The organism is Pseudarthrobacter sp. 902506025 (assembly GCF_040702325.1).
Lineage (GTDB): Bacteria > Actinomycetota > Actinomycetes > Actinomycetales > Micrococcaceae > Arthrobacter.
In genome coordinates, this window is the sequence record NZ_JBFBKW010000001.1 from 459,864 (window position 1) to 517,534 (window position 57,671).

Here is a 57,671-nt window from a genome sequence, read left to right on the forward strand (position 1 = left end):
CCAGTCGCTGCGCTGGGATGCCAACGCCCTGGCCCCGGCATTTGGACGGTAGCCCAAGGCCTGAACGGCGTCGGCGATCCGGGTCCGCGTCTCTTCCGAGATGCTGGCGTTTTCTCGGTTGCTCAGCACGAATGAGACAGCCGTCCGGGAGACTCCGGCATGCTTGGCGACGTCACTCATGGTGACACCACGCTGCCGTGCAGCAACGGGTTTGCTTGAGGAGGCGTTTTTCGCCATTGAATGCTCCAGTGGTCTTCATTGAGCCGGGTAGTGCCAGTTCTGCCGGGAGGACATCTGTCCTGCCCGATTGCAAGTAACTCGCGTTACCATGCGCGTGTGATCCAAGTTACCCGCGTTACTAAGAGGTGTCAATAGCCGCTGATGGGCGCGGACATCCCCAGCCGTCTTCCGGCCGGGACGTGTGGCGGTTAGGGACGGGTTTTGAAGGACTCGACCTTCCCCGGGTCTCTTTCGACGACCGGGCCGAGGATCTCATCGATCCTCACGAGCAGTTCCGGGTCAAGCTTGACTCCTGCAGCCTGGACGTTGTCGACGAGTTGCCCGGGCCGGGATGCTCCCACGATGGCTGCCGAGACGTTGGGGTTCTGCAGTACCCATGCGACAGCGAAGGCTGCCATCGACAGTCCGGTCTCTTCGGCCAGGGGTTTCAGTTGCTGGACACGGGTGAGGATGTCCTCGCTGAGAAAGCGGTGGTCGTTTTTCAGGCCGCCGTTGTCGGCGCGGAAGCGGGAACCCTGTGGGGCCGCGGCGCCGGGAGCGTACTTGCCGGTGAGGACTCCCTGGGCGAGCGGAGACCAACAGATCTGGCTTATGCCCAGCTCCTCGCTCAGTGGAACGATTTCCTGTTCGATAACGCGCCAGAGCATGGAATACTGCGGCTGGTTGGAGATGAGCTGGATGCCAAGTTCGTTGGCCAGGGCGGCGCCCGACCGTAGCTCGTCCGTCGTCCACTCTGAGACCCCGATATAGTGCGCTTTCCCGGCCCGGACGATATCGGCAAAGGCCTGCATGGTCTCTTCCAGCGGGGTCTCGTAGTCGTATCTGTGGGCCTGGTAGAGGTCGACGTAGTCGGTTTGGAGACGGCGCAGCGATGAGTTGATGGACTCCATGAGGTGTTTTCGTGACAGGCCGCGGTCGTTCCGGCCGTCCCCCGTAGGGAAGTACGCCTTGGTGAAGATCTCGACGCTTTCACGGCGGGTCCCTTTGAGCGCCTCGCCCAACGCTTGCTCGGCCCGGGTTCCGGCATAGGCATCGGCGGTGTCGAAGGTGGTGATGCCCAAATCCAGTGCTTGCTTGACGCACTGCGTCGCTGCATCCTGGTCAATCTGCTCACCGTGTGTGAACCAGTTTCCGTACGCGATTTCGCTGATGTATAGGCCGGAGGATCCCAGCTCGCGGTGTTCCATCAGGCTTCTTCCTTTCCTAAATCGATGAGTTGGAGCGCAGCGTCGGCTGTGCCACCAGTGGAGTACAGGGTGAGGGATGTCTGGGCACGGTCAGGGAAGATCAGTTCAGTCACGGTGGCGAGCCCATCGTTGGCGAAAATTTCCACGGAGCAGTGGTCAACGAAGATCTGGAGCGCGTAACTGCCGTCCTGCCGGGCGGCAATCGGAGCGAGGCTGGTGGAGGGGAAAGCTTCGTGAAAGCCGGTGTCCCCGGAGCGGGTACGGTCCACGATGAGTTCTCCACTGCGGGGCCGGATCCCGATCCGCGTCCCGGCCGTGCCGTCGGCTGAACCCCTGACAACAAGGCCGAATTCCTCGGCACTGCCCGGCGTAAAGATGATGTCGATGGCCTGTACTGCTGTGCCGCCCTCAACTGCTGCCTGGCCGTTTATGGATAGCCTCTGCAGGGGGCCGGACTCCGACGTTGCTTTTACTTCCGGCGCGGGTTGCTGAATGAGTCGGGGTTGACCGTTCACGGAAACAAGGGAAATGTCCCTGACCAGGCTCATGGGACTGCGCCAGGGAGAGGTGGGAATGTGATTGGCGTACTGCCAGTTGTTCATCCAGCCGATCATCAACCGCCGGCCGTTTGGAACGTTGCTGAACGAGACGGCTGCATAGTAGTCCCGGCCCCAGTCAAGCCACTGGTAGTCGGGTACGCGCTCCGGATCCTGCATACCCTCGGTGAGGCTTGTCTCGGAGCGGAACGTGGCGCCGTCGAACTCTCCCACAAAATACTGGCCTGCCGACCCGCCGTTCGGGCCTCCGGGGTTCATGTTCACCGTCAGGATCCATATCCTGGCCGAGGCGTCACCGTTCAGCGGCAGCTCGAAGAGGTCCGGGCACTCCCAGATCCCGCCGGTGCCGTTTGCAGGGCCGAAGGTGCTGAGGTACTCCCAGTTCTTGAGGTCTTCCGAGCGGTAAAGCAGGACAGTGAAGTCATGTGCCTCGACGGCCACCATGACCCAGTAGCTGCCGGCCGGGCCGTTATAGCGGAAGACTTTTGGGTCCCGGAATTCCGGTGAGTTCCTGGTGAGGACCGGGTTGCCGGCATACTTCGTCCAGGCGTAGCCGCCGTCAGTGCTCCATGCGACGGACTGGGCCTGGGTGCCCTGATGGGGGGAACCCGGTTTGTATGCACTCGTGTAGATGGCCACCAAGGGGGCTTTTCCGTCTGCGCCGAATCCACTGGTGTTGCCGGTGTCCACCACAACGCTGCCGGAGAAGATGTCCTCGGTTTCATCGCAGGGGATTGCTACCGGTTGTTCCTCCCAGCTGACCAGGTCTGCTGAGGTGGCATGGCCCCACGACATGTTGCTGTGAACGTTTCCGTAGGGGTTGTTCTGGTAATAGAGATGGTAGACGCCCTCGTGGAAGACCAGTCCGTTGGGATCGTTAAGCCATGTGTTCCTGGCAGCGTAGTGGATGGCCGGCCGGTAGGTGTCGAGGGTCGGGGTGACGCTGTTCATTGTTCTCGTTTGATGGCCGTGTGCGCGGTCCGCAGTGCCATGGAGCGGCCGTGGGTTGGCATTAAGATGCTGCCCTGACCCGGACAGGCGGCGCCTGGGCCGGCCTGAAGAATCGGGTTTTGTGTCATGATGGGATATCTCTTTCCTGTCTTCATCAGCAAGGTGAAGGGTGGGTGGGGGATGTGCTCTTCGACGTTGATTTCGCGGTCGGACCGAAGAGCGTTTTAGCGGCGGACAGTCGACCAACTGCTGGCCGGCAGTGGTCGACTGTCCTGCTGTCAGGGCGGCGTCCACCAGGTGCCACGTTCTGGAAGGCGCTCACCGTCATATCTCCCGAGGTGGCTAAACGGCGTCCCTCGACGACGCCGCATTTCCCGCCGCCGCCATTGAACCGTCACCTGTACTTCTTGAGTAAACGCGCCCTCTCCCGGGAGGGCTTGTGGCCCAACACCTTTAAGTAACGCGCGTTACCTTGATGTGATCCAAGTTACCCGCGTTACCCCTCGGTTGTCAAAGAGCGCCCGGGTGTGGAGCGCGCCCGGCGATGCTGCTATCCGGGCCGGCGGCCGGAGCCCTGTGGGCGTCAGACCTTGGCGTTGTAGACGTCAAGTCCGAACCGGTTGAGTCCGGGCGTTCCGGCGTACCCCAGGTACGGCAGGCCGAATGTGTCCTCGATGCTGGCCAGCAGGCTGTAGTGGTTGTAGGGGGTGGTGGACCATGTCCCGCCCTTGGTGAACGGAGACAGCACCAGGGCTCCCACCCTGCCGCCGCCCATCCCCGTGATGCCGGGCAGCGCAGCGTTCGGTCCGGGACCTTCCCCGCAGCAGGCACTCGCGTCCGACTGCGGCCCGTCGGACTCGTCGAAGGTAATGACCAGGACGCCGTCCTGCTTAAACGCGGGGGAGGACGTGATGGCCGGAACCCACTGCTTGAGCCATTCGTCGGCGCTCGCAAGCCCGCCCGGATGTCCGTCAACGCAGGGGGAATCGTGCCCGTCGTGGCACAGGTTGGGGGTGATCATCGACAGGTTGGGCGTGGTGGCAGCGGAGGCGAGGTCGGTTGCTAAGGCGGTCAGGTCGACGTCGTTCGCGGCGCAGTCGGGCGATCCGGTGATCCCCGCGAAGTACACGAACGGGTTGTGCCGCGCCGCATACTGGTCGCCCACCCGCGCCTTCTGCGTATCATCGACGGCGCCCAGGGCAGGGTGCCGGCAGGGAGAGCCCATGTCCTCCATGTAGCCCTTCCAGGTTTTGCCGGCCGCTTTCAGCTGACCGGCGACGGTGGGAACGCCAGTGGGGAAGACGCACCCGTCACCGACGGCCTGGCCGGGGCTCGCGGTGCCGGCGCCCACGAACGGCGTGTAGGTCTGGCAGTCGGCCTGCATCTGGGCGTTGGGGCCCTGCCCGGAAATCTGGGCAACATAGTTGGGCTGGGAGTTGTGCGCTGTGCCGTAGTACTGGTTCAGCAGGACGCCCTGGCTGCGCAGGGTCTGGGAGAGGTAGGGAGCGGCCGACGCCGGGCCCCACGTTTCGTCGTAGCCCTTGTTTTCGAGGTTGATGACGAAGACGTGGTTGGCTCCTGGCAGGTAGCCCTGGCTTGGTGTCGACGCGGTGGGGGCGCTGATGGCGGCGGCGGGGTTGAGGGTGGCCGCAGTTCCGCCGAGGGCGGCGGCAAGCACGGCCATGGCGGCCAGGGCGGGGCGGAGTTTGATTTTCACGGGAGCTTCCATCCGTCAGCAAGTGCTTTTTCTTTCAGGCCGGACCATTCCTCGGCCGGAGGCGGGCCCACCGGGGTGCAGGCAGGGCCGGCCACAAAGGGCGGGACCAGATACGTGGGGGCGGCAAGGTTTGCGGGCGTTCCGAAGTCCAGGACCTCGGCAATATTGCGTGCGGCCTGGTCCCGGGGTGTCAGGGGAGGCAGGTTCCAGCGCCACTCGATGGCCTTCAGGACCGAGGTGTGGTCGTAGACGTCGTGCGCAACGTATCGGCGGCGTGCGCGGGGTGAGACCACCAAGGAGGGAACACGGAATCCGCGCAACGCTGTTTCCGGGCTGGTGTCCGGTGCCGTCGCCGGGGGCACGTGGTCGTAGAAACCGCCCCATTCGTCGTAATTGACCACCAGCATGGTGTTCGCCCAGCCTGGGCCGGACGTGACCGCGTTGTAGACCTCGGCGAGGAACGTTTCGCCCGAGCGGATGTCCGCGTGCGGATGGTCGTCGCCGGAGGTTCCTGAGCCTTCGTCCGTGAAGCGCGGGTCAACAAAAGAGACGGAAGGCAGAGCGCCGGCGGAGCAGTCCGCAAGGAACTCCGCGTACGGACGGGAGATGCCCTGGTACATGGTTCCCCACAGTGCCGTGAACGGGATGTCGCCGTAGTAGTACTTGCCTGAAACACCTGCCGCGGCCAGCCGGTCCCAGATGGTGGGAAGGGTGGAGGTGGTGGAGGAGTTGTGGATCCGGTCCGTGGCCGCAGCGTGTTGGTAGAAGCGGTTCGGGTACGTTTCGGCCATGGTGGCGGCGAAGTATCGGTCGCAGACAGTCCAGTCCGGTCCGGCCTGGCGCCAGAAGTCAAGATCCGGCTCGCTGTAGTAACCCACGGAGAACTCGTCGTTCTCACCCGCCCGCAGCCAACCGTCGTTTTTGCCGCTGTTGTACTGGATCCGGCCGCCCTCGTAGGAGTGGTCGGGGTCAGGGTGGCCGCAGCCTTGAAAGTCGGTCAAATGGTAGGTGGAGTGGGGGATGCCGTAGCGGTCGATGTAGCTGAGGCCGGACTGCGTGCCGTCAGCACCGGGCAGCCAGCCCAGGAAGTGGTCGAAGGAGCGGTTTTCCATCATCACGACAACGATGTGCTCGATGCCCGAGTCGCTGGGCGCCGGAAGCGTGGACGGTGCGGCGGCGGCCGGCCGGAAGGCGCTGCCGGCGGCCAAGGTGGTCGCGGCAGCGGTTCCTGCGGCGCCAAGGAAGTGGCGTCTGGAGAGGTTCACGTCTGGTTCCTTGCAGGTGAGGAGGACGGCGACGCGGGCACGCTCCCCGCCTTGGGCCGGTCGCCGGACCTGAAGTTACTGGTCGGTAAGATTTTGCGCTCACCAGTAGATCACGGCTTGTCACGGTCTTGGCTCCGAACCGGGGCTGTTCATGGAATGTTCACTGGAGGTTCTGCGGGAGCGGACTGGTCCGTCCCTGGAGCCAGTCCTCAGTCACGCTCCATCTGAATGGTGATTTCGTAGGAATCTGAGCCTTCGGGAGACTCCTCGATGCACAGTGACTCCCGGCTTGTTCCACCAGTTCCGGTCCTGATGCAACCCACGTACCGTCCCAGGGCGGCGTCGCCCGTTCCGGACGTCATGCCGAACCTGCTTGCCGCAGATTCAAGGCTGACCTTGTGGGCCACGGACCACCGTGCGCTCAGCCGCAAACAGGATGTGTCGATGGAGAGACACCCGGGATCAACCTTGGGGTCGAGGCGGGAGACCTCCACCCAATCATTCTCCGGTAGGTTGTCCGCGCGGGCCCGCATGGCACTCGCCTTCTCTTCCTGGGAGCCGCCGCCACCGTTGATCTCCTGGGCCAGCGCCGAGCATCCCGCGAAGACGAGAATGCACAGCAGGGCCACTGCCAGCGCGACACCGCCGAGGATCCATCCAAGCCGGCTTTTCTTTTTCGGCGGAGGCCCCGGCCAGCCTGGCTGCGGGTATCCGTACGGCTGGTGCTGATACTGGACCCGCGGAGAATGACGCGGCTGGGGAGGGTGGGCTGGCTGCTGCTGGCCGTCATTCACTTCGGAGCCCCAGTGAGGACCGGCCCCGGCCGCCGGAAGAGGAAGCCAGCCTTGTGCGAGGCGGCCGAGCTCCCGTACCGTCCAGATGCCTGCCTTCGGCAAAGAACCACGCGTCCCCCAGTGTGTTGATCTTCCGGCAATCCTACGCGGGCAGGCTCAACTGTTGGCCAGTACTGACCGGACCCGGACGAGTGGCTCCGGGATCAGCCATTGAACGGCACTGGAGATTGATGCAACTGTGGAGCTCCGGTGATTAGTCCGGGTGGCCCGCTGGCTGGTCATCGTCCTGATTAAAGGGCGGCGCGTGAGGTCCGCGCTGCCGCCGCCTCAGCTTTTTGGGCTTCCGGACCCCCAACGCCATTGCCTGCCCGGGTTCGCGACCGCCGTCGGGCCTTCGCCAAAGACACCAGCAAGATCACTACGGTACCCATCCAGGCAAATCCGGTGAGGAACACCAGGCCGATCGACACTAAGGGGTGCATAGCCAGAGCATAGGACCACGCGGCCGGGACATCCGGGCGAAACTCCGCATGATTGGCGCCGGGATTTGCGCGGGCAGGCACCGGTGGTTGGAGTCCCGGCGATGGACACAGAAAAGGCGCGCCCCGTTCGCTGAGCGCGCCTTTCCCTTGATCCGGTCAGTGCTTGAAAGCATCCTTGACCTTTTCCCCGGCCTGCTTCAAGTCACCCTTGGCCTGGTCTGCCTGGCCTTCGGCCCGCAGGCTCTCATCGCCGCTGGCTGCGCCTGCAGCTTCCTTGGCCTTGCCGCCTGCCTTCTCGGCAGCGTTATCGATCTTGTCGCCCAGTCCCATGGTCTTACCTCCTGTGGTGTGGCAGCCGTTCGCATTCGGCTGCATCCATAGTAAGCATGCTTAGGTTCCCAATTTCAAGTGTTGTCGCTGCTTTGCCCGCTTCCCGGATGCCCCCCGGCTGGCGAAAGCGGCTGCAGGCCAGGTCCCATTCGAGGGCCGGTAACCGCTATGCGGCTCCCAATTAATCATCGTGGTTCAGATGGTGTTTGCCATCACGTCGCTTCCCGTTCGGTCCGCATCGTGAGACTCGGGCGGTGAGTTCACCATGTAAAGCCCACGAGGCTGAAAGTGTTTTCCTGTCCCCCTCCCGCCGTGGATTCCTTGCCGCCGCCTTGGCCGGTGCTGCCGTGACCCTGGCCCCGATGTCCTTTGCCGCTGCCGACTCGGGCAGCAGCAGGACCAAGACCATCACCGGCCACTTGGATCCCGGTGCCGCGGACTTTGTGTACCTGCCGGTCGAGGTCCCCGCCGGCGTTAACAAGATCAGCGTGTCCTACAGCTACAGCAAACCCACAGTTACCCCCGGACTGTTGTCCAACGCCTGCGACATCGGCGTCTTCGACGAGAAGGGCACCGATCTTGCCGGGAAGGGTTTCCGCGGCTGGTCCGGCGGCTTCCGCACCGAATTCTTCATCAGCGCCGCGGAAGCAACCCCTGGCTACCTGCCCGGACCGGTGGGCAAAGGCACCTGGAATATTGCCCTGGGCCCTTATCAGGTGGCCGAACAGGGCATGGACTACACCGTCAATGTCACCCTCGAGTACGGGCCCGACGCTGCCCCGTTCCGTCCCCAGTACCCGCCCAAGCAGGCCAAGGGCCGTGGCCCCGCCTGGTACCGCGGTGACGCCCATCTGCACACCATTTACTCGGATGGCAAGCGCACGCCGGCAGAGGTGGCCGCCGGCGCGAGGGCAGCGGAACTCGACTTCATGATCAGCACCGACCACAACACTCCCGCCTCCCACGGCGTATGGGGTCCGCTGGCCGGCGACGACCTGCTCATCCTCACCGGTGAGGAAGTTACCACCCGCAACGGTCACTACCTCGCCCTTGGGATCGAGCCGGGAGACTGGATCGACTGGCGCTACCGCGCCCGCGACAAGGGCTTCGAGCAGGAGGCCCAGCACATCCACGCCTCCGGTGGCCTGGTCGTCCCCGCCCACCCGTACTGCCCCTATGTCGCATGCCGCTGGAAATTCGGCTACGACGATGCGGACGCGGTTGAAGTCTGGACCGGTCCATGGACCGCGGACGATGAGTACGCCATCAACACGTGGGACTCCATGCTCGCCAGTTCGGTGCGCACCGGCGGCCGCTCGGTCCCTGCGATGGGCAACAGCGACGCACACAGCGAGCCGCAGGTCATCGGCCTGCCGCATAACGTCGTTAACGCCGCAGCGCTTTCCCACGACGCCATCCTGGACGGCATCCGCAACGGCCGCAGCTGGATTGCCGAGTCCGCCGGCATCTCCCTGGACTTCACCGTGTCCGCAGCCGGCCGGAAGGCAGGAGTGGGGGAGCGGCTCGACGTCAAAGCCGATGCCCCGGTGACAGTCAGCATCGACGTCAGTGGTGTTCCCAACGGTGTCATCCGGATCATCACTGATGAAGGGCAGACCCAGCAGGTGACGCTCCCGGCCTCCGGCCAGGGCACCCACACCTGGATCACCACCGCCCAGCTCTCCGCCTACGTGCGGGCCGAGGTGCGCCATCCCATGGCCGACGGCACGGCGAGCAACGGGACCAATATGGGGACGACGCTGCTGCTGGGTCCAATGGCCGCATTGACCAACCCGATCTTCCTCGGCGCCAAATAGGGGTCGATTGACGGAAAAAGGCCTAGGGGCCGGCTCCTGCGAGGGACCGGCCCCGGGACCTTCTTCAGCTGTTGGGCTCCGTCACTGCTGCGCCGGGACCGACGTCCTGAGGCTGTCGGTATTGGACGTAAGGTAATTGTGCACCTCATGGAAAGTCAGTTTCGGGGGTGCCGCAAAGCCCAATTCCATGCTGAGAGGTCCGATTTTTTCCTGGGCGAAGGTGTCGAACTGCTCACGGCTTTCCCAGACGTCGGTGACTTGGAATCCTTTATCCGTAGCCGTGGCCCAGTGGGATATCGAACCTGCGGGACCGGGACCGCCGGGGGTCAAGCCCATTTTTTTGTTGATCTCGTCATATTGTTCAAGCGTCGACCCGTCGAACTCCATGATGATTGCGACTGCCATGATCTTCTCCTTCTTGGGTCGGGTCCGTTTCTTGCAGACGCGCGGGTGGATGGCCTGCCACGTCCGGCAAGGCGAATATAGAACCCCTTGCATGCGGCTTACATACGCAATTCTGCGCATAGCGGGTGCGGACCAAATGGGGTAGCCCCTACAACTGGCAAACCCTTGAATGTGCTGAATTCCGGCCCCTAGCCTTGGAAAACGAACCATTCGTTTTTGGTGGGCAGAACAATGGATGCTGTTGGTGACCTGGCCGGCGAGCTCGTCCGGCTGCCGGACCGCGGGACCTATCTGAAAGCGGCCAGCGATCTCCTGTCGAAGCTTTTCCCCTGCGATGGGCTGGCATGGAATGAGCTGGATATGCAGCAGGTCCGGGCGGAGGTCTACGCCCGCCCCGGGAACCACCCGTTCGGTGATCTTGCCCGAAAACTGCTTGAATTCCGAAACGACCATCCGCTCGTCACAAGCGCCTTAGGCGACTCCATGGCCGGCGTGTGGCGCCCGCGGCGCCTCAGCGACATTGTTTCCGACCGGGAGTTCCACGAATCGAGGCTTTATCGTGAAGGCTTCCGGGAGATGCGGATAAACCGTCAATTGTCGCTACGGACGGCACTGGCGGGCCCGGGAACATTGCACAGTTGGGTCATGAACCGCTGGAATCAAGATTTCAGCGACAGGGAAATGGACCTTGCCAGGGAAATCCAGCCTTTGCTGTGCCTCCTCGACACGGCCTATTCACAGCCGCCGCCTACTGCAACGAACAATCCGTGGCCTGCCGACGAGTTCGGTCTGACAGACCGCGAGGCAGAAATCTTGGCGCTTGTGGCGCAAGGCCTCAAAAGCACAGCTGTTGGCCACCTTCTGGGAATCAGCCCGCGGACGGTATCCAAACACCTGGAACACTCCTACTCGAAGCTCAGGTGCACCAACCGCGTGGACGCCGTCAGGCTGTTTACAGCGGCCCCCAGCCGTGCCCCGGGTACCGGTAACTTCAGCGTCCCGGCGTGAGCCGCGCATCCCCCTTTGCACCGGTCAACCCACATGGATGCCGGGCCTGGCCGCCTTGTCAGGTTCCGTCTCGCGGAGGATTTCCCGCACCAGCGGAGGCGTATCGCCCTGGCCAAGGAACAGGTAGCGCATGAGGTGGTTGACCGGGCTGCCCTCAGACCATTCGAAGTAGCACTGCGGCATGACCCCGGTCGAGTCCCGGAGGGCCAGCAGGACTGCTGCGATGGCGTTCGGCACGGCGGGGGACTTCACGCGGAGGACCCGGTAGCCGTCAACCTCGATGCCCTCGACCCGAAGCGTGTGGCTGAATTCCGAGGGGTCGGATATCTCAACTTCCAGGAAGATGACGTCGGCGGGGCCGGGGACGGGGTTCAGCCCGCGCTGCTCGAACTCCTTCTCCGCGTACTCCGTCCCGTCCCCGGTCTGGCGTTTGTTCGCGATGATGTGGAGTTCCCGGTCGTACGCGATGGAATCGGTAATGAACTGGCGGGCGGGTTGGTCGAATTCGATGGTGTCGACCCGCAGTTCGGTGGTCCGTGTAACGCGGGACACGAGGGAGACGGCGATTATGCCGCCGATGAAGAACGCGGAGATAAGGAGGCCGTCCGGCTTTTCGATGACGTTGTCGGCCAAGGCGTACAGCAGGATCAGGGTCAGTGCAGTGAAGCCCACGGCGCTGGCCCGGCTGCGACGCCGGATGGCCGAGACGGTGACGGCGACCGCCCCCGAGACCATCATGGCCAGGATCCCTGTGGCGTAGGCGCCGGCCTGGGCGTTCACGTCCGCCTTGAAGGCTATCGTGATGCCGATGCTCACCACGGTGTAGACCAGCACAACAGGCCTGACAGCGCGGCCCCACTCGGGCGCCATGCCATAGGCGGGCAGGTAGCGGGGCACGATGTTGATGAGCCCGGCCATTGCAGACGCGCCGGCGAACCAGAGGATCAAGGCGCTGGAGATGTCATAGACGGTGCCGAATCCGGCGCCGAATAGTTCGTGGGCCAGAAATGCCAGGGCCCGTCCATTGGCTTGGCCGCCGTCCTGGAACTCGCTGGGCGGGATCATAACGGTGGTCAGGAAGCTGGTGGACATGAGGTAGACGCTCATGATCAGTGCAGCGGTGGTGAGCAGCTTGCGGGTATTCCTGACCCGGGAAGCCATGACGTCGTCCGGCGTGCTTCCGGAGGCCTTGATCAGCGGCATCATGGACACCCCGGTTTCGAACCCTGACAGGCCCAGGACCAGCAACGGGAAGGCGATGATGGCCGGGCTGACCAGCCCCATCGGGCCGCCGCCACTGGAGAGCAGCCGGTCGGTCCAGCCCGCCACCAGGGACGGGTCGGCCGCGAGGTGGATGAATCCGGCCACCACGACGGCGGCGTTGAGCAGCAGGTAGATGGCAACCAGCGGGATGGCGACCCCGACGGCTTCATTGAATCCCAGCAGGAACACTCCACCCAAAATCAGCAGGAGGACCACCGTGATGATCACTGCTCCGCCCTTGAGTGCTTCGGGCATCAACGGGTTTTCCAGCAGGTGGACTGAGGCGTCGGCGCCCGAGAGCGTGATGGTGATGATCCACGAGGTTGCCACAAAGCCCAGGAGCAGCAGGACGAAGAACTTGCCGCGCCAGAATGGCAACAGCTTCTCCAGCATGGCCACCGATCCTTGACCGTGCGGGCTTTCCTGGGCGACCCTGCGGTACATGGGCAGCATACCCAGCAGTGTCAGGGCCACGATCAGCAGGGTGGCAAGCGGCGACAGCGCCCCGGCGGCCAGGGCCGCGATGCCGGGCAGATAGGACAGTGTGGAGAAATAGTCGACGCCGGTCAGGCACATGACCTTCCACCAGGCGTTGGGCTTGTGGTCCTCCTCGGCCTCCGGGCCGGTGGGAGCCACCTGGTTGGCGAGCAGCCAGCGCACCAGGGGACTGCGGTCCGGGCCAGGTTCCTGCTTGAGGTCAACATGCGCGGGGACGACGTGGTCAGAAGGGGTTGTCATCGGGTTCTTCCGTTGGGGTCTGGAACCACGGGCCCGAAGCGGAGCCCATGAAACCGGGCAGTACTGGTCCGGATCGCCGGACCTAAGCTGCTCTTACCCGCGGGTCAGGAGTTCCAGACAACAAAGAGAGGCATGTTGTCTTGCGGCCGGCGGAGGGCAGGGCCGGAACCAGGCTCGGCTCCACGGGCAAGCTGTTTGGTTGGCAGAAGAGTCCTCTGTGCGGTGCACCTAGCGATGGCGTTCCAAGAGCCACGCCGAATCCACCTGGGCTTCCGGGCGGTGCCGCAGTCTCCTGACCAGGATGGCGAACGGCAACAACAGCAGCTGGAGCATCCCGCTTGCGAGCAGCAGGGCAACGAGCAGGAGGATGTCCGGAAGGTAAAGGAGGAAGACGCCGGCGATTGCGGCGAAATATCCGGCGATGAACCCGAAGATCGTCCCGGTATCCATGATTGCTCCCAAGAACTGGTCACCCAAACTGGGTGATAGACAGTGTTCTGTTGGCGGCCCGGCTCTGTGCAGTACGGAACCGCACTCGCTGGGCGATGCTGCCCGTGGTGGATGACATCACCGGCGGACTTTTCTGAGCCTCGACCTGCGTCTCGGTCCAGGGCTTTGGCCTGTGACGGAACGGACCCGGCGCCACGGCCTGTGGTGCCGGGGAGCGGCGGGGGCAGGGGGAGGGGGCGTGGAAGCCACGAGCGATGAACCTCTCCTGCGGCGGCGCAACTTCAGGAGGGCGAAGACAGTCCCGCCAACCCACATGAAGGCGGCGCCGAGAATCAGAAAGACGGCCTCAACTGTGTTCACGGCTGTTACTTCGGGGAACTTCGGATTGCACCAGCGCCAGCGTGAGCGGGGGCTGAAGATCAATGCTGGTACTCATGGGGGCCTGGCTCTTGATGGCGGCCGATCAGCTGACTGCATAGCCCGGTACCTCAAGTTTCCGCTGATCAGGCAGGTGAGGCAAGGGCTCCTGGGAGGGTGCATACTTTGGAGATGAAATTCAGCACTACCCTCCGGGGGAGCGGCAACAAGGTGGGCATCGAGGTTCCCGAGGACATTGTTCGGGCGCTTGATGCAGGAAAGCGGCCGCCCGTGGTCGTGACTGTAAACGGAAAGAGTTACCGCAGTACTGTCGCCGTGATGGGCGGGCTCAACATGATCGGGCTCAGCGCGGCCAACCGGGAGCTTACCGGTACCTCTGCCGGGGACGTCGTGGAGGTGGACCTGGAGCTGGACACCCAGCCGCGGAGTGTCGACGTTCCGGCGGACCTTGCTGCCGCCTTGGATGCCGACCCCGAGGCGAAAGCTTTCTACCAGACCCTGAGCTACAGCAGCCAGCGCCGCTATGTGGAACCGATTGCCGGGTCCAAGACCGCAGAGACGCGGTCACGCCGGATCGCGAAGGTTTTAAGCGACCTGAAGGCCGGCAGAAAGTAGGACCTTAAGGTCGGACGCCGTTAAATGCAGTGAGACGAACTTCCAGCGCCGGCGGGTCTTACTGGGAATGTTGCGGGTGCCGGAGGCCGCTGGACAGCCGCGCAGTGGCGGAGTGCCCAGGACCCCCGGCTTCCCTCGGTTCCTCCTACGCCTTCACGTAGCCGTTGGGGTTCAGCACGAACTTTGTTGCGGCTCCAGCGTCAAATTCGGCGTAGCCGCGCGGAGCATCTTCGAGCGGGATGGCCTTGGCGTTGACGGCCTTTGCGATCTGGACCTTGTCATGCAGGATGGCCATCATCAGTTGACGGTTGTACTTCATCACCGGGCATTGGCCTGTCGTGAAGGACAAGGACTTCGCCCAACCAGTGCCCAGGGAGAGCGAGAGGGAGCCGTGCTTGGCTGCTTCATCAATTCCACCGGGATCTCCGGTGACGTAGAGGCCGGGAATGCCAAGGGCACCGCCGGCGGCCGTGATGTCCATAAGGGAATTCAGGACCGTGGCAGGCGCCTCGTGGGAGGCATCCTTTCCGTGGCCGCGGGCTTCGAAGCCGACGGCGTCCACGCCACAGTCCACCTCGGGAACTCCCAGGATCTGTTCAATCTGGTCCTTCGGGTCGCCCTTCGTCACGTTGACGGTTTCGCAGCCGAACGACCTCGCCTGCGCCAGGCGGTCTTCATTCATGTCGCCCACAATCACGACGGCGGCGCCAAGCAACTGCGCGCCCACGGCCGCAGCAAGGCCCACCGGTCCGGCGCCTGCCACGTAAACGGTGGAGCCAACACCGACGCCGGCGGTCACGGCCCCGTGGAAGCCCGTGGGGAAGATGTCCGAGAGCATGGTCAGGTCCAGGATCTTTTCCAGGGCCTGGTCCCGGTCCGGGAAGCGCAGCAGGTTCCAGTCGGCGTACGGGACCAGTACATACTCGGCCTGTCCGCCCACCCAGCCTCCCATGTCGACGTAGCCGTAGGCGCTGCCCGGGCGGTCCGGGTTGACGTTCAGGCAGATGCCAGTTTTTCGCTCCTTGCAGTTTCGGCAGCGGCCGCAGGAGATATTGAACGGCACGGAGACAATGTCGCCCACTTTGATGAATTCGACGTCGGGCCCCACCTCCACCACCTCGCCGGTGATTTCGTGGCCAAGGACCAGGTTCTGCGGAGCGGTGGTGCGCCCCCGGACCATGTGCTGGTCCGAGCCGCAAATGTTGGTGGTCACCGTGCGGAGGATCGCGCCATGGGGTACCTTGCGGCCAACGTTGGCCGGGTTGACGCCCGGGCCGTCCTTGAGTTCGAACGTCGGATAGTCCGTGTCGATGATTTCGACGACGCCGGGTTCCTTGTAGGCAACTGCTCTGTTTCCTGACATGGCCACTTCCTTATCGGTAGGTGTTGCGGAGCGTGTGGAAGCCCGGGATATCCGGTCATGGACGGTGAACTCCATGTTGGGCGGGTCTGCGATGGAGAACAGTGCTTTCCCGGGGATGGCCGCGGGTCGCAGGGGAAGGCGGAGCGGGGGTGCTCGCAATCACCACCCCTTGGGAGATATATATGGACTACGTCGACTGATATACCAAGGCTGGGTTTAGCGTATATGGGGTATTACAGCAGGTCAACAGGGTTTTAATGCCTTTGCTGCGCCATCCTCCACCAGCCGGCGTCGAGTCTTTCCGTTCAGCAGTGCGGCGTCACAGGTCGTCTTCCGGGCGGGCGGCGAGGATCCGCTTGGCGTTGGTCTGCAGGATGCTGAGTGACTCCTGGATCAGGGGGGATCCGATGCTCCCCCGGCGAGCGACAGCTACAATCCGCCGGACGGGCCGCCCTTTGCCGGTTATGCGCAGCCGCACGACGTTTTCTGCGCTATGGAGAGGCGCCAGTCGTGGCAGCAGGCCCACGCCCAGCCCCGCACCGACGAAGGCGATCTGGGTCTCCCACTCCACAGCCTCGTGGGCAATCCGCGGGGTTACCCCCACTGCGGTGAACGCGGCGGTGAAAAGGGCGTGGTACGTGGAACCAGCGGCTTCGGTGATCCAGGGTTCCGAGGCCAGCTCTTCAAGCGTCACCGTTTCCCGCGATGCCAACGGATGGTCGGACGGAATGATCACGTCAAGGGGGTCATCGAGCAAAACAGTCTGCTCGAAGCGCAAATCATCGTCACTATAGGTGTTGGACTGCATCGCGACGATGACCGCAAGATCGATCCGCTCGGCCACCAGCAAATCGAAGCAGCGGGCCGGATTGGCCTCGAGTACCTGCACCTCCAGCTGGGGGCGCGTGGAGCGGAGGGTGGCGGCCAAAGGGGCCAGCAACTGGGCGGCAGCCGTAGAAAATCCACCGAGGCCGAAACGCGACTGCACTTGGTCGCCGGCCTCCATTGCCGCCGCGCGCAGGCTCTCCCAATCCGCGATGAGGGTGTCCGAACCCGCCACGATGAAGCGGCCTGTGGCGGTCAGCCGGACACCCCGACCGTCCTTCGTCAGCAGCTGCAGACCGAGCACGCGCTGGAGCTCACGCAGTTGCGCTGAGACTGCGGAAGGAGAGTACCCCGTAAGCTCCGCGGTTCCGCTGACGGTGCCGCATCTGGCGAATACGCGAAGCGTTATGAGCCTTGGATCGATCATGCATATATTGTGCACGGTTATCCGCTGATTCTTGCGCTTTTGTTGCAGACCCGGCAGCCCTAATGTGACTACAACGACTTTTGGCAACGGGCTGCGGAAATGCAACCCTCGTCTTCGCAAACCAGCACACTGACCCACGCTTCTCGGGAGAAAAACCATGACTGCTCCAGTGCACCAGCCCCTCAACGCACGCGGAAAACTCGCTTCATCCTTGCCTGCAGAGCAGCTGGCGGAGATCACCGAATTGTTTGCGTTCCGCCGCACGGGATATTCACTCGACGCCCCTTTCTACACAGACCCCACGATTTTCAAAATCGACATGGAAGCCATCTTTGGCCAGCACTGGATCTTTGCCGGCAGCGTTGCCGAGCTGCCCGAGCCAGGCGATTACATCACGGTCGACTACGGCCCCTACTCCCTGATCGTGCTGCGAAACGACGACGGCGGCGTCAACGTCCTGCACAACGTGTGCCGGCATCGCGGGGCCCGCGTCCTTACCGAAGCCACCGGGTCCACCGGCAACCTGGTCTGCGGCTACCACTCCTGGACCTACTCCCCTGAGGGCAACCTGATCCACGCCTCCGCTCCCGGCGAGGCCAAGTTTGACAAGAACTGCTTCGCCCTCAAGCGGGCCCACAGCCGCGAGGTGGCCGGACTCATTTTCGTCTGCATCGCTGACGAGCCGCCCACGGACTTCGATGAAACCTCAAAAATCTTTGAGCCTTACCTCGCACCCCACGACCTGTCGAAGACGAAAATTGCCTACCAGCAGAACATCATCGAAGAGGGCAACTGGAAGCTCGTCATGGAGAACAACCGTGAGTGCTACCACTGCGACGGACACCCGGAACTGGCCTGCTCGCTCTTTCCCACGTGGGGCCTGACCGAGGGCCTGATCCCGGCCCACCTCGAAGAGGTCTGGGACCGCAACAAGGAAGCCCAGTCCTCCCTCGAGGAGCGGTGCCGCCGCTACGGCCTGCCCTACGAGGTGGTTGAGGAACTCGATACCCGCATTGCCGGTATCCGCATATCCCGCGAATCCCTGGATGGGGAAGGCGAATCGTTCTCGGCCGACGGCCGCAGGCTCTCCAAGAAGCTGCTCGGCGACCTGCCGGACTTCCGCCTGGGCCGCTGCTCCATGCACCTGCAGCCCAACAGCTGGTTCCACTTCCTGGGCGACCACGTCATCACGTTCGGCGTCTTCCCCATCAACGAGCACCAATCACTGGTACGCACCACCTGGCTGGTAGCGGACGACGCCGAAGAAGGCGTCGATTACGACCTGGACAAGCTCACCTACACCTGGAAGCAAACAAACCTGCAGGACAAGGCGTTCGTTGAGCTCTGCCAGCAGGGTGCCGGCAGCCCCGCCTACCAGCCCGGCCCCTACATGAAGAGCGAATACCAGGTAGAGGCATTCATCAACTGGTACGTACAGCGTGTGCAGGAGCACCTGGCATGACGGAACTCCTCACCGAGACGGTAATCCAGGAGCCACAGCGAATCCGCGGCCTGGAAATGCCGTGGAACAGGGTCATGGGCAGCGCCGAGGCCCCGGCCCGCGCTGCCCGGGCCCTGGGTCCCTGGCATCCGCAGGAGTTCATGGCGGAATGCGTCGAGACCATCCCCGAGGCGGGCGGCATGATGACGTTCGTGTTCCGCCGCTGCGACGGTGCGCCCCTGGCGTTCCGCGCGGGCCAGTACGTCAACATTGCCTTCCCGGTGAACGGCGAGGAGCACGAGCCCGTGGACCGCAGCTACTCGCTGTCCAGTTCGCCCACGGAACCGTGGACCTTCAGCGTCACCGTCAAGCGCGACCCGGGCGGGCTGGTGTCGCCGTGGGTGCACGACAATGTCAGGCCCGGCACCGTCCTGGACATGCTGGGACCCGTGGGGGCCTTCCACCTGCCCGATGCCGACCGGCGCGCACGTTACCTTTTCCTGGCCGCGGGCGCGGGCATCACCCCCATCATGTCGATGCTGCGGACCATCCACTCGCTGCCCGGGACCGCCAACGTGGTGGTGCTCTACCACGGTGCGGAAGCCGGCGGCTTCGCATTCGACCGGGAGCTGGCCTACATCGCTTCCGTTGACTCGCGCGTCAAGGTCTTTTACGCCCTGGGCGACCGCGGCAGGCCTGAGGAGTGGGAAGGCTTCAGCGGACGGCTGAGCTCGGCAATGATCGAGGAGGTGGCCCCCGACGCCAACGGCCGGCAGGTCTACGCCTGCGGCCCCGAGGGTTACCTGAACACCGCTACTGAACTGCTCAAGAAGGTCGGCGTCGACGACACCTCGATCTACATGGAGTTCTTCTCCGGAGATCGCAAAACCCTCCTTGAATACCAGGCAGAGATCGCGCTGGCATCGGACATCGCGGAGGAAATTGCCGAGGAAATCGCAGACTCGGCAGAGGACTACTACGAAAGCCAGCCCGCCGCGTTCGGGCTATACGAACCCGGCTATGACGCTGAGGGTACCTTGAAGGCATCGGGGCTGCCGCTGGAAATTGTCGAGCCGGAGGCGTCCTCGACCGAAGCCGGTAAGGGTACTTCAGAGGCGGATTCCGCGGCCGCGTCCCCTGATGCGTTAAGCTTTGACACCGTGGGAACGGGAAGCCTCACCCTTTCCTTCATGCGCACCGGCATCAATGTGCGGATCGACCCCGAAGAACACATCCTCGGTGCCGCCCAGCGCGCGGGCGTCCGGATCGGTGCCAACTGCAAGGAAGGCATGTGCGGCTCCTGCAAGGTCGTCAAGCTTTCGGGTGAGGTCGAAATGAACCACCAAGGCGGAATACGGAAGCGGGAAATCGATGCAGGCAAGTTCTTGCCCTGCTGTTCCACCGCCCAGACGGATCTCGTCATCGATGCCTAGCTGAACTGGCCGGTCCGGGCTTCATTAGCAGCCATAGGGTCCAGACTGCGCCATATCTGCAAGGCGGCCCGGGTGGGTCATCCCGAGGTGACTGCGGGATGCCCCACCCGGGCGGCTGGGGACGTGGAGCTGGATCAGGAATCAGCGCGCAGGGCAGCCCAGGCCTGGAAGCCACCGATGAGGTCAGTCGCACGGCTCAACCCCAGGCGCTGCAGTGTATGTGCAGCGAGGCTGGAGCTGTAGCCCTCATTGCAGACCACCACTATCCGCCGGGCCGGGTCGCCGGCGGTGGGGATCCGGTGGGGGCTGGAGGGGTCAAGCCGCCACTCCAGAACATTTCGGTCGATAACCACTGCGCCCGGAAGATCGCCGTCGCGGTCCCGCTGGTCGACGGGCCGCGTGTCAATGACCAGTGCGCCCGCTGCCATCTCCCGCTCAAGATCCGACGGGTGCACCCGCTCAAGCCCGGCGCGGCTCTCGAGCAGCAGTTGGTCCACTGTAAGTGGTCCCTGCGAACTGCCCGGGCCTGAACTGCATGGGAATGCCGCGGCGCCGTCCTTGACTATGTGAGGCTGTTCCACCGTGGTCCTCGCTTTGCGTGCTGATCGTTCGGGCGTTCCGCGGTGCAGCGGAGCGACGCTCAATTCCTACGGTATGGGCAGAGCCAGGGTCAACACGCTTCCGCCACGCGACCGCGGCGGGCAAGGTCCTCCGTGACGTCCGCCTCCTTCAGGCCCGGATGGGAATACCACGGCCCGCTTTTTCCTTGTTACCGGTGAGGCCCCCACCGCCGGTTGCCTCGCTCGAAAGGACCCCCTTGCCCGTAGCTTTCATTCCGTTCACCATGCACGCCTCCGCGCAGCATGACCACCCACGCACCTTCCGGACCGACATCGAACGCTTGACCGACGGTCATCTCCGGTCAACGCCCCTGGACGTACTCAGGTCGACGAATACCCAAGCTGTCTTCCGCGGCGCCGTCCCGAAGGGCGCGCACACCGCAACCGATGCGAGCCTCGCCCAGTACCTCCAGGACCGTCTCGCCCGTGACGACATCCACCTGGATCTCAGCGTCAGCATCGAGCGGTAAGCAGGTCTGCGAGGCCCGGCCGCCGGGGTCCCACCCCGGGCCCGTGCAAGGGCTCCTGCAGCCACCGGGCCCGCGCCGGACATTGCCGTGGGACACGCCCAACCTTTTCCTGTTGCTCCCGCCGCCGTCTGGGATATGCTCCAGAAATGGCACCGCGAAGTTTTCTTCAATGGCCGGTCGTCCGTCAGCTAAGCACGGGCGACCTCTTGGGCCGTGGGCCGGCAGTGACGTCGGCCAAGACAAAAGCAATAGCCCCCCGGACTGCCACCGCCGACCGCGTCGTGCAGAGCGTGTGTCCTTACTGTGCCGTCGGTTGTGGGCAGCGTGTCTACGTCAAGGACGAGAAAGTGGTCCAGATCGAGGGCGATCCGGACTCACCCATTTCACGCGGCCGCCTGTGCCCAAAGGGCTCTGCGAGCGAGCAGCTGGTCAACTCACCGGGCCGCCAGACCAAAGTGCTTTACCGTGCGCCGCGTTCCACGGAGTGGCAGCACCTGGACCTGGCCACGGCCGTTGAGATGGTGGCGGACCGCTTCATCGAAACCCGCCGCAGGACCTGGCAGCAGGAAGACGACCAAGGCCGGCTGCTGCGCCGCACCATGGGCATCGCCTCACTGGGCGGCGCAACCCTGGACAACGAAGAAAACTACCTGATCAAAAAGCTCTTTACGGCTGCCGGGGCGGTGCAGACCGAGAACCAGGCGCGTATTTGACACTCCGCAACGGTTCCCAGTTTGGGAGCCTCGTTTGGACGCGGTGGTGCTACGCAATCACTGCAGGACATGGCCAACGCCGACTGCATCGTCATCCAGGGTTCCAACATGGCCGAATGCCATCCCGTGGGGTACCAGTGGGTGGCGGAGGCCAAGGCCCGCGGAGCGAAGGTCATCCATATCGACCCCCGGTTCACGCGGACCTCGGCAGTGTCGGATAAGCACATCCCCATCAGGGCGGGTTCTGACGTCGTGCTGCTGGGTGCGCTCATCAACTACGTCATCGCCAATGACCTGTGGTTCAAGGAGTACGTGACCGCGTACACCAACGCGGCCACCCTGGTCCACGAGGACTACCGGGACGCCGAGGACCTGGGCGGCCTCTTCTCCGGATTCGACCCGGAAAAGGGTGCCTACGACAACTCTTCGTGGGCCTACGACGAAGGCGAGGACGGCTCCATCGGCGAACCGGCCGGTCCCGAGCACGGCGCCGAAGCCGGGGCCCGGGCCTCCGGCGATGCCTACGGCAGCGGCGGGCCGCCCCTCGAACACGCGGAGGTGCTGCGGGATGACACGCTCCAGAACCCCAGGACCGTCTTCCAGATCGTGAAGCGGCACTACGCCCGCTACACCCCGGAAATGGTGCGCGACATGTGCGGCATCAGCGAAGCCGACTTCGCCTACCTGGCGAAGACCATCACGGAGAACTCCGGCCGCGACCGGACCACCTGCTTCGCGTACGCCGTGGGCTGGACCCAGCACTCTCTGGGTGCCCAGTTCATCCGTGCCGCCGCCATCCTCCAGCTGCTGCTGGGGAATGTGGGGCGCCCTGGCGGCGGGATCATGGCCCTCCGCGGCCATGCGAGCATCCAGGGCTCCACCGACATTCCCACGCTGTTCAACCTGCTCCCCGGCTACCTGCCCATGCCCAGTGCCGGCCGCCACGACACCCTGGAGGAGTACCTGGCGGCCAACGCCTCGAAGAACCAAAAGGGATTCTGGGCCGACGCCGACGCGTACACCATCAGCTTGCTGAAGGCGTGGTGGGGTGACGCTGCGACGGCGGACAACGACTGGGCCTACGACTACCTGCCGCGGCTGACCGGTGCGCACGGGACCTATGAGACCGTGATGAGTATGCTCCGCGACGAGGTGGAAGGGTACTTCCTGCTCGGCCAGAACCCGGCGGTCGGCTCGGCCCACGGGCGGATGCAGCGGCTCGGAATGTCCCACCTGAAGTGGCTCGTGGTCCGGGACCTGAACATGATCGAGTCCGCGACGTGGTGGAAGGACGGTCCGGAAATCGAGTCCGGGGAACTCCGCACCGAGGATATCGAGACCGAGGTCTTCTTCCTGCCGGCGGCGACCCACGTGGAGAAGGCCGGATCCTTCACCCAGACCCAGCGTCTGCTGCAGTGGCGCCACCAGGCGGTGGCCCCGCCGGGGGAGTGCCAGAGCGAACTCCAGTTCTTCTATGAACTGGGGCACCGGATCCGGGAGAAGCTCGCCGATTCCCAGGACGAACGGGACCGGCCGCTGCTGGACCTGACGTGGGATTACCCCACGGACGACCACGGCGATCCGGACCCCGAGTCGGTGCTTGCCGAGATCAACGGCCGCCACCTGACTGGTCCGGATGCCGGCAAGCCGCTCTCCGCCTACACCGAACTCCGCGCTGACGGCTCTACGACGGCGGGCTGCTGGATCTACACCGGCGTCTACGCCGAGGGGATCAACCACGCCGCCAGCCGGAAACCGGGCCAGGAACAGGGCCCGGCAGCGCCGGAATGGGGCTGGGCGTGGCCGGCCAACCGGCGGATCCTGTACAACCGGGCCTCCGCCGATCCGGCCGGCAAGCCGTGGAGCGAACGCAAGAAATACGTTTGGTGGGACGCGGAGCAGGGGAAGTGGGTGGGCGACGACGTCCCCGACTTCCCGCCGAACCTCGCACCCGGCAGCAAACCGGACCCCTCAGTGGGCGGCCCGGCCGCGCTCAGCGGGGACGATCCGTTCATCATGCAGTCCGACGGCAAGGGCTGGCTGTTCGCGCCCAAGGGGCTCGTGGACGGCCCGCTGCCAACCCACTACGAGGCCCAGGAATCACCTGTAGCCAACGGGCTGTATCCGCAGCAGCAGAGTCCGGCACGACTGAAGTATGCCCGGGAGGACAACCTGAGCGCACCGAGCGCCGGTACACCCGGGGCGGATGTCTATCCATTCGTCTTCACCACGTACCGGCTCACGGAGCACCACACTGCGGGCGGGATGAGCCGCTGGCTGCCGTACCTCTCCGAACTCCAACCGGAGATGTTCTGCGAAGTGTCGCCCGAACTGGCCGCCGAGCGCGGACTGGAACCCTATGGGTGGGCCACCATCATCTCGCCCCGCTCTGCCATTGAGGCAAAGGTGCTGGTGACCGACCGGATGAGGCCGCTGGCCGTCGGCGGCCACACCGTGCACCAGATCGGGCTGCCCTACCACTGGGGCGTCGGCAGCAACGCTGTGGTCAGCGGTGACGCGGCCAACGACCTGCTGGGCGTGACCCTGGATCCCAACGTCCAGATCCAGGAATCCAAGGTGGCCTCCTGCGACATCCGTCCAGGCCGCCGGCCGCGCGGGGAGGACCTCCTTGCCCTCGTTGCCGAATACCAGGCGAGGGCCGGGCTGACCATCGAGACCGGCAACCGCGCCGTCACCAACCCCGCGGCGGAAGGCATTGATCCCACGGGGCCTGGCAGCCACGCCAAGGGCGGCGGGGAATGACCGTCGTCATACCCGGCGGGGCCCGCACCTACTTTGCCCGGCCCGGAACGCTGCCCAGCGGCAGCGTTCCGGGCACCGATCCCACCTTGGAGAACTAGATGGGCCAGCTGTCCGGACCAACCGACCCCACCGCCGATGCCCACTGGGAACACAACCATCCGCGCAAGGGCTTCTTCACTGACACTTCGATCTGTATCGGCTGCAAGGCCTGCGAAGTCGCCTGCAAGGAATGGAACCACAACCCGCAGGACGGCAACCTCGAACTGCTCGGATCCTCCTACGACAACACCGGATCCCTTGGCGCCAGCACCTGGCGGCATGTCGCCTTCATCGAGCAGGGCCAGGACCGGATTGTCGAGGCACGGGAATCAGGCCGTGCCTTGGTCAGCCTGGGCATGCCCCGCATCGGTCCCCCCACCCCCGCAGCGTCCGCCCCGGCGGATCTGGCTGAGGCGGACACCACGCCGCCTGACACAGCAGACTTCCGCTGGCTGATGTCCTCCGACGTCTGCAAGCATTGCACGCACGCCGGCTGCCTTGACGTATGCCCCACCGGAGCGCTGTTCCGCACCGAGTTCGGCACCGTGGTGGTCCAGGACGACGTCTGCAACGGCTGCGGAACGTGCGTTGCCGGGTGCCCCTTCGGCGTGATCGAGCGCCGCAGCAACGGCACGGTCAAGGTGGCCACCAGCAGGGAAGACCAGCACGCCGGGCATCCCGCCGTCCCCAACGTGGGCATCGCCCAGAAGTGCACCCTCTGTTACGACCGGCTGGTGGCGGACGAGACGCCCGCCTGCGCCAAGGCCTGCCCGACGACGTCCATCAAGTTCGGCGACCACGACGACATGGTGGAGGCGGCCCGGGAACGGGTTGCCGACCTGCACGCCAAAGGCCTCACTGAGGCGAGGCTCTACGGGGCGAACGAAAACGACGGCGTCGGCGGAACCGGATCCGTCTTCCTGCTGCTGGACGAACCGGAGGTCTACGGACTTCCGCCGGACCCGCGCGTACCCACAGCTGATCTGCCAAAGATGTACCGGCGGGCCGGCATGGCGGTAGCAGGCATGGCGGCCGCCGCTGCGCTGGCTTTCCTGGGAGGACGCGCGTGACACTTTCCGAGTTCGACAGTTTCCGGCCAACAGAGCCCGTACGCCGCCGCCGGGAGGGCGGCAAGCGAGGGACGGGCCGCCGCCGGGACAACGGTGACGGCTCCCGGGAAATGCCGATGGTGCCGGAGCCGGAATTCACCTCGTACTACGGCCGTTCCGTCGTGAAACCCGCCCCTTGGGGCGATGACGTGGCGATCTACCTCTTCCTGGGTGGCGTGGCCGCCGGTTCGGCCCTCCTGGGCGCCGGCGGCCAACTGACCGGACGCCCGGTGCTGCGCCGGAACGCCCGGCTGGGCGCCCTGGCAGCGGTGAGCGCGGGTGCGGTTGCCCTGGTGAAGGACCTTGGCCGGCCGGAGCGTTTCCTGCACATGCTGCGGACTTTCAAGGTCACCTCCCCGATGAGTGTGGGCTCGTGGATCCTCAGCGCCTTCAGCGCCGGCGCCGGCGTCTCGGCCGTGGCGGAAATCAACCGGATGAGCGGAGACCGGCTGCCGCTGGGTCCGTTGCGCAAGGTCCTGCGCGCTGTCGAAGGACCGGCAGGCATCGAAGCGGCGGTGTTCGCCGGGCCGCTGGCGGCGTACACGGCCGTCCTGCTGGGTGACACTGCCACACCGACGTGGAACGCAGCCCACGAGGAACTGCCTTTCGTTTTCGTGAGTTCGGCCTGCCTCGCGTCTGCAGGGCTCGCGATGGTCACCACGCCGGTGCACGAGACGGGTCCTGCCCGCAACCTCGCCGTGCTCGGCGTCCTGGGGGATGTGGTGGCCATGAAGGTGATGGAGCACCGGATGGACCCGGTGGCCGCGGAACCACTGCACGAGGGCAAAGCCGGCGCCATGCTGAAGTGGAGCGAGCGGCTGGCGGTCGCCGGAGGCCTGGGCACACTGCTGGGCGGACGAAACCGGATGGTCGCCGCCGCGTCGGGTCTGGCACTGCTGGCCGCCTCGGCCCTGACCCGGTTTGGTGTGTTCGAGGCAGGCCTCGCCTCTGCCAGGGATCCGCGGTACACCATCGAACCGCAGAAGAACCGGCTCGCAGCGCGCCGCGCCGCCGGCGTTACCGGCGACGCAATCACCACCGGCAGCTGAGGCAGCTGCCCGGTTTCAGCGGATCTGGATACCCTGCCCCACAGTGGTGTGACCGATGACAGGGTGGCCCGGCAACTCGCCGACCACCAGCAGGCCGCCGGACGTCTGCGCATCGGCCAGCAGCAGCAGATCGTCCTCGGTGATGCCCGGTGCAGCCTCCAGGTGCGGACGCACCCAGTCGAGGTTGCGCCGGGTCCCGCCGGAAACGAAGCCGTCCCGGAGTGCCTCGCGGGCTCCGCCAAGAAGGGGAACGGCATTTATGTCGATCACCGCGCCCACTTCCGAGGCACGGACCATCTTGTGGAGGTGTCCAAGCAGACCGAAACCGGTCACGTCCGTCGCCGCACGGACGCCGGCGGCCACCGCCGCCTCGGAGGCGTCGCGGTTGAGTGCCGCCATCGTCTCCACGGCTTCTTCAAACACCTCACCGGTCTGCTTGTGCCGGTTGTTCAGGAGACCGACGCCGAGTGGCTTGGTCAGCGTAATGGGCAGCCCCGGCCGGGCGGCATCGTTGCGCAGCAAGCGGTCAGGATGGGCGACGCCGGTGACGGCCATGCCGTACTTGGGCTCCGGGTCATCAATGGAGTGCCCGCCGAGCACGGGGCACCCCGCCTGGGATGCCACGCTCAAGCCACCACGCAGGACCTCAGTCATCAATTCCATCGGCAGGACGCCGCGGGGCCAGCCGACCAGGTTGATCGCAGTGACCGGCCGGCCGCCCATGGCATAGATGTCCGACAGGGCATTGGCGGCGGCAATGCGGCCCCAGTCATAGGCATCGTTGACAACGGGGGTGAAGAAGTCAGCGGTGGTCAGGACCGCAAGATCTTCGCGCACCAGGACCGCCGCAGCGTCGTCGCCGCTGTCAAGGCCCACCAGGACCTCCGCACCGGGTTGGCCGATGAGGCCACGGACGGCATCTTCGAGTTCCCCGGGGGGAATTTTGCACGCACAGCCGCCGCCGTGGGCATAGTCGGTGAGCCGGAATGCGCCGGTGGCACCATCATCGAGCTGCTGGACTGACATCTGAGCCTCATTCACCCGCCCAGCGTACCCTCCAAGGCAACCCTGCTATATTGAGGCGCGGTGGCGTCCGGGTCCTGGTGGGCCCCCCGGTCTTCAAAACCGGTGAGGCTGAGCATCTCGGCCTGGCGGGTTCGATTCCCGTCCGCCACCGCCAACTTTCGGCAGTGCATGCCGCGATATAAGGAGGGCTGTGGACCACGTCGATCCCCGGCGCCTGATTCCCCGCACAAATGACCTGCTGGCCTTGCCTGCCGTCCACGAAGCCCGCACCCGGCTGAACGAGCGCGTCATCCGCGAACTTGTCCGGGACGTCCAGGAGCAGGCGCGGCGCGGCGGGCTGCCCCCCGGCCAGGTGGAACCGGCCCTGCTGGCCGCCGTCGCTGCGCGTACGGCAACCTCCCTGCGCCCGGTGCTGAACGCCACCGGCGTCATCGTCCACACCAACCTTGGGCGCGCCCCCCTTTCTGAAGGTGCAGTGGAGGCTCTGGTCGCGGCCAGCGGCTACGTCGACGTGGAGCTGGACCTGTCAGACGGCAGCCGCTCCCGCCGCGGCGCCGGCGCTCGGGCGGCACTGCTCGCTGCCTGCCCCGCCGCTGAAGACGCGCTGGTGGTCAACAACGGGGCCGCGGCCTTGGTGCTGGCTACAACAGCCTTCGCCGCTGGCCGGGAGGTCGTGGTGAGCCGTGGCGAACTCGTTGAAATTGGTGCCGGATTCAGGCTGACTGACCTGATGGAATCGACCGGTGCCAGGCTTCGCGAGGTGGGCACCACCAACCGCACGCACCTGCATGACTATGCAGGAGCCCTCGGTCCTGACACAGGGTGCGTCCTCAAGGTCCATCCAAGCAACTTCCGGGTTGACGGCTTTACCTCAGCTGTTTCCCTGGACGAGCTGGGCCGCCTGACCGCGGCCAACGGCGTCCCCCTCGTCGCCGACCTGGGCAGCGGACTGCTGGCCCCGGATCCGTTCCTGCCGGATGAACCCGACGCTGCCTCCGCCTTGGCGAGCGGGGCCGACGTCGTCATCGCCAGCGGCGACAAACTGCTGGGCGGCCCCCAGGCGGGGTTGCTGCTGGGCCGCAAGGAGGTCATCACCCGGCTGGCCCGCCACCCGCTCGCCCGCGCCGTCAGGGCAGACAAACTTGCCCTCGCCGCCCTGGAAGCAACGGTTGCGGGCGGCACGCCGCCCGTCGTGCAGGCGCTGCACACCGACGTCGGGCAATTACGCGGCCGTACGGACCGGCTCGCCCGGGAACTCGGCGTCCCCGTGGTCCCGCATGACGGCAGGGTAGGGGGCGGCGGCGCCCCCGGCGTGCCCCTGCCTGGGTGGGCACTCCGGCTCCCCGAGGGACTTGCGCGTCCCTTGCGGACCGGCGACCCGGCCGTGCTGCCGCGCGTCCACGACGGCTCCTGCCTGATCGATCTGCGCTGCGTGCCCGCAAAGGACGACGGCCGGATTGTCGAGGCGGTGCGGCGTGCCCTGGCAACCCTTGAGGTTGCGGATGCAGGCAGGGCGGGCTGAACCGTGCACGTCATTGCCACAGCCGGGCACGTCGATTCCGGTAAAAGCACCCTGGTCCGCGCCCTCACCGGGATGGAGCCGGACCGCTGGGAGGAAGAACGGCGCCGCGGGCTGACCATTGACCTGGGCTATGCCTGGACCACGCTGCCGTCCGGACAGGACGTGGCGTTCGTCGACGTACCGGGCCACGAACGCTTCCTGGGCAACATGCTCGCCGGTATCGGACCCGCGCCGGTGGTGTGCTTTGTGGTGGCCGCCGACGAAGGCTGGCAGGCACAGTCGAGCGACCACCGGGACGCTGTCGCTGCGCTCGGGATCGAACACGGCGTCGTGGTGCTGAGCCGCGCGGACCGGGCATCCGGGCAGCGGGTTGCGGAGGTGCTCTCGCGGACCCGAACGGAACTGGCCGGGACCGGGCTGCAGGACGCACCCGCAGTCGCTGTGTCCGCCATCGACGGCACGGGCCTGGCTGACCTGCGTGCAGCGCTCGACGGCGTTCTGGCCAACGTGCCTCATCCCACCACGGGTGGGCGGGTCCGGTTGTGGGTGGACCGTTCGTTCACCATCACCGGTTCCGGGACGGTGGTGACCGGGACACTGGCAGCAGGAACGCTCGCCCAGGGTGACCGGCTGGAACTGATCGGCCACGTCGATACCCGGCCGGTGGTGGTCCGTGGCCTGCAAAGCCGGGACACCTCGTACGCGTCGGTGGAACCGGTCAGGCGGGTGGCGCTGAACCTGCGCGACGTTGCCGCAACGGATATCCGCCGCGGTGACGCGCTGGTTACCCCGGACGCATGGCCCACCACAGCAGTGGTGGGAATCCAGCGCACCACCGGGGTGGCCTACACCGAGGTCCCGGAACAGCTCATGGTGCACGTTGGCACGGCGTCGGTGCCGGCCCGGCTGCGCCCCTTCGGCGCAGACCATGCCCGGCTGGTCCTCGACAGGCACCTGCCCCTCGTCCTGGGGGACCGGCTGGTGCTGCGCGATCCCGGAAGCCGCTCGGTGCTGGGCGGCGCACGTATCCTCGACGCCGACCCGCCGGCCTTGCGGCGGCGCGGCGACGGCGCCCACTGGGCGGAGCGCCTTGCAGGAATGGACCCCTCCGGAGACGTACTGGGAGAGGTGGCAGCCCGCAGGGCTGTGCAGGCGGAACATCTCCGTCGGCTCGGGCTGCTGTCCGGGCATGACGCGGAGGCACCCGCCGGTGTACGGGTCATCGACGACTGGTGGGTGCACGCTCCCGTCCTGGAGGCCTGGCAGCATCAGCTGCGCAGCGCGGTCCAGGCGCTGCAGGAGCGGGATGCCCTGGCCCCGGGCCTTTCCATGGGTGCGGCGCGGGACCTGCTCACGTTGCCCGACGAGAAACTGCTTTCCCACGTCATCCGCGGGGCCGGCCTGGAACTGGACGGCGGACACGTCCGGCTCCCTGGCAGCCAGGGCAACCTTGGTCCCATCGAGCCGGCAATCGCCACGCTGGAGGGCAGGCTCAGGGCGGATGCGTTCCGGGCCCCTGAAGCCGATGAGCTGGCGGCCCTCGGCCTGGGTGCCCGCGAGCTCGCAGCCGCTGAACGCACCGGGCGCCTGCTGCGCCTGCGCGACGGGGTGGTGCTGCTGCCCACCGCCCCGGCGCTTGCCATGCGCACCCTCGCCGGTTTGGACCAGCCCTTCACCACGAGCCAGGCCCGCCAGGCGCTGGGCACAACACGCCGGATCGCGGTTCCGCTGCTGGAACACCTGGATTCGCGGGGCTGGACCAAGAGGCTGGATGCCGGACACCGCACGGTGGTGCGCTGACCCGCCGTCGGCCAGGAAGAGCAGTGCCCTGCCTTCGGACGGCTAGGCAGGGTGGGCTGCCTGCACGTGGTGCAGGATGTTGTCCACGACCCGGGACAGCGGCGCGGTGGCGTCAATCGCGATGCCGCCCGGCGGGATCTCTTCCCGTGTTTCGTGCAGGTGCTCGATCAGCTGCCGCTCCGCCGGTTGCCCTCCCCATTCGTCTGCCGGGCGCTGGTCGAGGCGCCGCTTCAGCGTGCCCAGGTCCACCTCGAGGACGAAGACGCCGTCGAACAGATCGATGAATTTGGCGAGGTTCCTCGACCCGCCGCAGAAGAACGTCACCGCGTCCCGCTGGTCTGCTGCCTGGGCCCGGACGTCGGCGACTCTCCAGATATGGTGCCTGTGCACAGCGACGCCGGTGGCGTCCCCTGCTGGTTCACCGGTTTCCGGGTCACCCTGGTAGGCAAGTTCACGGTCGCCGTTGATGGCGTGGTAGCCGCGCCGCCGCAATTCGTTGCAGACCGCAGTCTTGCCCGTGCCCGAGCCGCCCTCGATAAGGTAATTCTTCCTGCCCATGCCTGATGGTACCGATGGGGGAGAGGCCGGGGTGGTTTGATTGGTCAGTGCTCCGTGTAAAACGCTTTGTGGCCCTTAGCCTGTTCGTGGTCTGCGCCAGCGCAGTTTTCTCGTTCTGGCTGCTGGGCCAGCCCGGGGCCGGGGCCCGTACGGCCGCCTTCCTGCCCCCGCGTGCGGCAGCCAAGCTTCAGCCAGGGCCCGATGGGCTCGCCACCGCCGTAAACGTCACACGAACCCCCGACGCCGAGTGGCTTGGCACGGCTGCCGCCCACACCGGAATCCCCGCACGGGCCCTGCGCGCCTACGTCAATGCGGCCGTTGCCGCCAACGAATCAGCTCCGGCGTGCGGCATCGGCTGGAACACGCTCGCCGCCGTCGGCTTCGTCGAATCAGCCCACGGCACGTACGGCGGCGGCAGCCTGAGCTCCGCCGGCCAGGCCAGCGGCCCGATCGTGGGCCCCAGCCTCAACGGCGCGGGATTCGCCGCCATAGCCGACACCGACGGCGGCGCCTTGGATGGCGACGCCGGCTGGGACCATGCGGTGGGACCCATGCAGTTCATTCCCTCCACATGGCGGATCGCAGGCATGGACGGGAATGGGGACGGGGCGGCGGACCCGTTCAACATCGATGACGCCGCCCTCAGCGCGGCCACGTATCTTTGCGGCCGCGGCCGTGACCTCACCACAGCGCAGGGGTGGACAGCTGCCATTTACGCCTACAACCAGTCCGACGCCTACATCCGCCAGGTGAGCTCCCAGGCCACCGCGTACGCTGCGAAAGCGGGCACCGCCGGGTGAATGCATCCCGCGGCTTTCCCCCCGGGATCATTCGTCCGGGCCGGTCAGGCAGGTTGCCAGGTGACGGGAAGTTCCTTCAGCCCGTAAACGATGCTGCTGTCCATTCGTTCCAGTTGCGCTCCGGAAGCCACGGAAAGTCCAGGGAGGCGGGACAGCAGCGCTTCCAGTGCAATCCTTGCTTCGAGCCGGGCGAGCGGTGCCCCAAGGCAAAAATGGATGCCATGGCCAAACGCCAGGTGCCGGTTGGGGTTGCGGTCCACATCGAACTCGGCGGCCCGCTGGAACTGCTGCCCGTCACGGTTGGCCGAGCCGATCCAGGCGACGATTGGAGCGCCGGCGGGAATCAGTTGGTCGCCCACGACGGTGTCCGCAACCGCGACCCGGTACATCGACTGGACCGGCGACCGGAAGCGGAGCACTTCCTCGAGCGCCTGGGGAACCAAGGCCGGCTCGCTGAGGAGCCGCTCGAGGGTGCCGGGCGACTCCGCCAGGCACAAAACGGCGTTGCCGATCAGATTAGTGGTGGTCTCATTGCCGGCAACCAGCAGCAGGGCACAAAAACCGAGCAGCTCGGGCACCGTCAGTTTTTGGCCGTCGATCTCCGCGGCCAGCAGGCTGCTGATGAGGTCCGTGCCGGGACGGCTCCTGCGCTGGTCGATCAGGGCAAGGAAGTACTCCACCATCTCCGACGTGGTGGAGTCCTGCGTTTCGCTGGCGGGGAGGATCCGCGTCTGGCTGACGATCACGTCGGACCAGTGCTTGAAGCGCTCACGGTCCTCGCTGGGGATGCCCATCAGCTCGGAGATGACGATGACCGGCAACGGGTAGGCCAGGTCCCTGATCAGGTCTGCGCTTCCCTTGCCGGCGATCTCCGCCATGAGCTCGTCGGTGAGTCCGGCGATGCGGGGAGCCAGCGCGTCAACAGCCTTGGGCGTGAACGCCTGTGTAACCAGCGAGCGTAACTGCCGGTGCCTCGGGGGATCGGTGGTGATCAGGCTGGACGCGAACAATTGGCCGGTGCCGGAGGGATTGTCACCACCCATGCGGGACGAGAAGGTGGCGTGTTCGGACAACACCCGCTGGACGTCGTCGTACCGGAACACATGCCAGCTCCCTGACTGGTCATCCTGGAAGACGGGGGCCGTTGCCCGCATGCGTTCATACTGCGGAAAGGGATCAAGCGGGTATTGCGCGGACTGGGTGACATCCATGGTGGCCTCCCTGCTCACCTGGCGCCATGCGGTCCACGGCGGGCGCCAGGCCGTCAAATGACTGACCGTAGAACCTTGATCCTAGCCAAAGCATGTCGCTGCGTCACCACGCCGGAACGGAAACCGCAGTGCCTGCCTTATGCACGGCACCGGGGCGGATCCGCGTCCCGGACTGCAGCTGCCGGACACCACCGCCGGGTTTTTGTGCTAGCCACAAGGGGTCCCCTAAGGTTATTGCTCGATGAAAGCCCCTGAAGAGACATCCGATCAGTCGCCCGCCATCTCCCCGCGTGGACCCGTGTTTGTCGACGCGTCAGGCCGCCGGCTCCGGCGGGTCAAGATGATGGGCCTCGGGATCGTCGGGCTTGTGGCGGCATACGTCATCCTCGTAGTGGCCGCCTTTATCGGCGGGTCCGGATCCTCGGCACCATTCCTTCCCCTGCCGGCCGCCGCCGGACCCCGCGAAACGCCAACAGCCCCGCCCTCTGCCGATCCGCGGGCCGGCCTGACCGGGCCCGCCGTTCCCGTTGTTGAGCAGTCGCCGGCGGCCGTCCCGGTGCCCGTCTCTGCTGTTACTGCCGTGCCTCCGGCGGAGGGTGCCGCCGTCGTGCCCGCTGCGCCCGCCGCCCCCGCCGCTGCTCCTGCCCCGGCTCCGACCGCCGCCCCCGCAGCCCCCGGAACGTCCGGAACCGCCACCGGCACCGGCGCAACCGCCCCTGGATACAGCGGAACAGCGCCGGGCTCCAGCGCGACCGCCCCCCGCGCGAGCGGCTCGGCGCCGGGCCAGACCACACGGCCCACCGCCCCCGCGCACCAGTAACATGACCCGCCTGGAATAAGGGTTCCCGACCCGCCACAAGCAACGTCCCCGCCACTGTCAGGGCGCATTGGTTTGTCCTTCTCGCCACCCTGATGGCCCTGGGGCTCGCCCTGGCCGTGCAGGGATACATCCACCATCTGGGTGGAGCGCCCGGGGACTCCCTGCCGGCGGACAAAGCCGCAGGCGCCGTCCCCACAACGCTCTCGCACGGCGGCCCCGTGGTGGATTCGCGCGGCGGCTCCGTAACAACCGTCAGTCCGCCGGACCGGACCATCGCCCTGACCTTCGACGACGGCCCGGACCCCGTGTGGACGCCCCGCATCCTGGACGTACTTCGGGAACACCACGTCCACGCCACCTTCTTCGTTGTTGGTTCCGAGGCGGTGGACCACCCGGACCTGGTGCGCCGCATCGTGGCGGAAGGCCACGAAGTGGGCGTCCACACGCTGACCCACACTGACCTTGGTACAGCCCCCGACTGGCGCCGCGAACTGGAGGTGCAGGGCGGCCAGGATGCGATTGTGGGAGTGACGGGCCACGCGGCTTCCCTGCTGCGCCCGCCTTACACCGCCGGCAACAGCGCCATTACGAACGGCATGTGGTCCGCGCTCCACGGAATGGCCGACGAGGGCTACCTCACCGTGCTCAGCAGCCTGGACAGCGAGGACTGGCAGACCCCGGGCACCAAAGCGATCGAAGCCAACCTGGCCCCGTCGGGGCCGCAGGGGCAGGTGGTCCTGATGCACGACGGCGGCGGTGACAGGGAACAGACCGTCGCCGCGCTGGACTCCGCGCTGTCCCGCTTCTCCGCTCAGGGGTACAAGGTCACCACGGTCGGGGACGCCGTGGGCGTTGACAGCATGCGCCCCGCTTCCAGCATTGAACAGCTGCGTGGCTCTGCCCTGGTCTGGGGCATCCGCCTCAGCGATTTCGTCGTCTGGGCGATCTCCCTGGGGCTCGTCGCCGCCGGCGTCGTGACCTTCCTTCGTGCCGTCCTGGTCATGTTCTTCGCAGCACGCCACAGCCGTGCTGCACGCCGCCTTCCCGGATCAGGACGTGGCCGGCGCCGCGTCGACGTGATGGTGGGGCCCGTGGTGACTGAACCGGCGACCGTGATTGTCCCGGCCTATAACGAATCCGCCGGGATCGAAGCCGCCGTCCTGTCGATCCTTGCCTCCACGCACCCGGTAGAGGTCATCGTGGTGGACGACGGGTCCACCGACGGGACGGCGGACATCGTGGAGGCCCTCGACCTGCCCGGCGTCACCGTCATCCGCAAGGAGAACGGCGGCAAACCGTCCGCACTGAACGCAGGGATCCAGGCGGCCAGCCACGACCTGGTGGTCATGGTGGACGGTGACACGGTCTTCGAGCCCGATACGGTACGTGCCCTCATCCAGCCGTTTGCGGATCCCCGGGTGGGGGCGATTTCCGGCAACACCAAGGTGGCCAACCGGGGAGGCATCCTCGGCGCATGGCAGCACATCGAGTACGTCGTGGGGTTCAACCTCGACCGGAGGCTGTTCGACGTCGCCGAATGCATGCCCACCGTCCCCGGGGCCATTGGCGCCTTCCGGATCGAGGCCCTCCGCAACGTCGGGGGCGTCAGCGACGACACGCTCGCCGAGGACACCGACCTGACCATGGCACTGTGCCGGGACGGCTGGCGGGTGGTGTACCAGGAGGACGCACGGGCCTGGACGGAGGCGCCCGCAACCCTTGGCGCCCTGTGGCGACAGCGGTACCGCTGGTGCTACGGCACCCTCCAGGCCATGTGGAAGCACCGGGGTGCCGTGGTGCAGGGAGGTGCTGCGGGCAAGCTTGGCCGGCGTGGACTGGGCTACCTGCTGGTACTGCAGGTGCTGCTTCCCCTGTTCGCGCCCATCGTCGATGTCTTCGCCCTTTACGGCCTGATCTTCCTGGACCCGCTGCGGATCGGGGCGCTGTGGCTGGTCTTCCTGGCGGTCCAATTGCTCATGGCCGCCTACGCGTTCCGGCTCGACAGGGAACGGCTGGGACCGCTCTGGACACTCCCGCTGCAGCAGTTCGTCTACCGGCAGCTCATGTACCTGGTGGTCATCCAGGCCGTTGTCACGGCAGTTGCCGGCGTCAACCTGCGCTGGCACCGGATGGAAAGGTACGGCAGCCTGCGCGTCCCGCAGACCCAAGGCCAGGGCTAGGGTAAGTTCAGGCCCATGGAATGTGTCGTGATCTACAGCTTGCGCGAGGGTGTGGACAGATCCACCGTCATGGACGTCTATCCCCGCCACAAGGCGTACTACGAGGCTTTCCGGGCCGCCGGGGGAGGACTGCTCGCCCTTGGCCCCTTCCAGTCTCCGGAGCCCGGTCTGAGCTCGATGGGCATCTTCACGTCGTACGGGGAGGCCGAACGTTTCATTGCCGGTGACCCCTTCGTGACGGTAGGTCTCGCGGACCCTAAGCTGCTCGAATGGAACGCCGTGCACCTGGCGTAGGCGGGCACGGCAACAACCTGGACGGCGAAGGGGCTTTCTCATGGGTGACGGACTGACGGCCGGCGTGCTGGAGCGCCTGTACACCGGTACGGTGTGGGCGGAGGGGCCATTGTGGGTGCCGTCGTCGCAGACGGTGCGGTGGAGCGATATCCCCAACGACCGCATTCTCGAGTTCCACCCGGACACCGGGGTGACACAGGAATACGCGACCGGCGTGGAGTTCACCAATGGCCGTACCCTCGACGCCGACGGCAGCGTTGTGCAGTGCAGCCACGGCCGGCGCCGGGTGGAGCGCGACCGGGACGGGACCGTCACCGGCCTGGTTGACTCCTTCCAGGGCCGCCGGCTGAATTCGCCCAACGACGTGGTGATTGCCCGCGACGCCGGCATCTGGTTCACGGACCCGCCCTACGGCATCCTTCCGGGAACAAAAGAAGGCCATGAGGGAGAGCAGGAATATGGGGGCTGCCATGTGTTCCGCTTCGACCCGGCCTCCGGAACGCTGACCCCCGTGGTGACCGACCTCGTGCATCCCAACGGACTGGCTTTCTCACCGGACGAATCTGTCCTCTACGTCGCGGACACCGCCGGCAGCGCCTACGGGGTTCCGCTGCGGATCGCCACCTACGCCGTGCGTGACGGCCACTGCAGCGCCAGGACCGGCGCGCTCGAGTTGGAGGACGGCCACCCGGCCGACGGGCTGCGGGTGGACGTCGAGGGACGGATCTGGACCTCGGCCGGCCCCTCCGTGCGGATCTACTCACCGTCCTTCAAACTCCTGGGCACCATCACCGTGCCGGAGACCGTCTCCAACCTGTGCTTTGGCGGACCCGACGGGCAGGACCTCTACCTGACTGCGACCACCAGCCTGTACCGGATCCGCACCACCACCACGGACGCGGCCGCACGCAACCATCCCACCGACCGCAACTGAACGCGAGGACACACCATGCAGCACCGGACCCTGGGCCACAGCGGCGCCGTCGTCACCAGCTTCGCGCTGGGCACCATGACCTTCGGCGCGGAAGCGACCGAAGAAACATCCCATGACATCCTGGACAGTTACTTCGAAGCGGGCGGCAACTTCATCGACACCGCCGACGTCTACAGCTCGGGCGTGTCCGAAGAAATCATCGGCCGCTGGCTGGCTCGGCGGCCCGGCCTGCGGGACACGGCGGTGGTTGCCACGAAGGGGCGTTTTCCCATGGGGACGGCACCGAACGACGTCGGAACATCCCGGCGGCACCTGACCCGCGCCCTGGACGATTCCCTCCGCCGCCTGGGGGTGGAGCAGATCGACCTCTACCAGATGCACGCGTGGGATCCCATCACGCCCGTGGAGGAAACCCTCCGGTTCCTGGAAGATGCCGTGACCCGCGGCAAGATCGGCTACTACGGCTTCTCGAACTTCCTGGGCTGGCAGCTTACCAAGGCTGTCCATATTGCCCGCAGCCAGGGATGGCACCCGCCCGTCAGCCTGCAGCCGCAATACAGCCTCCTGGTCAGGGACATCGAGTTCGAGATCGTGCCGGCCGCGCTTGACGCCGGGATCGGCCTGCTGCCGTGGTCGCCCCTGGGCGGCGGATGGTTGTCGGGCAAGTACAGGCGTGACCAGAGTCCCTCCGGGGCAACCCGCCTGGGGGAGAACCCCGAACGCGGCATGGAAGCCTGGAAGGCGCGCAACGACAATCCGCGCACATGGACGGTGATCGAAGCTGTGGAAGGCATCGCGGCCTCCCATGGCGTCAGCCCCTCCCAGGTTGCCCTGGCCTGGCTGGCGGACCGGCCTGCCGTAACGTCGGTGATCCTGGGTGCGCGGTCCACGGAACAGCTCGCTGACAACCTGGCGGCCGGCACCCTGAGCCTCAGCGCGGACGAGGTCAGCCGGCTCACCGAGGCCAGCCGGCCCGAGACAGGGGTGTATCCCTACGGCCCCATGGCCCAGGAGCAGCGCAGCCGCAAAATGGAGGGCGGCAGGTAGCCCATCCGGGAGAGGAAGCCGCCGGGCTTCACCTGGCGTGCTTCAACACGTCCGGCAGCTCCTCCACGTACACCGTTTGCGGCGGGTCGAAATAGATCACCAACACTTCAGCGCCCACCGGATAATCGCTTTTCTTGTCGAACGGGTGGGCGTGGAAGGCCATGGTGCCGCCAAGGTAGGGCAGCATGACTTCGCCGATGGTGCCCGGGCCGATGCGCCCGGTTACCCGGCCGATTTTCCCGGTCAGGCTCCGGTCGATGTCCCTGCGTACCATGGCGTGCCCGGAATCCCTACGCGCCGGGCGCCTTGGCCTGGCGCTTGGTGTCTTCACCCTTCCGGAGCGCCGATGCGAGGGCCGGGAGGTAGTCGCCAGCCTGCGCCAGGATTCCGCCCAGCATCTTGTTGACGCCCTCGCCGCCGTTCAGGACGGTCATTTGGCCAACATGCGAGAACGGCTCGGCCGCTGCGGCAATGATGGCCGGCATGTTCTCGGCAAGCTGCTGGGAGATGACCGCGTCCTGGTTGGTACCCAGCGCTTCCGCGCGGGCCTTGATGCCGTCGGCCTCCGCGAGCGCCTTGGCCTTGATCGCTGACGCTGCGGCGTCGCCTTTCGCCCTGGTCGCTGCGGCTTCGGCCTCGCCGGTGACCTTGGTGGCTCCAGCCGCGGCGGCCGCCGCGGTGGCGTTGGCCTGCGCCTGGAGTTCGGTGCGGCGGGCGTTGGCCTGGGCCTCAAGCTCGGTGCGGCGTGCCAGGGCCTCGGCTGCGCTGATGTCCGCCGCCTTCTGGCCCTCTGCGTCGGTGCGTTTGGCGTAGGCTTTCGCGTCCGCAGGTTTCCGGATGCTGGTCTGCAGCTTCTGCTCTTCCCGGTCCGCCTCAAGCTTGGCAACTTCCGTTTCCTGCACCACCACCTGCTGCCGGGCCGTGGCTTCGGCCAGCGGGCCGGCCTGGGCAGCATTCGCCCGGGCACGCTCGGCGTTGGCCTGGGCCACCGACTGCCGGATGGCTGAGACGCTTTGCGCATCCGCGATCAGGGCCGCCGCCTCCGCCTCCTTTTCCGCCGCCTCCCGGTTACGGGTGGCCTCGGCGATCCGGGCTTCCATCTTCACCTGCGCGATATGCGGCTTGGCGATGTTCTGGATATAGCCGGTGGGGTCCTGCAGGTCCTTGATCTGCAGCGAGTCCACCACAAGGCCCAGTTTCTCCATTTCCACGCCGCTGGCGCTGCGGACCTGCGAGGCGAGTTTGTCCCGCTCGCGGATGATCTCCTCGACGGTCATGCTGCCGATGATGGAACGCAGGTGGCCTTCGAAGACGTTGTACACCTGGCTTTCCATCTTTGGTTGCTGGCCCAGGAAGCGGCGGGCGGCATTGGCGATAAAGGGCGGTGCGTCCCCAATCTTGTAAATGACGACGCCCTCCACGATGACCTGGATGCCCTGTGAGGTAACGCAGGAAACCTTGAGTTCAGTTTCATTCAGGGTCAGCGACAGGGGCCGCACGGTCTGGAGGCCGGGAAGGACCAGGGCGCCCTTGCCCGTGACGATTTTGAAATCCATTCCTTCCCTGGTTTCCAGGGTTCCCCGGGTCAGCCCGGAAATGATCAGGGCCTCGTTTGGCTCAGCCACCTTCCACATCAGCTTCGTGGCCACCCAAATGAAACCAACGGCAAACAGCACTCCGAGAATAATGGCGATAAGTGGAAAGAACGGTGCAAAGTCCGGCATGGCCAGGTCCTTTCGACGCCGCAAAACGGCATCACGGTAAAAACCCCAATAAATGCAGCCGTCCAATTACCCGACCAATGAAAGTGCCGTCAATTCCGGTGCACCTGGCCGGCTGTTGTAGACAGTCTGATTGGGCCCCGCCCAAGAGTCCAGAGCCGTGACGATATTTGCCTGCGGCAACGGAATAAGGCGTACGACGGCGGCACCTGGCATCCGCCGCCGGCGGCCGGGAAGCCGTTGACATGGGCAACTACTGCTCGCACGATGGGAAGACGAACCGCAATGCGGGTCCAGCGCCTGGTTTCACTATTCCTTTCCTTGTTGTGCATTCAAGCCGGGCGTTCTACTACATCTGACCAATGGAGTGATGATGAGTATTCAAGGAGTGACCCGGGAGCAGGCCGTCAGGCGCGCCACCGTGGCAAGCGTGGTGGGTACCACCATCGAGTGGTACGACTTCTTCCTCTACGGGACTGCCGCCGCACTGGTGTTTCCCCAGCTGTTCTTCCCGGGCCAGGTGGCCTTTGCCGGTGTGCTGGCCGCCTTCGGCACCCAGTTCGTCGGCTTTGTGGCCAGGCCAATCGGCGCCGCCATATTCGGCCATTTCGGTGACCGGATCGGCCGCAAGACAACACTCATGGCCACGCTGTTCCTGATGGCGTTCGGAACGGTGCTGATCGGCTGCCTTCCGACCTACCAAAGCATCGGAGTGGCCGCGCCGGTCCTGCTGGTAGTCCTCCGCATCATCCAGGGCATCGGCGTGGGCGGTGAGTGGGGCGGTTCTGTCCTGTTGAGCATGGAATGGGGCGACCAGAACCGCCGCGGCCTGTCCGCTTCCTGGCCGCAGATCGGGGTGCCGCTGGGCCTGGTCCTGTCCACCGGCGTCGTCAGGATCACCACCGCCGCCACCGGCACTGACGGATTCGCTGCCTACGGCTGGCGGATCCCGTTCATCCTCAGCATCATCCTGATCGGCGTGGGCCTGTTCGTCCGGCTCCGCGTCATCGAGAGCCCGGAGTTCGACGCAGTCCGGAAGTCGAACAAGGTGGTGCGTGCCCCGATCATCGAGGTGATCCGGCGGCAGCCCAGGGAAATCCTCCTCTCCGCCCTGGTGCGCACGTCGGAGCAGGCCCCGTTCTACCTGTTCATTACGTTCGTGATCACCTACGCCACCAAGCAGCTGAAGCTGGACAGCAATTCCATCCTTGATGACACACTGATCGCAGCCGCACTCGGGCTGATCAGTGTTCCCCTCTTCGGGCGCCTGTCAGACCGTTTCGGCCGGCGCCGCGTGTACGGAACCGGCATCGTGCTGACAGCGCTGTTCGCTTTCCCCTATTTTGGGTTGCTCAACACCAGGGACGCCCTGTGGGTTGGTGTTGCCGTCGTGGTCAGCCTGATCCTGCATGACATCCAGTACGGCCCGCAGGCTGCCTTGATCGCCGAAAGTTTTGACACCGACATCCGCTACACGGGCGCCGGCCTGGGGTACCAGCTCGCCAGCGTCGTCGCCGGTGGTCCCGCGCCCCTCATTGCCGCCGCCCTGCTGGCGACCTATGGGAACTCGACGTCGATCTCGCTGTACATCATCCTCTGCTGCGTGATCGCCATGGCCGCCCTCATCTTCCTTCCCAGGGCCAAGGGAGCCCTGGCCAAGGATGCCGCGGCCGCCGCCACGCCAGGAAGCCCGTAGGACCGGATGCGAACAGACTTCGATCCGAAACAACTGGGTCCGCGGGACTTCTACAAATTCCTTACGTCAGTAGTGGTTCCGCGGCCCATCGCCTGGGTTTCGAGCACCTCCCCGGCAGGGGTGGACAACCTGGCGCCCCATTCGTTCTTCACGGTTGCCTCAGTGGACCCCCCGATCATTCAGTTCACCTCGGTGGGCGAGAAGGATTCGCTGCGGAACATCGAGGCAACCGGGGAGTTCGTGGTGAACCTCGCCCCGGCAGCGTTGATCCAGGAGGTCAACGCCACCGGGACCAACTTCAGCGCAGATGTGAGCGAATTCGACGCCGCCGGCTTGGCCCGTGAGCCCAGCGCGGCGGTCCGGCCGCCCAGGGTCAAGGAGTCTCCGGCCGTTCTGGAATGCTCGCTTCACCAGACCCTGCGCATGGGTGACTGCGTCCTGGTGTTCGGCCTGGTGGTGCACGCGTCCGTCTCATCCCAGGTGCTCAGCGGTGACCATCCGGACGTGGCCGGGCTTGATCCGCTGTCACGGCTGGGCGGGGACGAATGGGGCATGCTTGGCCCCATCCGTCACTTGCCGCGGATCCGCGCGTCGCAGTGGCCTGGTTCTTTCACCCCGCGGGAGGGGCACATGACTGAGCCTGGCACGGGAGGCATACAAACCCCGGGGGAGGCAGGCTCCTGATGGCCACGGTCAGTGTTGACGGGGCGGAGTCCATTGCCACGATCTCCTTCGGCAGCGGTGGGAGGCTCAATGCCCTGGGGGAGCGGGACTGGGAGGATTTGCGGTGCGCAGTGCACGGCCTGGCCTCCGACCCGACCCTGCGCGCTGTCGTGGTGCGCGGCCGCGGTGGAGTGTTTTGCGCCGGCTCCGACATTTGCGAATGGGACGGGACGTCGGGCACGGACGTTGGCCGGACCTTTGACGTGTTGGAAGCCGCCCTGCAGGCGCTCGAGGACTTGCCCGTCCCAACCCTGGCGGTGGTCGAAGGGGTTGCGGCCGGCGGGGGCTGCCAGCTTGCCCTTGCCTGCGACCTGCAGCTCCTGACCCCCACAGCACGGATGGGGATGCCTGTGGCACGCCTGGGCTTGCTGGTTCCGCCCACCTTCGCCGCCCGTTTGGCACTACGGGTAGGTCCGTCCCGGGCCAAGGACCTTCTCTACACGGGCCGCATGCTGACGGCGCGCCAGGCGTGGGACATGGGGCTGGTCACCACCCTGGCCCCGGACGACAACGCAGACGCTGCGCTCGCTGCGGTCCTCGACCCGTGGAAGGGAGCCTCAGCGGCTTCCTTGAGGGCATCGAAAGCGGCGGTGGATGAGGGCCTGCGCCTCCTGACGGAGGCCGGCCGCCGCGCGCCAAAGGGCCCTGCGGTGGATCCCGTCGAGTTCCCGGACCGGGTCACGGGCTTTCTCCACCGCCGGACCGGGGCGGGTCCGCCGGCTCCACCACCGTGATGTCCAACGGCATCCTGTTTGCCCGCCGCAGGCGGCCGCCCAGCACGTTGCGCAGGCTGTGCGTGACCATCCGCCGCCGGGTCAGGAACCGGAATTCCGCGGCATCTGAGGTCACGAGGTCCAGGATGGGCCGCGCCGCCTCACGCGGGGCCTGCCCCCACAGGCCGACCACCACCTGCAGGCCGGTGAGGCGCTGCCCGTACCCTGCCTGCGCCGTCACACGCCCCAGGAGGTCGGTCTCCACCAGTCCGGGGTTCATGCCGTGCACCCGGACACCGGTGCCTTTGGTTTCCAGCCGCAGGGTCTCCGTGAACTGGCGGACCCACCGCTTGCTTGACGCGTAGGCGTTCTGCAGCGCCACCGGACCCCGGTCGCCCTGGCCGTACAGGTTGACCAGGTCGCCATGGCCCTGGCCCAGGAACACAGGCAAAGCAACCCTGGAGCCGTGGAACGTACCCAGGATGTTGGTGCGCACCACCCGCGTGAAGTCATCGATGGGCGTCGACGCCGTGGGTCCGAAAACCCCCGAGGTGCCGGCGTTGTTGACCCAGATATCCAACGTCCCCCGGGCCAGGGCCTCGTCCCGGAGCGCCGCAACGTCTCCCGGCTCGGCGGTGTCGCAGCGCCTGCCGGACGCCGCGATCCCTTCAGCGCGCAGGCGCTGGACGGCGGCAGCAACGCCGTCGTCCGACCTGGCTGCCAGCACCACCGCCGCGCCGTGCAGGCCCAGGACCCGGGCCATTTCAAACCCCAGCCCGCGCGACGAGCCAGTCACCACCGCCACGCGGCCGCGAAGGACGTCGCGGGCGGGCACCGCCCGTCGGGTACGCATTCCTCTGTCCTACGCCCTGGGCGCACGGGGGCAAGAGTGTGCCCGCCCCTAGCGGCCCTTGCCGGCGGACGCCGCCTGCAGCGCCGCCGCGAGGTAAGGGGCCGTGCGGCTGCTGCGGGAACGGGCGACGGCGGCCGGGTCACCGGCGGCGACGATCGTGCCGCCGGCGTCGCCACCCGCGGGCCCCAGGTCCATGACCCAGTCGGCGTCGGCCACCACGTCCATGGCGTGTTCCACCACGATGACCGTGTTCCCGGCATCCACCAGGCGGTTCAACTGCGCCATCAGGAGCTGGACGTCGGCAGGGTGCAGCCCCGTGGTGGGCTCGTCCAGGAGGTACAGGGTGTGCCCGCGCCGGGCCCGCTGCAGTTCGGTGGCCAGCTTGATCCGCTGCGCCTCGCCGCCGGAAAGTTCGGTGGCGGGCTGGCCCAGCCGGAGGTAGCCCAGGCCCACTTCCTGCAGGGTCTGCAGGGACCGTGCGGCCGCGGGAACCCCGGCCAGGAAACCGGCCGCGGCGTTGACCGTCATGCCCAGTACTTCCGCGATGTTCCTGCCCTGGTAGGTGACCTCGAGGGTCTCGGGGTTGTATCGGGTGCCGCCGCATTCCGGGCACGGGCCGTAACTGCCGGGAAGGAACAGCAGCTCCACGGCCACGAAGCCTTCGCCCTGGCAGGTCTCGCACCGTCCACCGGCCACATTGAAGGAAAAGCGTCCCGGGCCGAACCCCCGGCTCCTGGCGGCATCGGTGGCGGCGAATTCCTTGCGGACGGCATCGAACAGCCCCGTGTAGGTGGCCAGGTTGGACCGCGGCGTGCGCCCGATCGGTTTCTGGTCCACCTTCACCAGGCGGTCGATCCGTTCCAGCCCGGAGACGTGCCCCACGGTCAACGGTCCGCCCTGTTCCTCGACGTCGTCCTCCGGCTCCCCGGCGGGTGCCGCGGTACCGGCTTCACCGGTGCCGCGAAGTGCTGCGCCGGCAACGTCGGCGAGGACCCGGCTGACGAGCGTGGATTTCCCGGAGCCCGAGACGCCCGTGACCGCTGTCAGGACGCCGAGCGGAAAGGCGGCGTCCAGGTCCCGCAGGTTGTGGCGGCTGACGCCCCGCAGTTCCAGCCAGCCGGAGGGTTCCCGCAGGGCATCCCTGTCCGCGCCGTCGGCGGCCGCCCCTGGTTCTTTCGCACCTGTTCCGCCCGGGAAAAGGAACGGACGCGTTACCGACTCCTGCACCTCATCGAGGCCCTGCACGGGCCCGCTGTACAGTACCTCTCCGCCGTCCTCCCCGGCCCTGGGCCCAACATCCACAAGCCAGTCAGCCCGGCGCACCATGTCCATGTTGTGTTCCACCACGAACACGGAGTTTCCCGACGACTTGAGCTGGTCCAGGACCGCCAGGAGGGGTTCGGCGTCCGCCGGGTGCAGACCCGCCGACGGCTCATCCAGCACGTAGATCACGCCGAACAGCCCCGACCTGAGCTGGGTGGCGATCCTGAGGCGCTGCATTTCCCCCGGCGAGAGCGTGGGGGTGGCCCGCCCCAGCGCCAGGTACCCCAGGCCCAGTTCCAGCAGCACGTTGATGCGCTGGAGCAGGTCGCGGGTGATGGCCACAGCCACCTCATTGGACTCTGAGGACTGCTTGCGGGATGCGGTTCCCGCGGTGGCCAGCCTGGTGGTGGGGCGGATGATGTCCGCGAGTTCGGTCATGGGCACGGCGCTGAGCCCGGCGATGGTCTGCCCTGCGAAGGTCACTGCGAGGGCCTCGGGCCTGAGCCCGGTTCCACTGCATTGCGGGCAGGGCCCGGTTTCCATGAAGCGCAGCACCTTTTCCCGCATGGCGGGGCTTTTGGAGTCGAGCAGGGTGTGCATGACGTAGCTCCTGGCGCTCCAGAAGCGGCCCTTGTACGGTTTGGCCACCCGGTCGCGCTGCGGCGTTACTTCCACCACGGGCTGTTCCTCGGTGAAGAGGATCCAGTCGCGGTCTTTTTTGGGCAGTTGCCGCCAGGGGATGTCCACGTCGTAGCCCAGGTGGGTGAGGATGTCGCGGAGGTTCTTGCCCTGCCACGCGCCGGGCCAGGCCGCAATGGCGCCGTCGCGGATGCTCAGGGACGTGTCCGGAACCAGGGATGCCTCGCTGACGGTGTGGGCGGTGCCCAGGCCGTGGCACTGCGGGCAGGCGCCTGCTGCGGTGTTGGGGGAGAAGGCGTCCGAGTCCAGCGGCGCTGCGCCCTCCGGGTAGCTGCCTGCACGGGAGAACAGCATGCGCAGCGAATTGGACAGCGTGGTGACGGTCCCCACGGTGGACCGGGACGTCGCCGTTCCCCGGCGCTGTTGGAGTGCGACGGCGGGCGGCAGCCCGGTGATCAGGTCCACTTTGGGGTTGTGGCCCTGCTGGATGAGGCGGCGGGCGTAGGGCGCCACCGATTCGAAGAACCGGCGCTGCGCCTCCGCGTAGATGGTGCCGAAGGCCAGGGACGACTTGCCGGAACCGGAAACCCCGGTGAACGCCACGATCGCATCCCGCGGCACATCGACGCTGACGTTCCGCAGGTTGTTTTCGCGGGCGCCGCGCACGCGGACGAAGCCGTTTTCGGCGTGATCCGCGGTGGGGCCGGGGATGTTCAGCTCGGTCAGTTCATCAGCGTTCTGTTTGGCATGCACCGCTTCGACTGTAGTAGCCAACGGTGCGTGGCCGGAACTTTCGGGGACCTGTCGGGACGGCGCGGACGGATTTACACTGAAGCATTCTGCGGCGCAGGCAAGGAAAGCCGGCCGCGGAGCAGGAGATCAACTACATATCTGGAAGGGCCGGCCATGGGCAACGCGTCGCAGGGAGCTAACAGGGCAGTATCCGGGGCGGCCTCGGCGGGCCGCAGCCCGGCGGTACGCGTTCTGGCCCGTACCGGATATGTCTTCATCGGCCTGCTTCATATCCTGATCGGTGCCATTGCCTTGCAGTTGACCAGGGGCCAGGGTGGAGAAGCTGACCAGTCCGGGGCACTGGGAAGCCTGGCATCCAAGCCGGGGGGCGGGATCCTGCTCTGGGCCGGCGCTGTTGCCTGTGCGGCGCTTGCCCTTTGGATGCTCAGCGAGGCTGCTTTTGGGGCGCGCACGGAGACCGACTCCAAGAAGAAACTGAAGAAAGCCGCCGGTGCTGCGGGGAAAGCTGTGATTTTCGCTTTCCTTGCCTTTACCTTCGGCGTCTTTGCCGCAGGGGGCAGCAAGAACTCCAGCCAGTCGGCCAGCGATTTCACCGCAAAGCTGATGGGAGCGCCCGCCGGGGTGGTGCTTCTGGTGGTGCTGGGGCTGGCGATCATTGCAGGCGGCATCCTTTACGCCTACCGGGGCGTTTCCAGGAAGTTCATGGAGGACCTGCAGGACCCGGGCAACGCGCGGACCGCCGTGGAATGGCTTGGCATCATCGGTTATGCAGCCAAGGGTGTGGTGCTCGCCGTCGTGGGTGTCCTGGTCATCGTGGCGGCAGTAACTGCCGATCCGTCCAAATCCTCCGGCCTCGACGGAGGATTGAAGACCCTGGGCGCACAGCCGTACGGCGGGTTCCTCCTCGCCGCCATCGCCGCGGGCCTCATCTGCTACGGCGTGTACTCGATGGCGAGGGCGCGGTACGGGAAGTTCTAGACGCGGTACCCGAGAATCGCCAGCGCTTCCGCCAGCGGGGCGCGCAGGGCAGGTCCGTGGCCGGGAAGGACAACCGGGGATTCCAACCCGGCCAGGTTTTGCAGGGCGGCCTGGGCTGCGGCCGGATCTGCGTGGTACATCGGGTGCAGCATCTGGGGTCCGGAAGTCCGGCTGATGGGGTGGCCGCTGACGAAGCAGTCGCCCACGGCGATGGCACCCGCCCCGGGCAGGTGGATGGCGGCATTGCCGGGCGTATGGCCGGGCACTGGTACGGCAACGGGCCGGCCAGGCAGGGCCCGGAGCCTGTCAGCGTCCCACGCTTCGGCCGCCGGCACTGGCTTGGCACCCAGGGCACCCGCCCTGATGACGTGCACCATCCAGCGGAAGATGCGCGGCTTCCAGGCCCGGCGGATGACCTGGCCGAAGGTGACCTGGTGCTTCTCCTTACCCTGGACGTGGGCCAGCTCCGCGGGGGCGCACAGGACCGGGGTTCCGAATGTTTCGGAGAAGAAGGCGGCAGTGCCCGTGTGGTCCACATGTCCATGCGTGACCAGCAGGGCAAAGGCGTTGGCCGGTTCCAGGCCCAGATGGCGGATCGAGGCAAGGACGTTGCTGCGGTCACCGGGGTAGCCGCTGTCGATGAGGATGAACCCGGAAGGGTCCCGCACCACGATCCAGTTGGAGGCCGGCCCTTCGGCGAAGTAGACGCCGGGCGCCTGCTCGGAAACTTTGGTTGCGGGATTCCACCCGGTTGCCTGCCGCTGCACGGATACAGCGTAGCCCGCCGGCTGCAGTGCAGCCTGGTCGGCGCCGCCCGGCCTGACCCCGGACGGCGGCCACCAGGGTACCTAATGCCCTAAAGGTTCCTGTGCAGTCGCTGTGCATCCTGTTGATCCTGGTCACCTTGGCCCTAAAGTATTCCCACAATTGCCTACGATGGGACACGGACAAGAAGAAAAGACGGCCGGCGGGCAATTCCCCGGCCACCCGGAAATTCCAGGCAGGAGGAGGTGCCATGCAGGACAGTGCGCTGCTGCACGGGCATCCCGGCCGGCTGGTGACTGCCGGTGTGGCTGCCCTCCTCCTGGCCGTGACGTCGGGAAGTGCGGCCCGGACCCAGCCCCCGGCCACGGCGGCGCCCCCCGTCCGCGTTGTGGTGGTGGGGGACTCGCTGAGCACCGGTCACGGCACGTCGCCGCAGCAGGCGTGGCCGGCGTTGATGCGGACGGACCCGGAGGTGGCGGGCCTTGAGGTGGTCAACGCAGCCGAGGATGGAAGCGGCTACCTCAGCCTGGGCGACTACAACGGAACCTTCGGCACGCAGGTGGATGATTACGTCACCCCTGACACCGGGATCGTGGTTTTCTTCGGCTCGGAAAACGACCTCGGCTACGCCTCTGCCGACGTCGGCGACGCGGCCCTCGCCGCCATGGACAGGGCAGAAGCCCTTGCCCCGGACGCCAGGATTATTGTGGTGGGGCCGCCGTCGTACACTACGGACCCCGACCCCGGGCTCCTGGATATCAGCGACCAACTCAGGACTGCCACTGCGCGGGCGGGCGGTGAGTACGTGGATCCGATCGCCGAGGGGTGGATCAGCGATGACATTGATGACCTGATTGGCCCGGACGGCGACCATCCCACAGTGCTTGGGCAGCACTACCTGCTGGACCACATCGGCGCGTATCTTGAGCAGGCGGCGCCGGCGGCCGCGGCCGCGCTGGAAGGGCGCCAGGACCCGCGCAGGCCCGCCGCCTGAACCTAAAACACCCGGACCTGGGGCGCCTAGATCAGCGGCCAGGGATAGCGCCGGCCGGTGTGGTCAACGGGCAGCACCATCTCCTGCAGCATCCGCTGGACCCTGCGTTGCAGGGCAACCACCTCGCCGGGATGGAGCAGCGCTGCCACGTCAGCCGAAACAGTGTCCGCCAGGGGACTGATGTCCGCCAGCAGGTTGTCCGGGATCGGCTCGCCGGCAAAGTCCCAGATCACCGTGCGCAGCTTGAAGGCGGCGGAAAAGCACAGGCCGTGGTCAATGCCCCAGATGCGGCCGTCCGCTCCGCGCAGGACATGCCCGCTTTTGCGGTCAGTGTTGTTGGCCACGTAGTCGAACAGGGCCATCCGGGCCAGTTCGTCGTGGGTTTCCGGGGAGTCCGCGTACAGGGTGAAGTAGTGTTCCTCGTGGTCGCCCTCGATGAACCACTGCAGCGACCCCACTCCAAGCGGGGCATCCGTGCGGACCACCGTGGGCGGCACCATTCCCCAGCCCAGCGTTTCGCTCAGCAGGTACGCAGCGCGCTCCCGGCGGTACAGGCCGGCGTCGAAATCCGCCAGCGGCCGCTCTCCCGCCTCCGGCTTGTACACGGCCCAGGCGGAATCGTCACCGCAGGAAAGCTCCGCGAGGAACGTGGCATTGCTGCCGCTCATGATGCGGCCCAGCAGTTCCACGCGGCCCTCAGTGAGGAGCATCAGCTCCCGCCCGGACACCGCATGCCCCGTGCCGCCGCGTCCCGCGGCCAGTCGTTCCCTGCCGGACCGGATGGCATCATGGCGCCCTCAGTCCGCTCAGGGGCTCCGACATCGAATTCACCGTGAGCACCGCCGGCGCCTGGCCGTCCGCATAGGAGATCACCGAGACCGACGCCGGGCTGATCATGATCCGCTGGAAAAGGTCCAGGTGTGTGCCCAGCGCGTGTGCCACGGCCGCCTTAATGGGATCGGCATGGGAGAAACAGACCACGACGCCACCGTGGTGGGCGGCCCGGAGATCCTCCAGCGTCCCGACCATCCGCGCCTGCATTCCGGAAAAGCCCTCGCCGTTGGGGAAGCGGAACGCCGACGGGTTGTGCTGGACAGTCTGCCACTCCGGCAGGCCCGCAAGCCCGGCGAGCGCGGCACCGGTCCAGTCACCGAAATCGCATTCCAAAAGTCCGGCTTCTTCCGTGACCGTCCGGCCGGTGCGGGCGGCCGTGGGCTCTGCTGTCTCCCGTGCCCGCTCCAGGGGTGACGAATAGAGCGCGTCGACAGGCAGGCCCGCAAGGCGTTCGGCAACAGCTTCAGCCTGCGTGCGGCCGCGCTCGGAAAGATGCAGGCCCGGGGCCCGCCCCGGCAGGACGGTGCCGGTGGTGGGGGTCTCGCCGTGCCGCACCAGGAGGATTAATGTGCTCTGTGTCATTGGGTCTAAGCCTAGCCGCGCGGGGGCCCCGTGCCGAGCTTGCGAGGCCCGGGGTCCCACAGGAATCTGGAGGAATCTATCGATTAGCCGCAAGGCGGGGATTACCGTAGAGGAGTGACTGATCGCCCCGATATCTACACCGTTGGTGAACTGCGTGCGGCAGGATACGTCCACAAGGACCTGAGGCACGAAATCCGCGACAACCTCCTCGCCGCCCTTGCTGCCGGACGTGACCCCTGGCCGGGCCTGTACGGCTTCAGCCGGACGGTGATTCCGCAGCTCGAGCGGGCCCTGCTCGCCGGCCATGACGTTGTCCTGCTGGGTGAGCGCGGGCAAGGCAAGACCCGCCTGCTCCGCACCCTGGCCGGACTGCTGGACGAGTGGTCGCCGGTGATCGAGGATTCGGAGCTGAACGAGCATCCCTTTGACCCGATCACCGAACAGTCCCGTGCCCGGGCACTGACGGAGGGGGACCGGCTGCGGGTGGCCTGGCGGCACCGTTCGGAGCGCTACGTGGAGAAGCTCGCCACCCCGGACACGTCGGTCGCTGACCTGATTGGTGACGTGGATCCGATGCGGGTGGCCGAGGGACGCCGCCTGGGGGACCCGGAAACCATCCACTACGGGCTGATCCCACGCTCCAACCGCGGCATCATCGCCATCAACGAGCTCCCGGACCTGGCTGAACGCATCCAGGTGGCCATGCTCAACGTCATGGAGGAACGGGACATCCAGATCCGCGGCTACGTGCTGCGGCTCCCGCTCGACGTGCTGGTGGTGGCATCAGCAAACCCGGAGGACTACACCAACCGCGGGCGCATCATCACCCCGCTGAAGGACCGCTTCGGAGCGGAGATCCGGACCCACTACCCCATCGAACTGGAAGACGAAGTAGCGGTCATCCGGCAGGAGGGCCGGCTCGTTGCGGACGTCCCGCCGTTCATCCTGGAGATCCTGGCCCGGTATACCCGGGCGCTGCGGGAGTCGCCCGCCATCAACCAGACGTCCGGCGTTTCGGCCCGGTTCGCCATCGCCGGGGCGGAGACGGTGGCCGCGGCGGCACTGCGGCGGGCCAGCCTGCGGGGGGAGGAACAGGCGGTGGCCCGCATCATCGACCTGGAGCCCGCAGTGGAGGTGCTGACGGGCAAGATCGAGTTCGAATCCGGCGAGGAAGGGCGGGAGCAGGGTGTCCTTGACCACCTCCTTCGCACCGCCACTGCGGAAGCTGTCCGCGCGCATTTCCAGGGTCTGGACATGGGTCCACTCGTGGCCGCCCTGGATGGGCACCGGACCGTCACCACGGGTGAACAGGTCACGGCGCAGGAGTTCCTGGGCAACCTCCCGTCGCTGAACGGCTCGGGCCTTTACGACGAAATCGGGCGGCGCCTGGGTGCGGCGAACGACGGACAGCTCGCCGCCGCCGTCGAACTGGCCCTTGAAGGGCTGTACCTGGGCCGCCGGATCTCCAAGGAATCCGACGACGAGGAAACTATCTACGGTTAGGCTCAGGAGGCACCATGGCCATCCACAAGCGGTCCGCCAAGTACGGCCGGTATACCGGCGGCCCGGACCCGCTCGCCCCGCCGGTCGACCTGGCCGAGGCGCTTGACGCCGTCGCCGAAGACGTCATGGCCGGCTACTCGCCCCGCCACGCCCTGCAGGAATTCCTGCGGCGCGGCGGCCGGAACCGGGACGGCCTGGATGACCTTGCCCGGCGCGTCCAGCAGCGGCGCCGCGACCTGCTCAGCCGGCACCGGCTGGACGGCACCCTGGACGAAGTAAAGAAGCTCCTGGACACCGCGGTGCTGGAGGAGCGCAAGCAACTGGCGCGGGACGCCATGATGGACAACACCGACCGTGCCTTCCGGGAGATGCAGCTGCAGAACCTCCCACCCTCCACGGCTGCGGCGGTCAATGAGCTGGCGTCCTACGATTGGCAATCCAGCGCAGCACGTGAGGCCTACGAACACATCAAGGACCTGCTGGGCCGGGAAGTCCTTGAGCAGCGCTTCGCCGGCATGAAGCAGGCGCTGGAGAGCGCCACCGACGAGGACCGGCAGGCAGTGAATGACATGCTCCGGGACCTGAACGAACTACTGGGCAAGCACCGGCGCGGGGAGGACACCGAGGCCGACTTCCAGGACTTCATGGCCAAACACGGCCAGTTCTTTCCGGAGAACCCGGAGTCGGTGGAGGAGCTGGTGGACGCCCTCGCCCAGCGCGCCGCCGCCGCCCAGCGGCTCCTGCAGTCGATGTCCCCGGAGCAGCGCGGCGAGCTGATGCGGCTCTCCGCCCAGGCCTTCGGCTCGCCCGAACTGATGGCCCAGCTCAGCGAACTCGACGCCACCCTCCAGGCACTCCGCCCGGGGGAGGACTGGACAGGCTCGGAACGGTTCGAAGGGCAGGAAGGCCTGGGACTGGGGGACGGCACCGGGGTGCTGCAGGACATCGCCGAACTCGACGAACTGTCCGAACAGCTCTCCCAGTCCTACAACGGCTCCCGCCTTGATGACCTGGACCTGGACGCGCTCACCCGCCAGCTTGGCGAAAACGCGGCCGTGAGTGCGCGTACCCTCGCGGAGATCGAGCGCGCCATGCAGGACGGCGGCTACCTGCGGCGTGACGCCGACGGCGACCTCAGGCTGTCTCCGCAGGCCATGCGGCGGCTTGGGAAGTCCCTGCTCCGTGATGCTGCCAGGCAGTTGTCCGGCCGGCAGGGAAGCAGGGACACCAGGATGGCCGGGGCCGCAGGAGAACAGACGGGCTCGAGCCGGCAGTGGGAATTCGGGGACGCCGAGCCGTGGGACGTCACCCGCACCATGACCAACGCCATCCGGCGCACCATGGCCGACGGCGGTGACCCGGCCCGGGGACTGCGCCTCGCCGTTGGCGACATCGAAGTGTCGGAAACGGAGGCCCGCACGCAGGCCGCCGTGGCCCTGCTGGTGGACGTGTCCTTCTCCATGGCTGCAGAAGGGCGATGGGTTCCCATGAAGCGGACCGCGCTCGCACTGCACCACCTGGTGTCCACCCGCTTCCGCGGTGACCGGCTGGAGCTGATCACCTTCGGCCGCTATGCGCAGGCCATGGACATCGGAGAACTCACGGCGTTGCCCGCCCTCCGCGAACAGGGGACCAACCTGCATCACGGCCTGCTGCTGGCCGGCCGCTTCTTCCGCCGGCACCCGTCCATGCAGCCCGTCCTGCTGGTGGTCACGGACGGCGAACCCACGGCGCACCTCCTGCCCGACGGGGACTCCTGGTTCAACTGGCCGCCGGACGCGGAGACCATCCGCGCCACGGTTGCCGAACTGGACCGCCTTGGCCGCGCCGGCGTCCAGGCCACCTTTTTCCGCCTGGGCAACGACCCCGGCCTGGAGCGGTTCATCCAGCGGTTGGCCCAGCGCGTGGACGGCCGGGTTGTGGCGCCCGAAGTGGGCGGCCTTGGAGCTGCCGTGGTGGGGGAGTACCTGCGCGCCCACGTCCGCAGCGCCTACGCCGACGGCGACTGGGATGTTTAGCTTTTGGCGTCCAGTCCGGCCTGGGAGATGAGCTCGGTCAGCCAGGGCCGGTGTTCGCGGTGGAACGTCAGGCCCTCCGGCAAGCCCTGCACCGCAGGTTCGCCGTCTTTGATGTCGATGGTGATCCGGCCTCCGGCCAGGGGAGCGTTGGTGATGTGTAGGTTCCCGTAGGACTGGGGCAGCGCCGGATCCATCCAAAAGCCACCACGGGAGACGTGGGCGTCGTACCGCATCAGGCAGGTGATCAGCATGATCGGCGCGGTGGCCGCCCAGGCCTGAGGGGAGCAGGCCGTGGGGTATGGCACCGGCTCGGCTACCTGCTCGCGGCTGAAGCCACAGAACAACTCCGGCAGCCGGCCGCCGGAAAAATCCGCGGCTTCGAGCAGGGCGGTGGCGATTCTCTGCGCCTCCTCGACGAATCCGTACCGCATCAGTCCGGCCGCAATAATGGCGTTGTCATGCGGCCAGACTGAACCGTTGTGGTAGCTGGCCGGGTTGTAGGCCCCCATATTTGAGGCCAGGGTCCGGACACCCCAGCCACTGAACATCTCCGGCGACATCAGCCGTTCAGCCACCAGCGGCACCTTGTCATCGTCAACGATGCCGTGCCACAGGCACTGCCCCATATTCGAGGCGCAGGCGTCAACCGGCCGCTTGCGGCCGTCCAGGGCAACGGCGAAGTAGCCACGTTCCGGCAGCCAGAATTCCTCATTAAACCTTTTCTTAAACTGCGCCGCCTCGGCGGTGAGCCGGGCAGCCAACGTTGCGTCCCCGGCGTCGTAGGCCATCCATGCCCGCGACAGCAGCGCTGAGTAGACCAGAGCCTGCACCTCGCAAAGCGCGATGGGCGGCTCGGCAATGGTTCCGTCCGCGAAATTGATCCCGTCCCAGGAGTCCTTCCACCCCTGGTTGATAAGGCCCTGGTCGTTGAGGCGCTGGTACTCAACGAACCCGTCGCCGTCCTTGTCGCCGTAGGTCCTGACCCAGTCCAGGGCCCGGTCGGCGTTGGGCAGGAGGGCGGCTATGGCGTCCTTTCCGAACCCCCAGCGGCTGACCGATGCCAGGGTCATCACAAACTGCGGGGTGGCGTCCACGCTGCCGTAGTAGATGGATTTGCCGCCAAGCGCCAGCCCGGAGGACACGCCCAACCGGACTTCGTGCAGGATCTTCCCGGGTTCCTCCTCGCTCATCGGGTCCACCACCTTGCCCTGCCGGTCCGCCAGCGTCTGCAGGGTGCCCAAGGCCAGGGACGGGTCCACGGGCAGGGCCATCTCCGAAGCCCACAGCGAGTCACGCCCGAACAGGGTCATGAACCATGGGGCGCCGGCCGCCACCACTATCCGTTCCGGATGCTCAGGGTCCTCGATCCGGAGCGCGCCGAGGTCGTCATAGCTGCGCCGCAGCGTGCGTTCAATGGACCGGTTCGCCATCTGCAGCCTGGGGATTTTGGCAACCCATTCCTGGTGCCTCCGGTCACTCGGTGACACCCCGTGCCCGGCGGGGCGCGTAACGTTGTGCTGCCCTGCCGGTGCCACGCTCAACCGCGTGCTCCACTGGCCGTATCCGGGAACCACGGCGCGGTATGTGATTGCGCCGGCGGAGGCGACGGCGCCGCGTCCCCTGACCAGGACAGCTTTCCGCAGGTCCTGCCAGGCCGCGCTGATAATCAGGGAATCGCCGTCGGCTCCGCGGCTGACGTCCCACCGCCGCTGGACCCTCGCCTCCTTCACCTCGAACAGATCGGCGAAGTCCGAATCGACGCCGACGGAGATGCTGCATTCAACGGGGTTGCCGGAATAGTTGCGGATCGTAATCTCCTCAACCACTCCGGCCGCCACTTCCCGCAGCCGCTCCACGATCAAGGGGCTGTCCGCATACCCGTCGGCACGGGGAACGCGGCCGATGAACAGTGCCCGGTAGGGTTCCTTCGTCTCCGCCGTCAACGGCTCAAGGGGCTGGCCGTTCACCGTCATGCTCCACCCCGACAGGATGCGGGTGTCCTCATGGAAGACGCCGTGGGGCAGGTCCGGGTGGATATCACCATTGGCTGCGGAGATACAAAAACATGAGCCCTCGACCAGGGTCACGGTCCCTGCCCCCACAGGCCCTGCCGCTGTGTCTGCATTCCATCCAGCCATGTCCGCTCCTTAGACGGCTACGACGGTTCCGGCGCAATAGACGCTACGCCTGCGGCAGGGCTGATGAAAGGGCCGGACCCTTGTACCTCCGCCCTGGCGGGCATAGCATTGCCGCCAAATCAACGCCGATCAGTCCAAGGAGCCGGCCATGGGCGCCACACCTGCCGAACCGTCCCAGGCACCCCTGATGGTGGACCTGATCATTTCGCTGGACGGTTACGCCTCCGCAGAGGGGTGGCCCGGGTGGTGGGGACTGGAGGGGCCCGAATACCTTGCCTGGCTGGACCAGGAATCGGCGAACAACTACACCTTCCTCCTGGGCGCGAATACGTACCGGCTGATGTACGGCATGTCTGCGCAGGCCGCGGCGAACCGGTCCGGTTTTTCCGAGGAGGAGGGCGCCAGCCTCACGGGGCTGTCCGCAGTACCGAAAATCGTGTTCTCTTCCTCGCTGCAGTCTCCCCTGGACTGGCCGAACTCGACCCTGGCAACCGGGGACGCGGTTGATGCGGTCCGCGAGCTGAAGCGCAGGGGAACGGGACCCCTGAGTACCTTGGGCAGCATCAGCCTGGCACGGTCGTTGCTGGTGGCGGGCCTCGTGGACCGGTTCCGGCTGGTGGTCTTCCCCGTCATTACCGGCGCCACCGGGCGGGAGCGGATCTTCGACGGATATCCCGACGTCCGGCTGGACATGGTGCAGAGCAGGACGTTCGACGGCAGGCTCCAGCTGCTGGAGTACGTTCCCACGGTACTCACCGGCCCGCCCGGCACCGGGCAACCGTGACCGGCGCCCTTGGCACCCCGACGTCCGGCTGAACCGTACGCAGCATGTCCGGTTCGAGCAGGCAGGCCGGGGC

The 57,671-nt window shown here is 66.4% G+C and carries 49 protein-coding genes and 1 tRNA gene (1 of these 50 only partly in view); 26 read left to right on the forward strand and 24 right to left on the reverse strand.

Features of this window, described 5'->3' with window-relative positions; translation table 11 throughout:
* The 7 genes from AB0280_RS02030 to AB0280_RS02060 all read right to left on the reverse strand — a co-directional run.
* A protein-coding gene (locus tag AB0280_RS02030) for a LacI family DNA-binding transcriptional regulator (protein ID WP_425328572.1) crosses the window boundary here: on the reverse strand, positions 1-180 show its 5' portion. Its footprint begins 834 nt before the window's first position; only the first 180 of its 1,014 coding nucleotides appear in the window; the start codon lies at positions 178-180; its stop codon lies off the left edge, out of view.
* 248 nt (positions 181-428) lie between these two features.
* Entirely contained in the window at positions 429-1,427 is a 999-nt protein-coding gene (locus AB0280_RS02035) for an aldo/keto reductase family protein (protein WP_307489988.1), read from the reverse strand.
* Positions 1,427-2,935 (reverse strand): glycoside hydrolase family 32 protein, encoded by a 1,509-nt coding sequence (locus AB0280_RS02040; protein WP_307489990.1) that lies wholly within the window; start codon positions 2,933-2,935, stop codon positions 1,427-1,429. Before AB0280_RS02040 ends, AB0280_RS02035 begins: the two co-directional genes overlap by 1 nt.
* Before the next feature lie 583 nt (positions 2,936-3,518).
* Positions 3,519-4,652 (reverse strand): alkaline phosphatase family protein, encoded by a 1,134-nt coding sequence (locus tag AB0280_RS02045; RefSeq protein WP_224025981.1) that lies wholly within the window; start codon positions 4,650-4,652, stop codon positions 3,519-3,521.
* On the reverse strand, positions 4,649-5,917 hold the full coding sequence (locus AB0280_RS02050; protein WP_224025982.1) for an alkaline phosphatase family protein: 1,269 nt from the start codon (positions 5,915-5,917) through the stop codon (positions 4,649-4,651). The genes AB0280_RS02045 and AB0280_RS02050 overlap by 4 nt, the downstream gene beginning before the upstream one ends.
* A 209-nt stretch (positions 5,918-6,126) precedes the next feature.
* Complete coding sequence (locus AB0280_RS02055) at positions 6,127-6,546, reverse strand: hypothetical protein (RefSeq protein ID WP_224025983.1); 420 nt, start codon at positions 6,544-6,546, stop codon at positions 6,127-6,129.
* 803 nt (positions 6,547-7,349) lie between these two features.
* Entirely contained in the window at positions 7,350-7,523 is a 174-nt protein-coding gene (locus tag AB0280_RS02060) for a CsbD family protein (RefSeq protein ID WP_159633138.1), read from the reverse strand.
* Between the two features lie 254 nt (positions 7,524-7,777).
* Between AB0280_RS02060 and AB0280_RS02065 the strand changes: the two genes are divergently transcribed.
* The gene (locus AB0280_RS02065; protein ID WP_366366104.1) at positions 7,778-9,340 is read left to right on the forward strand and encodes a CehA/McbA family metallohydrolase; all 1,563 of its coding nucleotides are present in this window, start codon (positions 7,778-7,780) and stop codon (positions 9,338-9,340) included.
* A gap of 81 nt (positions 9,341-9,421) precedes the next feature.
* Here AB0280_RS02065 and AB0280_RS02070 read toward each other — a convergent pair whose 3' ends face one another.
* Positions 9,422-9,745 (reverse strand): hypothetical protein, encoded by a 324-nt coding sequence (locus tag AB0280_RS02070; RefSeq protein WP_224025985.1) that lies wholly within the window; start codon positions 9,743-9,745, stop codon positions 9,422-9,424.
* 231 nt (positions 9,746-9,976) lie between these two features.
* Between AB0280_RS02070 and AB0280_RS02075 the strand changes: the two genes are divergently transcribed.
* Complete coding sequence (locus tag AB0280_RS02075) at positions 9,977-10,753, forward strand: response regulator transcription factor (RefSeq protein ID WP_366366105.1); 777 nt, start codon at positions 9,977-9,979, stop codon at positions 10,751-10,753.
* A gap of 24 nt (positions 10,754-10,777) precedes the next feature.
* Here the strand turns inward: AB0280_RS02075 and AB0280_RS02080 are convergent, their stop codons facing one another.
* Together AB0280_RS02080 and AB0280_RS02085 are read right to left on the reverse strand one after the other, a co-directional pair.
* Positions 10,778-12,754 carry an amino acid transporter gene (locus AB0280_RS02080; protein ID WP_366366106.1) on the reverse strand — a complete coding sequence of 659 codons (1,977 nt, stop codon included), beginning with the start codon at positions 12,752-12,754 and terminating at the stop codon, positions 10,778-10,780.
* A gap of 228 nt (positions 12,755-12,982) precedes the next feature.
* Entirely contained in the window at positions 12,983-13,204 is a 222-nt protein-coding gene (locus tag AB0280_RS02085) for a hypothetical protein (protein ID WP_366366107.1), read from the reverse strand.
* A 549-nt stretch (positions 13,205-13,753) separates the two neighbouring features.
* Here AB0280_RS02085 and AB0280_RS02090 point away from each other — a divergent pair.
* Positions 13,754-14,197, forward strand: a complete 444-nt coding sequence (locus tag AB0280_RS02090) for a YdeI/OmpD-associated family protein (RefSeq protein WP_366366108.1) — start codon at positions 13,754-13,756, stop codon at positions 14,195-14,197.
* A 145-nt stretch (positions 14,198-14,342) separates the two neighbouring features.
* On the opposite strand, the gene fdhA is transcribed toward AB0280_RS02090, so the two are convergent.
* The gene (gene fdhA / locus AB0280_RS02095) at positions 14,343-15,560 is read right to left on the reverse strand and encodes a formaldehyde dehydrogenase, glutathione-independent (protein ID WP_159634534.1); all 1,218 of its coding nucleotides are present in this window, start codon (positions 15,558-15,560) and stop codon (positions 14,343-14,345) included.
* A gap of 319 nt (positions 15,561-15,879) precedes the next feature.
* Positions 15,880-16,812 carry a LysR family transcriptional regulator gene (locus AB0280_RS02100; RefSeq protein WP_159634531.1) on the reverse strand — a complete coding sequence of 311 codons (933 nt, stop codon included), beginning with the start codon at positions 16,810-16,812 and terminating at the stop codon, positions 15,880-15,882.
* A gap of 157 nt (positions 16,813-16,969) precedes the next feature.
* On the opposite strand from AB0280_RS02100, the gene AB0280_RS02105 reads away from it, so the two are divergent.
* Together AB0280_RS02105 and AB0280_RS02110 are read left to right on the forward strand one after the other, a co-directional pair.
* Positions 16,970-18,274: an aromatic ring-hydroxylating oxygenase subunit alpha gene (locus AB0280_RS02105; protein ID WP_159634528.1), complete on the forward strand. Its 1,305-nt coding sequence runs from the start codon at positions 16,970-16,972 to the stop codon at positions 18,272-18,274.
* Positions 18,271-19,686 (forward strand): ferredoxin reductase, encoded by a 1,416-nt coding sequence (locus AB0280_RS02110; RefSeq protein ID WP_366366109.1) that lies wholly within the window; start codon positions 18,271-18,273, stop codon positions 19,684-19,686. The genes AB0280_RS02105 and AB0280_RS02110 overlap by 4 nt, the downstream gene beginning before the upstream one ends.
* A 134-nt stretch (positions 19,687-19,820) precedes the next feature.
* Here AB0280_RS02110 and AB0280_RS02115 read toward each other — a convergent pair whose 3' ends face one another.
* Positions 19,821-20,183 carry a rhodanese-like domain-containing protein gene (locus tag AB0280_RS02115; RefSeq protein ID WP_307490020.1) on the reverse strand — a complete coding sequence of 121 codons (363 nt, stop codon included), beginning with the start codon at positions 20,181-20,183 and terminating at the stop codon, positions 19,821-19,823.
* A 320-nt stretch (positions 20,184-20,503) separates the two neighbouring features.
* Here AB0280_RS02115 and AB0280_RS02120 point away from each other — a divergent pair, with 320 nt between their 5' ends.
* The 4 genes from AB0280_RS02120 (at position 20,504) to nrfD (ending at position 26,449) form a co-directional block, all read left to right on the forward strand.
* A complete protein-coding gene (locus AB0280_RS02120) occupies positions 20,504-20,776 on the forward strand; it encodes a hypothetical protein (protein ID WP_307490022.1) in 273 nt (90 codons plus the stop codon).
* Positions 20,777-20,922: 146 nt separating this feature from the next.
* Positions 20,923-24,252 carry a formate dehydrogenase gene (gene fdh / locus AB0280_RS02125; RefSeq protein WP_307490025.1) on the forward strand — a complete coding sequence of 1,110 codons (3,330 nt, stop codon included), beginning with the start codon at positions 20,923-20,925 and terminating at the stop codon, positions 24,250-24,252.
* 98 nt (positions 24,253-24,350) lie between these two features.
* Positions 24,351-25,361: a 4Fe-4S dicluster domain-containing protein gene (locus AB0280_RS02130; RefSeq protein WP_307490028.1), complete on the forward strand. Its 1,011-nt coding sequence runs from the start codon at positions 24,351-24,353 to the stop codon at positions 25,359-25,361.
* Positions 25,358-26,449, forward strand: a complete 1,092-nt coding sequence (nrfD, locus tag AB0280_RS02135; RefSeq protein ID WP_307490030.1) for an NrfD/PsrC family molybdoenzyme membrane anchor subunit — start codon at positions 25,358-25,360, stop codon at positions 26,447-26,449. Before AB0280_RS02130 ends, nrfD begins: the two co-directional genes overlap by 4 nt.
* Before the next feature lie 15 nt (positions 26,450-26,464).
* Here nrfD and selD read toward each other — a convergent pair whose 3' ends face one another.
* Positions 26,465-27,475, reverse strand: coding sequence for a selenide, water dikinase SelD (gene selD, locus AB0280_RS02140; protein WP_307490033.1), 1,011 nt, complete (start codon positions 27,473-27,475; stop codon positions 26,465-26,467).
* Positions 27,476-27,534: 59 nt separating this feature from the next.
* Between selD and AB0280_RS02145 the strand changes: the two genes are divergently transcribed.
* The 3 genes from AB0280_RS02145 to selB all read left to right on the forward strand — a co-directional run bounded on the left by AB0280_RS02145 (position 27,535) and on the right by selB (position 30,797).
* Positions 27,535-27,629, forward strand: a tRNA-Sec gene (locus AB0280_RS02145).
* Between the two features lie 36 nt (positions 27,630-27,665).
* A complete protein-coding gene (selA, locus tag AB0280_RS02150) occupies positions 27,666-28,997 on the forward strand; it encodes an L-seryl-tRNA(Sec) selenium transferase (RefSeq protein WP_307490035.1) in 1,332 nt (443 codons plus the stop codon).
* Between the two features lie 3 nt (positions 28,998-29,000).
* On the forward strand, positions 29,001-30,797 hold the full coding sequence (gene selB, locus AB0280_RS02155; protein WP_307490037.1) for a selenocysteine-specific translation elongation factor: 1,797 nt from the start codon (positions 29,001-29,003) through the stop codon (positions 30,795-30,797).
* A gap of 42 nt (positions 30,798-30,839) precedes the next feature.
* Here the strand turns inward: selB and AB0280_RS02160 are convergent, their stop codons facing one another.
* The gene (locus AB0280_RS02160; protein ID WP_159634504.1) at positions 30,840-31,355 is read right to left on the reverse strand and encodes a nucleoside kinase; all 516 of its coding nucleotides are present in this window, start codon (positions 31,353-31,355) and stop codon (positions 30,840-30,842) included.
* A 47-nt stretch (positions 31,356-31,402) separates the two neighbouring features.
* On the opposite strand from AB0280_RS02160, the gene AB0280_RS02165 reads away from it, so the two are divergent.
* Positions 31,403-32,155: a lytic transglycosylase domain-containing protein gene (locus AB0280_RS02165; RefSeq protein WP_307490039.1), complete on the forward strand. Its 753-nt coding sequence runs from the start codon at positions 31,403-31,405 to the stop codon at positions 32,153-32,155.
* Positions 32,156-32,199: 44 nt separating this feature from the next.
* On the opposite strand, the gene AB0280_RS02170 is transcribed toward AB0280_RS02165, so the two are convergent.
* The gene (locus AB0280_RS02170) at positions 32,200-33,366 is read right to left on the reverse strand and encodes a cytochrome P450 (protein WP_307490041.1); all 1,167 of its coding nucleotides are present in this window, start codon (positions 33,364-33,366) and stop codon (positions 32,200-32,202) included.
* A gap of 241 nt (positions 33,367-33,607) precedes the next feature.
* Between AB0280_RS02170 and AB0280_RS02175 the strand changes: the two genes are divergently transcribed.
* The 5 genes from AB0280_RS02175 (at position 33,608) to AB0280_RS02195 (ending at position 38,641) form a co-directional block, all read left to right on the forward strand.
* Positions 33,608-34,186, forward strand: a complete 579-nt coding sequence (locus AB0280_RS02175) for a hypothetical protein (RefSeq protein WP_307490044.1) — start codon at positions 33,608-33,610, stop codon at positions 34,184-34,186.
* A gap of 92 nt (positions 34,187-34,278) precedes the next feature.
* Positions 34,279-36,366 (forward strand): bifunctional polysaccharide deacetylase/glycosyltransferase family 2 protein, encoded by a 2,088-nt coding sequence (locus tag AB0280_RS02180; RefSeq protein ID WP_307490046.1) that lies wholly within the window; start codon positions 34,279-34,281, stop codon positions 36,364-36,366.
* Positions 36,367-36,393: 27 nt separating this feature from the next.
* Positions 36,394-36,660, forward strand: coding sequence for a hypothetical protein (locus AB0280_RS02185; RefSeq protein ID WP_307490048.1), 267 nt, complete (start codon positions 36,394-36,396; stop codon positions 36,658-36,660).
* 40 nt (positions 36,661-36,700) lie between these two features.
* The gene (locus tag AB0280_RS02190) at positions 36,701-37,594 is read left to right on the forward strand and encodes an SMP-30/gluconolactonase/LRE family protein (protein WP_307490051.1); all 894 of its coding nucleotides are present in this window, start codon (positions 36,701-36,703) and stop codon (positions 37,592-37,594) included.
* A 15-nt stretch (positions 37,595-37,609) separates the two neighbouring features.
* Complete coding sequence (locus tag AB0280_RS02195) at positions 37,610-38,641, forward strand: aldo/keto reductase (protein ID WP_307490053.1); 1,032 nt, start codon at positions 37,610-37,612, stop codon at positions 38,639-38,641.
* A 28-nt stretch (positions 38,642-38,669) separates the two neighbouring features.
* On the opposite strand, the gene AB0280_RS02200 is transcribed toward AB0280_RS02195, so the two are convergent.
* Together AB0280_RS02200 and AB0280_RS02205 are read right to left on the reverse strand one after the other, a co-directional pair.
* Positions 38,670-38,915: a hypothetical protein gene (locus tag AB0280_RS02200; protein ID WP_275180040.1), complete on the reverse strand. Its 246-nt coding sequence runs from the start codon at positions 38,913-38,915 to the stop codon at positions 38,670-38,672.
* 16 nt (positions 38,916-38,931) lie between these two features.
* Positions 38,932-40,365, reverse strand: a complete 1,434-nt coding sequence (locus AB0280_RS02205; RefSeq protein ID WP_263422191.1) for a flotillin family protein — start codon at positions 40,363-40,365, stop codon at positions 38,932-38,934.
* Between the two features lie 370 nt (positions 40,366-40,735).
* On the opposite strand from AB0280_RS02205, the gene AB0280_RS02210 reads away from it, so the two are divergent.
* Genes AB0280_RS02210 through AB0280_RS02220 form a run of 3 tightly spaced genes read left to right on the forward strand, consistent with a single transcriptional unit; the run spans position 40,736 to position 43,515 of the window.
* On the forward strand, positions 40,736-42,058 hold the full coding sequence (locus AB0280_RS02210) for an MFS transporter (protein WP_159632109.1): 1,323 nt from the start codon (positions 40,736-40,738) through the stop codon (positions 42,056-42,058).
* Positions 42,059-42,064: 6 nt separating this feature from the next.
* Positions 42,065-42,742 carry a flavin reductase family protein gene (locus AB0280_RS02215; protein ID WP_224026007.1) on the forward strand — a complete coding sequence of 226 codons (678 nt, stop codon included), beginning with the start codon at positions 42,065-42,067 and terminating at the stop codon, positions 42,740-42,742.
* Positions 42,742-43,515 (forward strand): enoyl-CoA hydratase/isomerase family protein, encoded by a 774-nt coding sequence (locus tag AB0280_RS02220; protein ID WP_307490060.1) that lies wholly within the window; start codon positions 42,742-42,744, stop codon positions 43,513-43,515. Before AB0280_RS02215 ends, AB0280_RS02220 begins: the two co-directional genes overlap by 1 nt.
* Here AB0280_RS02220 and AB0280_RS02225 read toward each other — a convergent pair.
* Entirely contained in the window at positions 43,460-44,347 is an 888-nt protein-coding gene (locus tag AB0280_RS02225) for an SDR family NAD(P)-dependent oxidoreductase (protein WP_307490062.1), read from the reverse strand. The two genes, AB0280_RS02220 and AB0280_RS02225, sit on opposite strands and share 56 nt — an antisense overlap.
* A gap of 48 nt (positions 44,348-44,395) precedes the next feature.
* Positions 44,396-46,975, reverse strand: coding sequence for an excinuclease ABC subunit UvrA (locus AB0280_RS02230; RefSeq protein ID WP_366366241.1), 2,580 nt, complete (start codon positions 46,973-46,975; stop codon positions 44,396-44,398).
* A gap of 180 nt (positions 46,976-47,155) precedes the next feature.
* Between AB0280_RS02230 and AB0280_RS02235 the strand changes: the two genes are divergently transcribed.
* Positions 47,156-47,980: a DUF1206 domain-containing protein gene (locus tag AB0280_RS02235; RefSeq protein ID WP_307490064.1), complete on the forward strand. Its 825-nt coding sequence runs from the start codon at positions 47,156-47,158 to the stop codon at positions 47,978-47,980.
* On the opposite strand, the gene AB0280_RS02240 is transcribed toward AB0280_RS02235, so the two are convergent.
* Positions 47,977-48,747 carry an MBL fold metallo-hydrolase gene (locus tag AB0280_RS02240; protein ID WP_366366110.1) on the reverse strand — a complete coding sequence of 257 codons (771 nt, stop codon included), beginning with the start codon at positions 48,745-48,747 and terminating at the stop codon, positions 47,977-47,979. The genes AB0280_RS02235 and AB0280_RS02240 overlap by 4 nt on opposite strands.
* A gap of 248 nt (positions 48,748-48,995) precedes the next feature.
* Between AB0280_RS02240 and AB0280_RS02245 the strand changes: the two genes are divergently transcribed.
* Positions 48,996-49,739: an SGNH/GDSL hydrolase family protein gene (locus AB0280_RS02245; RefSeq protein ID WP_366366111.1), complete on the forward strand. Its 744-nt coding sequence runs from the start codon at positions 48,996-48,998 to the stop codon at positions 49,737-49,739.
* 26 nt (positions 49,740-49,765) lie between these two features.
* On the opposite strand, the gene AB0280_RS02250 is transcribed toward AB0280_RS02245, so the two are convergent.
* Positions 49,766-50,449 (reverse strand): SCO1664 family protein, encoded by a 684-nt coding sequence (locus AB0280_RS02250; protein ID WP_425328573.1) that lies wholly within the window; start codon positions 50,447-50,449, stop codon positions 49,766-49,768.
* A 76-nt stretch (positions 50,450-50,525) separates the two neighbouring features.
* Positions 50,526-51,155: an MSMEG_4193 family putative phosphomutase gene (locus tag AB0280_RS02255; protein ID WP_307490073.1), complete on the reverse strand. Its 630-nt coding sequence runs from the start codon at positions 51,153-51,155 to the stop codon at positions 50,526-50,528.
* Positions 51,156-51,269: 114 nt separating this feature from the next.
* Between AB0280_RS02255 and AB0280_RS02260 the strand changes: the two genes are divergently transcribed.
* Both AB0280_RS02260 and AB0280_RS02265 read left to right on the forward strand, forming a co-directional pair.
* Positions 51,270-52,658, forward strand: coding sequence for a sigma 54-interacting transcriptional regulator (locus AB0280_RS02260; protein ID WP_159632099.1), 1,389 nt, complete (start codon positions 51,270-51,272; stop codon positions 52,656-52,658).
* A gap of 14 nt (positions 52,659-52,672) precedes the next feature.
* Positions 52,673-54,676: a vWA domain-containing protein gene (locus tag AB0280_RS02265; protein WP_307490076.1), complete on the forward strand. Its 2,004-nt coding sequence runs from the start codon at positions 52,673-52,675 to the stop codon at positions 54,674-54,676.
* On the opposite strand, the gene AB0280_RS02270 is transcribed toward AB0280_RS02265, so the two are convergent.
* Positions 54,673-56,814 carry a glycogen debranching N-terminal domain-containing protein gene (locus AB0280_RS02270; RefSeq protein WP_307490078.1) on the reverse strand — a complete coding sequence of 714 codons (2,142 nt, stop codon included), beginning with the start codon at positions 56,812-56,814 and terminating at the stop codon, positions 54,673-54,675. The genes AB0280_RS02265 and AB0280_RS02270 overlap by 4 nt on opposite strands.
* A 148-nt stretch (positions 56,815-56,962) precedes the next feature.
* Here AB0280_RS02270 and AB0280_RS02275 point away from each other — a divergent pair, with 148 nt between their 5' ends.
* On the forward strand, positions 56,963-57,598 hold the full coding sequence (locus tag AB0280_RS02275; protein WP_307490080.1) for a dihydrofolate reductase family protein: 636 nt from the start codon (positions 56,963-56,965) through the stop codon (positions 57,596-57,598).
* The last annotated feature ends 73 nt before the right edge of the window (positions 57,599-57,671 follow it).

Bases quoted from the DNA above. Each gene is read 5' to 3' on its own strand.
- AB0280_RS02035 (WP_307489988.1), bottom strand. From the start codon at position 1,427: ATGGAACACCGCGAGCTGGGATCCTCCGGCCTATACATCAGCGAAATC.
- AB0280_RS02040 (WP_307489990.1), bottom strand. From the start codon at position 2,935: ATGAACAGCGTCACCCCGACCCTCGACACCTACCGGCCGGCCATCCAC.
- AB0280_RS02060 (WP_159633138.1), bottom strand. From the start codon at position 7,523: ATGGGACTGGGCGACAAGATCGATAACGCTGCCGAGAAGGCAGGCGGC.
- AB0280_RS02070 (WP_224025985.1), bottom strand. From the start codon at position 9,745: ATGGCAGTCGCAATCATCATGGAGTTCGACGGGTCGACGCTTGAACAA.
- AB0280_RS02075 (WP_366366105.1), top strand. From the start codon at position 9,977: ATGGATGCTGTTGGTGACCTGGCCGGCGAGCTCGTCCGGCTGCCGGAC.
- AB0280_RS02080 (WP_366366106.1), bottom strand. From the start codon at position 12,754: ATGACAACCCCTTCTGACCACGTCGTCCCCGCGCATGTTGACCTCAAG.
- AB0280_RS02085 (WP_366366107.1), bottom strand. From the start codon at position 13,204: ATGGATACCGGGACGATCTTCGGGTTCATCGCCGGATATTTCGCCGCA.
- AB0280_RS02090 (WP_366366108.1), top strand. From the start codon at position 13,754: ATGAAATTCAGCACTACCCTCCGGGGGAGCGGCAACAAGGTGGGCATC.
- fdhA (WP_159634534.1), bottom strand. From the start codon at position 15,560: ATGTCAGGAAACAGAGCAGTTGCCTACAAGGAACCCGGCGTCGTCGAA.
- AB0280_RS02100 (WP_159634531.1), bottom strand. From the start codon at position 16,812: ATGATCGATCCAAGGCTCATAACGCTTCGCGTATTCGCCAGATGCGGC.
- AB0280_RS02105 (WP_159634528.1), top strand. From the start codon at position 16,970: ATGACTGCTCCAGTGCACCAGCCCCTCAACGCACGCGGAAAACTCGCT.
- AB0280_RS02110 (WP_366366109.1), top strand. From the start codon at position 18,271: ATGACGGAACTCCTCACCGAGACGGTAATCCAGGAGCCACAGCGAATC.
- AB0280_RS02130 (WP_307490028.1), top strand. From the start codon at position 24,351: ATGGGCCAGCTGTCCGGACCAACCGACCCCACCGCCGATGCCCACTGG.
- selD (WP_307490033.1), bottom strand. From the start codon at position 27,475: ATGTCAGTCCAGCAGCTCGATGATGGTGCCACCGGCGCATTCCGGCTC.
- AB0280_RS02160 (WP_159634504.1), bottom strand. From the start codon at position 31,355: ATGGGCAGGAAGAATTACCTTATCGAGGGCGGCTCGGGCACGGGCAAG.
- AB0280_RS02170 (WP_307490041.1), bottom strand. From the start codon at position 33,366: ATGGATGTCACCCAGTCCGCGCAATACCCGCTTGATCCCTTTCCGCAG.
- AB0280_RS02175 (WP_307490044.1), top strand. From the start codon at position 33,608: ATGAAAGCCCCTGAAGAGACATCCGATCAGTCGCCCGCCATCTCCCCG.
- AB0280_RS02180 (WP_307490046.1), top strand. From the start codon at position 34,279: ATGGCCCTGGGGCTCGCCCTGGCCGTGCAGGGATACATCCACCATCTG.
- AB0280_RS02190 (WP_307490051.1), top strand. From the start codon at position 36,701: ATGGGTGACGGACTGACGGCCGGCGTGCTGGAGCGCCTGTACACCGGT.
- AB0280_RS02195 (WP_307490053.1), top strand. From the start codon at position 37,610: ATGCAGCACCGGACCCTGGGCCACAGCGGCGCCGTCGTCACCAGCTTC.
- AB0280_RS02200 (WP_275180040.1), bottom strand. From the start codon at position 38,915: ATGGTACGCAGGGACATCGACCGGAGCCTGACCGGGAAAATCGGCCGG.
- AB0280_RS02205 (WP_263422191.1), bottom strand. From the start codon at position 40,365: ATGCCGGACTTTGCACCGTTCTTTCCACTTATCGCCATTATTCTCGGA.
- AB0280_RS02210 (WP_159632109.1), top strand. From the start codon at position 40,736: ATGAGTATTCAAGGAGTGACCCGGGAGCAGGCCGTCAGGCGCGCCACC.
- AB0280_RS02215 (WP_224026007.1), top strand. From the start codon at position 42,065: ATGCGAACAGACTTCGATCCGAAACAACTGGGTCCGCGGGACTTCTAC.
- AB0280_RS02220 (WP_307490060.1), top strand. From the start codon at position 42,742: ATGGCCACGGTCAGTGTTGACGGGGCGGAGTCCATTGCCACGATCTCC.
- AB0280_RS02225 (WP_307490062.1), bottom strand. From the start codon at position 44,347: ATGCGTACCCGACGGGCGGTGCCCGCCCGCGACGTCCTTCGCGGCCGC.
- AB0280_RS02235 (WP_307490064.1), top strand. From the start codon at position 47,156: ATGGGCAACGCGTCGCAGGGAGCTAACAGGGCAGTATCCGGGGCGGCC.
- AB0280_RS02245 (WP_366366111.1), top strand. From the start codon at position 48,996: ATGCAGGACAGTGCGCTGCTGCACGGGCATCCCGGCCGGCTGGTGACT.
- AB0280_RS02250 (WP_425328573.1), bottom strand. From the start codon at position 50,449: ATGCTCCTCACTGAGGGCCGCGTGGAACTGCTGGGCCGCATCATGAGC.
- AB0280_RS02255 (WP_307490073.1), bottom strand. From the start codon at position 51,155: ATGACACAGAGCACATTAATCCTCCTGGTGCGGCACGGCGAGACCCCC.
- AB0280_RS02265 (WP_307490076.1), top strand. From the start codon at position 52,673: ATGGCCATCCACAAGCGGTCCGCCAAGTACGGCCGGTATACCGGCGGC.
- AB0280_RS02270 (WP_307490078.1), bottom strand. From the start codon at position 56,814: ATGGCTGGATGGAATGCAGACACAGCGGCAGGGCCTGTGGGGGCAGGG.
- AB0280_RS02275 (WP_307490080.1), top strand. From the start codon at position 56,963: ATGGGCGCCACACCTGCCGAACCGTCCCAGGCACCCCTGATGGTGGAC.